Below are 46,664 nucleotides of genomic sequence, written 5' to 3'. Positions count from 1 at the left end.
CGTAAAATGCGATTTGACGCAAATCTGACATATCGCCTTCCTTCTTTCGTTCCATCCATCGCTGAGTAAAAGGCAGGCAGCTCGCGCCGCCTCGCATGGCAATCTTCAAAACCCGTGCCATGTGGGCCGATCGAGCCAAAGGAAAGATCTTTTTGTTGGGTTTCAGAAAGTTACTCCGAACCACCACAGGAAACTGCCAAACAAACCTAATGTCGCCGATCAGACAAAGCCGACAGACGGTGTCGTGATGGCATCACTTGCACCGCTAGGTCGACCGCGACTATCAGCAGGACAACGGATCCGAAAACTGGAGACAATCGCACCCAGCTCCCAATCGAAAAATGTTGAAGCTTTCGATCCTGACCTGCCGCTGACGGCGATTAGAGCCTCGGCGGTCTTGAACCGCTCCCAAACGTTGGACCACCGGATGCTAGAGTTTTCCGGCTTCATTCAGGGAGGCGGGCTGGTTGCGCCTCCCGAATTCACCAACGAGATCGGCGCCTTGTTGCCGATCGCACCATGAGGTCTTTCCTCATTGTAGTATCTACGCCAATCCTCCATCTTTTCGCGGGCATCCGCAAGGGTCAGGAACCAATGCTGGTTCAGGCATTCTGCACGGAAGCGGCCATTGAACGCTTCGATGAAAGCATTATCAGTCGGCTTTGAACTCAATCAGAATGTTCGTGATTTGATGGATGTTGCGCGGTCCCGTCTTGAAGACACCAAGGGCGAACTCGATGAAGCCCTCGGCCGAACCGGAATAGGTCCCGTGATTGTCACGTGCATCGGGCCAGTAGGAACTGCGCAGCGCCCTTTCATCGGCGCGGTCTATCCCGCGGCAATACCGATAGAGGCAGTCGCGGAGCGCCTCGCGGTCGAGCAATTCGGTAATTTTTTTGTGTTTCATCGCTTGTCGCACATCTGATATCGGGGCGCTTACCCATCCAGTGACGCAGCCAGCTTTCAACTGCTCGGCTGACGTAAGGAAAAACCCTCCCTCTGCTTAGGCATGCATGTAAACAACTGCCCTTAGAAGTAGACATCAATGGGAGAGCTGCGGGTAAGGTGTTTGGACAGCGACGGCGCCGTCATGCACCAGTCGCGTTGCGTTTCAACCCCCACAATGTTGGTTGAACAAAAGGCGATCGAGCAACGCATCCGAAACGCAATCTATCTCCAGCGCACGTTCAGGGCAGGATCGAGCGCCTCGCGACGCGAACAGTTCGTCCCTCTCCTCGACATCGATTGCACCGGGCAGTATGTATCCCTCGTCGTCAAGATTGAATATTTCGGGCGCTTGGGCCCAGCATCTTGCATGACCTTGGCATTTGGAAGTGTGCACTATGACGCGCATACGGTACTCCATGTCTTTCCTCCTCTCAATTATCAGGACCAGTCCAGGATCAGATTCTCCATTCCAAACACGTGGCCCCCATAGGTGATGGGCGCCGTACCATCCTTGATACGGAAGTCAGGGATGCGCGACAGCCACTCCTCCAGGCCGATGACGATCTCTCGCCGGGCAAGGTGTGATCCAAGACAGCGATGGGGACCGTACGCAAAAGCGGTGTGGCGATTGTCTTCTCGTGCCAAATCGATCGTGTTCGGATTTTCGAATTCCACCGGATCACGATTGGCAATCATCGTGGCGCAGGAAATGTAGTCCCCCTTACGGATCGGCGCGCCTTCGAAATTGATATCTTTCGTCGCCACACGGATCATCTGCACGGTCGAATAGGCGCGAAGCAGTTCTTCGGCTGCGAGCACAATTCGATCCGGTTTGCTCCGCAGCAATTCCTGTTCTGTCGGATTGCGCGCGAGATAGGCCAGGTCAAAGCCGATCGCCGTTGCCACGGTGTCCAGTCCCGCGACGAATAGAAGCACGCCTATTCCATGGATTTCCTGGTCTCTCAACAGGCGGCCGTCGACCTTTGCCTGCACGACGAAGGTCATGAAATCGTCGGCCGGTTCTTTGCGGCGCATCGCTGCAAGTTCATCGATGAACGCCAAAATTGTTCGGGCGGCTGCGGTTCGTCTGATGCCGTCGCCGTGGAGCAGGTCCTTCCCCCAGCCCACGAATGTATTGAGGCGCTCATCGGATAAGCCGAGCAAACGGAGGAAGATACTAACCGCAAAAGGAAAGGCGAAGTCCGTCAAGATGTCGCAGCTTGTGCTCGACGCGGAAATCTTGGAAATCAACGCAATCGCCCGATCACGGACCGCCGGTTCAAGCTCCATTATCCGCCTGGGCGAAAGCAGCGGATTGAGAAGTGAGCGAAACACGCTGTGAGCCGGGGGGTCGAGTTCAAGCGGGATCAGCGGCCAGTTTTCGCCAAGCGCCGAGGCGAAAAGGCTCCGATGGCTGGAAAAGGTTCCGGTGTCCTGCAGCAATTTGCGTTGGTCCTGAGCGCGAACGATGACCCAGGTACCTCGGCCATCGCGCGTATTGCAGGGAGAATAAAAGATTCTCGGTCCATTATGGAGGCAAGCGACAGCTGCGTGCGGATCCCCATTTGGCATGCGCTCCATGCCGGGCGACGTGAACAGGCTGAAGTCCTTCACCATTTCGGGAGGGACATGTTCTGGAACCCTAATGGTAGCCACTGCTTTTCTCCTGTCATCAAAGCCCCTTCGCCGAGAACGAATTCTCCTCGGAGAGGGAGCGAGCAAAATCGTTGAGCGCCAGATTTCCAATCTCAGCAGCGCGAGGCGCCAATGACATGCGATGCAGCGATCAGATCGCCGTGCGGCTCGAAATCCACGCTGCTTTGTTGGCCGAAGTCGAAATTTCTTGGATGCCTCGCCCGCCCTTCCGGTCGACATCGGATTTTCACGGGTACCTCTCTTCCGGTAAATGCGTTCTGAGCACAGATGCATTTTGATTTCCTCCGCTCCATGGCGGTCACCAAAGAAACCGGCCGACAGTCCTTGCCGCCCCGCAAGAAGAACTTCAAAGTTCATGCCAATTTGATTGATTTGGCCGGAAAGAAATTTTTCAATTGCCTTTCAGCGCTTTGGCTCAAGGCAGAACTAAAGATTGGCTGATCAAGGCCGTGTCGCGTATCTAACAAAACCCGACATCAGGTGCCGGATGCCATCTATTCAGGTGCGACTTTTTTCCAGCCACCACAGCCGGGGGCCAGAGACAGCGCGACGAGTAACGAATGTCCTGATGTACTGCGATGCAGTGGGATAGCTTGAGGGTGGGTAGCTTTGAATTGTGGCATCGAGCTAGCGGCGGAATTCCGGGAACAGCTCGAAGCGTGCTACTCCTTTGTCCTGAATGTCAGTTCTACCAGCCCGACGACACCACCCTAAGAGTCGGCGGCAATCTGCCGATTGGGTGTTGCCTGACAGCAATGGGTATGGTGGCCTACCGTCCGCCGAGACGGAAGGCGATGGCCGCAGAAAGCCCGCTCAAGCGGCGGGCCGAAAATGCCGTCCGAAACAAATCCACAAACTACCCTGCCTGGCACGGCAAGAGCGTGGGTACGGAGATTTGATCTGGATCAAATCGCAATCCCGATGAAATTGATAGCCATCAAAGACGCGCTGGAAGAAATAGGGATAGCCGAAGTCGCAACGGCCGCGTGGTCGTCTCGGGCATGTCCGGCATAGGCGGTTTTCGAAGGGATCAGGACATGGACGTCGCACGCAGTGAGGTTCTCGTGATTGGCACTTCCGTCGCTTGCCGTTCCTGCCAGGCGCGGCACGGCGTCGTTTGCGGCGCCTTGTCGGCTGGCCAGCTTAGCGAACTTGGCCGCCACTCGCTGCGCCGCAAGGTCGACGCAGGCTGCGAGATCATTGCACAAGGATCGGAAAACTCTTTCTATTCGAACATCACGCGCGGCGTGGTGAAGCTCTGCAAGGTGATGTCGGACGGGCGCCAGCAGATCGTTGGCCTGCAATTCGCCCCCGATTTCGTCGGCCGCCCCTTCGTGCGCGAAAGCACGCTGTCGGCCGAGGCCGCGACCGATGCGGAGATCTGCGTGTTCCCCCGCAATTTGCTCGAACGCATGATATTGGAGACTAGGGAATTGCAGCGTAGCCTGCACGCTCAGGCGCTGAACGAGCTGGATGCCGCGCGCGAATGGATGCTGACGCTCGGCCGGCGGACCGCCGAGGAGAAGGTCGCAAGCCTGCTCCACCTCATTGCCGCCCACGCCGAGACGGCGACGAGCACTGCCTTCGATCTGCCGCTATCGCGTGCCGAGATTGCCGACTTTCTCGGGCTGACGATCGAAACCGTCAGCCGCCAGTTGACCCGGCTTCGCAAAGAGGGCGTCATCCGCATCGAGAACATCCGGCATATCACCGTGCCCGACATGGATGCGCTCGCAAAGAAAATCAGCGGGTAATTACCACCCGCGTATTGGAAAGGCCAGCCTGGCGCGCCAGCGTAAAGAACTAGGCGGCATTGTCGGGATGCAGACGGACGTGCCGGGCGCTACCACATCGAGCATTCCGGGCGAGAAAACTTCTAGTCCCGGAGCCGCCGGCTTGCAGCTCGGGATAGCCGCCGGGCAGGTGGGTGGCGTCGCCATCGGCGCCGGGCGCCCAGCAGGTCGCCAGCGAGCTGAGCGGTGAGCGGTGAGAGGAACAAAATATCAGCTCCGCGGCGACGTCAGCCGAGCAACAAATGCTCGTAGGCCAAAGGCTACATAGCGCGACCCGGGTGCCGGTCGGCATCAGCCGATCGATATTGGCGGCTGCGAGCTCTTCACGCCCCCAACCTGCGGATATCCGCCATCGTCGTCTTCTGTGACGAAATTATCGGAGCCGTTTGCGTTTCACCATTTTTCGATGCGCGGTCCGAGCCTGGCGCCCCCTTTTTGTCGGACCTCAAACTTTCTTGTGCAGTTTCAAACAAGAAAACGTGCGCGGGTAGACATACGCACGAGCAGAACCTCAAACCTCGTGACCCGCGCCTTCCCGCCGCGACCGGACTGGCGGGCAGTATGCTAAGGTTCTAAAAGGCGGCAGAGAAACCTTGATCGAGATGCGGTCGGAAGTAGCCGAAACAGCGCCCGGCCGTCAGCGCGGCACAACGGCTTCACAATTCGCTCGCCCGCACGAGCAGCGCACGAGTGCGGCGACGAAGGCCCTGTGCTGACCGCAAGTCCATCTCCTTCAGGCCAAATGGCATGACGCTTGCTTGCCCTGGCGTGTGGGCCGAGGTCGGATTCGTGTTAGCCGTGACTGAGAGGCCGCAAATAAATTTTCCTAGAGGAGCTTCATTGATGACCATGGAAAAGCAGGTCCCTATTGTCACCTTTCGCACGCGGGTTCGCGACGAGTCTATATCCGGTCCCAACCCCTACCGCTGGGAAGACAAGACGACCGACGACTATTTCAGCGGTAAGCGGGTAATCCTTTTTTCGCTGCCGGGCGCCTTCACGCCAATCTGCTCCACCTTCCAACTGCCTGATTTCGAAAGTCTTTATGTCGAGTTTAAGAAGAATGGCATTGACGACATCTACTGTCTCTCCGTCAACGATGCCTTCGTCATGAATGCTTGGGGCAAGTCTCAGGGGTTGAAAAATGTCAAGCTTATCCCGGACGGTTCGGGAGAATTCACTCGGAAAATGGGTATGCTCGTCGCCAAGGACAATCTCGGTTTCGGTCTGCGCTCCTGGCGCTACGCTGCCGTGATCAATAATGGCGTCGTGGAGGGGTGGTTCGAGGAAGAAGGCTTTGGCGACAACTGCGCGACCGATCCGTATGGCGTTTCTTCGCCGCAAAACATTTTGAAATGCCTTAAGGCCCCAGCCTTCGTATGAGCATTGAAGCCAACGACCAGCAGCTACGACTTGTCGTGCACACCTGCGCCGAATGATAGGAGTTTTGCTCGAACCATGAAGTCCTTTACAAGCCTTCATCAGCGTCAGCAGCAATCGCTGGTTATTACGCCCCAGCTCATCGCGTCTATTCGCTTGCTGCAGCTGGCGCACACCGAACTGAATCAGTTCGTGGAACAGGAAATCGAGAAGAACCCATTTCTCGACCTGGCGTCGAATGACGGCGGGGCTTCTGGCGTATCGCCAACTGCGGCGGATGATCCAAATATCAGCGCACGCGAAGACCACGTTGATGGACCGGCCAGGACGGACATGCCTGAGCTGTCTAGTCCCTGGAAATCAATCCGTGACACAGGCAACCTTTCGCCGGGGGAAAGGCCTTCCCTGGATGAGTTCGCCGCCTCAACTGAGACATTGCACGAACATGTCGCCCATCAGATCGCCCTCACTGCCTTCACACCCCAGGAGCGGCTGATTGCTGGCGCGCTTGCCGACCATCTGGATGACACTGGGTATCTGCAAGTGAACCTTCTGGAGCTAGCAGAGAGGCTAAATAGCCCTGAGGCTGGAGTGAAGCGGGTTCTTGAGGCTTTGCAGCTATTTGACCCGCCGGGCATATTTGCGCGAAGTCTGGGCGAATGCCTCGAGATTCAGTTGCGCCAACGAGACCGGTTCGACCCGGCCATGGCAGCTCTGGTCGCAAATCTCGAGTTGCTTGCGCGACGCGATTTTCGAGCACTGAAGCGACGTTGCCGGGTCGATGAAGACGACCTTCTCGATATGTTGAACGAAATTCGTGCACTTGACCCAAAGCCTGGAAACCAGTTCCAGTCCGCAAGGTCGGAATCCATCATACCCGACGTCTTCGTCCTACCCTCGCCGGGAGGCGGATGGCACGTCGAGCTTAATCGGGAGATTTTGCCCAAGGTACTGATCAACCAAACCTATTTTGCGCAAGTTACTCGCCTAACCGCCCAAAGCTCGAAAGATCAGTCATTCCTGAACGAATGCTTCCAGAGCGCGAGCTGGTTGGTTCGGAGTCTCGATCAGCGCGCCACGACGATCCTTAAGGTGGCGACCGAAATCGTGCGCCACCAGGATGTCTTTTTGGAAGATGGCATTGCTCATCTTCGCCCTCTCAATCTTAAGACCATCGCTGACGCGATCGACATGCACGAGTCCACTGTAAGTCGGGTAACGTCGAACAAATACATTCTCACGCCCCGCGGCGTGTTCGAGCTCAAGTATTTTTTCACCGTCGCGATCCCGTCCTCACAAGGCGGTGACGCGCACTCGGCCGAAGCTGTGCGCCATCAGATAAGGGCACTTATTGCCGCAGAGACGCTCCATGATGTGCTGTCCGACGATGGCATCGTTGCCAAGCTCAAGGAAACAGGCGTCGACATTGCTCGCCGCACAGTCGCCAAATATCGCGAGGCGATGAACATCCCCTCGTCCGCGCAACGCCGGCGGGAGAAACGGTTTGTACTGGCGGCCGCGGAGGGATAAGTCCTTTGTACCGTAGGTGATGCCCTTTTCCCAAAAACCGCGGAACTGAGGCACATGTGACATTGTGCTTAGTCCTCTCCATGGAGGATCGACTTCATATGGGCTGGCGACCGCAGCCTCGTCACGGGAGCTTCAAAAGTTGTTCCGGCCGCTTAAGCTGACGTTCCAGAAAAGATTAGATGTCTGTTCCATAGCCCAAGCGCTTAGGGGCTAAGCGGTTAATCACGAAAACTCGTGCAGAATTTTTATGTCGCGCAAGCGACAAATCTAGAAGCAGTTGTCGCCTCCCATTCATTTTCGCCGAACCGCTGGGATTTCGGTGCGGCGGCAACGAGAGCCTCAACCGAAAATGATAGACGGAGATACGCGGGCAGACGTTCTGGAGTTGGCGCGCTTTCGAGATCTCCGATGTTCGACGACGCAGGAATACAACACGCGGGCTGATCGAACTCTTGGCCTTCCTCACCGCTTGGCACGACGCATGCACGGTAATCCGAAAATGCGCCATCGAACAAAAAGGAATCATCCCATGATCAAGCTCACAGAGAATGCCGCCGCCATCATGAACGTAACGCTTTCCCGAGCCGAGCAGGCGGAAGGCTTTCGCATCGCGGTCGAGGCAGGTGGATGCGCCGGCTACAAATACCTGGTGGGGCTAGAAAGCGTCCAGGGCGAGGGCGACGCGGTGATCGAAACAAATGGGGTCAAGGTGTTCGTTGACGCAGACTCGCAAGCACACATCAACGGCATGACGATCGACTTCGTGACGGGACCAGAAACCTCCGGTTTTGTCTTCGACAATCCCAATGCGCACCAGAACTGCACTTGCGGCAAATCCTTCGGCTGATCACCGAGAAAGCGAGAGAGCCATGCGGAATTATTGCGAAAAGGTCATGGTTTCCTTTTTCAATCCGAAGAACGACGGCGTGCAGGAAAATCCCCTCAGCGAGACCGGGGCAGTTTCCTACGGTAGAGGGCCTGAATTGATAATTGGAGTCGATCCAACGGTGGAAGCGTTTCTGGTGACGCCGTCGTCCTTGCGTTCCAACCCAGCGACCGCCTTCTCGCCAGCGCTGGCCGAACTCATAACCCTAAAGCCCGCCGAAGCGCCTCAAACCGTCCGTCAGGAGACAGCAGGCTTTTTAAGCGGTTTGCTGCCGGAGAGAAAGGTCTGCTCATCAACGGATTATCCTGAGGCAGCAAAATTTTTTGGCGGGCATCCGGGCCAGGATTCCAAAGGAGACGCCCCCTCTGCAAGCAGTTCCGCGCCGAGGAAAGGTGAGCGAAGACGCGTGCGTGTCAAGAGGCTTGATTTCATGACCAAGTCGCTCACTTCGCTAGATCTGGCAGTAGACGGACGACACTCGTTCAAGCCGTCGAAGACGTGTCAGCGGTTTATACAATACTGGTCGTCGAAAGCCTCGTTCCGGCAGAGGAGGACGATCAGACCGTCACAACAGAAATCTGAGGCCTGGAGAAATTGGCAGGGTCGAAATGGATGTTGTAGCCGGCAATCGCGTAGGACAGGGTCTAAAAATCGCCGCAGCCTGCAACAGTTCAGTTCTCAGCGACAAGCTAAGCTGGCGACCCATCTAGTTAAGCAGCCGCGGCGAATCCAACCGTTGGAAAAGGCGCGAGCGCACAACGTTCTTCCCTTCCTACTGATGGCGGCTATGCGACGTTATCGATGCCAACAAGATCGCGTGACGCGCCATCGCACGACTCCACCCCGCGCTGCTTGCCCGAGGCTATCAAACAACAGCATGTGCAAGACGCCGCAGCATTGTCACCGCTTCCCCTCAGTCGAGATCCACCCATGAGAGCGATCTATCTCGACAATAATGCAACGACCAGAGTCGATCCTGAAGTGGTTGAAGCCATGCTGCCGTTCTTTGCGGATCAGTTTGGAAACCCTTCGTCGACGCACGCTTTTGGCTCCTCCATCCGCGAGGCGGTGAGGAAGGCGCGCCGGCAATTGCAAGCGCTGATCGGCGCCGAGTTCGATCATGAGATCGTGTTCACCTCGGGGGGGACGGAAAGCGACAATGCGGCGATCCTTTCGGCGCTGGAGGTGATGCCTGAGCGCACAGAGATCGTGACTTCCGCAGTCGAGCATTCAGCGGTGCTGACACTCTGCGGCCATCTGGAGAAGACGCGCGGCATTAAGGTACACAGGATCCCAGTGGATCGACATGGACGTCTCGATCTTGACGCCTATGAGACCGCCCTCACTCATCGTGTAGCGATTGCTTCGATCATGTGGGCGAACAACGAGACGGGAACCATTTTCCCGGTCGCTAAGCTTGCCGAGATGGCCAAGAGAATCGGTGCACTTTTCCACACCGACGCGGTCCAGGCGGTCGGCAAGGTTCCAATGGACCTCCAACCTACTGCAATCGACATGCTTTCGTTGTCCGGACACAAATTCCATGGACCAAAAGGCATTGGTGCACTCTATCTCAGGCGGGGCTTATCTTTCTCCTCACTGATCAAGGGAGGTCATCAGGAGCGCGACCGACGCGCAGGGACAGAAAATACGGCCGGGATTGTCGGTTTAGGCAAGGCTGCCGAACTCGCCCTGAAATCAATAGACGACGAGAGCACCCGATTAAAGTCGCTCCGAGATCGATTGGAGAACGGCATTGTCCAGCGTGTTCCAGGCGCCTTCGTAACCGGCGATAGGCTTAAGAGGTTGCCGAACACGGCGAACATCGCCTTTCAACGTGTCGAAGGAGACAGTATGCTCCTTCTTCTCAACCGCTATGGCATCGCCTGCTCTTCCGGCTCTGCTTGCTCCTCCGGTTCGCTGGAGCCGAGCCATGTCTTGAGGGCAATGGATATCCCTCATGCTATGGCGCACGGAACAATCCGCTTCTCGTTCTCGCGCGATAACTGTGACGAGGATGTCGACCGGGTGCTCGAAGTTTTACCGGGCATCGTTGAAAGGCTCCGGAGCCAATGCCGTTCCGGCCACGTGGCCGACACGAGCAGCCGGGTTCGTTCAGGGGAGTAGGAGCAGGCACGCTCATGAAACGGCAATTCCTTTTCACCGATACGACCTGCATGACGGCACCGGCATCGTATGAACGATCAGGTAAAAGCCGGGGCTCTCAGTCACATAGATCGCCGGTTCACCGCCCATGCGTGTTCGTGGAGGGGGCCCAGCGCCATATCATCTTAATCAATCTCTCGACACCATCGGTGGATCGCATCCGACCACCAGCCTATGCCGACTCCAGTTGCAACGCGACTGCCTTGCGCCTAGCCGCGTCGAACCACGCATTCCGTACGTTGCAGCTTAAGCTACGGGAGAACGATCTCGCGATCACCGCTCACGACCAGGGGGAATCTTATGTGCCGTTGCTCCGCTGACAGCAGTCCCGTCGATGTCAAAGACATCCTCAATCGGCTGAAATCTCTCTCGGCTGCGGAGGAGTTCTTCGCAGCCCTAGGGGTCCCCTATGACCCTAAGGTTCTCGATGTCTCACGACTCCATATCATGAAGCGTATGGGCCAATACCTCGCGGCAGAGGACTTCTCCCATCTCCCAGACCGGGTAATCGCTGCTCGTGCCCGTGCCATACTGGAAAGGGCCTACTGTGATTTCGCGACCTCCGCGCCGCTCTCGCACCGGGTCTTCAAGGTGCTCAAGGACCACAATCCGAACAGACCTGTCACACCCGGCCGCACCGTTGTCCCGTTAGACTCTTTCCTGAAGCCGTTCGAAAAGAAGTGAGCACGGTTGCGACACGACAATGTCGGGAAGCTTACAATTCAGTCATATGCTAGCAACGTCGGAATCGAAGCCATTTCAATGTGATAGAGAACGCCAAACGGTTGGCACGAATGATGCACGCAAGCATGTGTACTGACAAGCCCGCCACCCATAGAGGGAGGGAGTAAGAAACCGCCATGCACATAGTTATCTGTATCAAACAGGTACCGGACTCCGCACAAATACGAGTGCATCCGGTGACGAACACAATCATGCGTCAGGGAGTGCCAACCATCATCAACCCCTATGATCTGTTCGCCCTTGAAGAGGCGCTCCAGTTGCGCGACCGCCATGGCGGCGAGGTGACCGTGCTCACCATGGGGCCGCCCATGGCAGAGGACGCGTTGCGCAAGGCGCTCACCTACGGCGCCGACCGCGCCGTACTCTTGACCGACCGTCATTTTGCCGGCTCCGACACTCTGGCGACCTCGTTTGCTCTTTCGCGAGCCATCGCGAAGATCGGAGAGGCCTTCGGTACGCCCGATATCGTCTTTACGGGCAAACAGACCATCGACGGCGATACCGCCCAGGTTGGGCCTGGCATCGCCAAGCGCCTCGACCTCCTGCAGCTCACCTACGTTGCCAAAATCGTCTCTGTCGACATCAATGGGCGCGAGATTACGGTGGAGCGCCGCTCGGAAGGGGGCACGCAGACGCTGATGAGCAAGCTCCCTTGCCTAATTACAATGCTCGAAGGCACAAACGAAATCCGCCGCGGCTCGCTCGATGACGCGCTACGGGCCGCGCGCAGCCAGATCGTGAAGTGGAATGCGGCCGACGCTGGCATAGAGGACCTCACCAAGTGCGGCCTGCGTGGCTCGCCAACCGTCGTTAAGAGGGTCTTTGCCCCTCCTGAGCGGGCGGAAAAGGCGGAGCAGATCGACACCGCGGAAAAAACACCGCGCGATCTCGCGGAGGAGTTGATCGCTGGGATCTTTTTGCGCCAGCCGGCGCTCGAAAGCGAACTCGCCTTTGACGGCGAATGAAGGCAAGGAGCGACGATGTTGAGCACGAATCGAGAGAGCCCTCCTCCAGCCGCTGGCCGTGCCGCCATGAAGAAAGAGCTGCCCGATCAGTTTAAGGACCATCGGCACGTTTGGGTCTTCATGGAGCTGGAGCGCGATCAGGTGCATCCCGTCTCCTTCGAGCTGCTCGGCGAAGGCCGCAAGCTCGCCGACAAGCTGGGCGTCCAGCTTGCCGGCGTCGTTCTCGGACCACCGGGAGAGGCCACGTGGTTTGCCATCGCCGAGGCTTTTGCTTATGGCGCCGACCTGGCCTACCTCGTCGAGGCCCCACTGCTCGCCGACTACCGAAATGAGCCTTTCACCAAAGCATTGACGGATCTGGTTACTAACTACAAACCGGAAATCCTTCTTTTAGGGGCAACGACGCTCGGGCGCGACCTTGCCGGTTCCGTGGCGACGACCTTGTTGACAGGGCTCACGGCGGATTGCACCGAACTTGATGTGGATGCGGACGGCTCGCTTGCGGCGACCCGGCCGACTTTCGGCGGCTCCTTGCTTTGCACGATCTACACGCTCAACTGCCGGCCGCAGATGGCAACGGTCCGGCCGAGGGTCATGGCCATGCCTCCGCGCGGGAATAATAAGATCGGACGCGTCATTCAACACAAAGTGTCGATGATCGAGGAAGAGATCGTCACTAAGGTCCTCGGTTTCTTGTCCGATGGCCAGTCGGCGACGGCGAATCTCGCCTATGCGGACGTCGTGGTTGCTGGAGGCCTCGGTCTCGGCGCGGTGGAGAACGTGAAGCTTATGAAGAAACTCGCGCGGACGATCGGGGCCGATTATGGCTGTTCGCGCCCCCTCGTCCAAAAGGGCTGGATGCCTGCTGATCGGCAGATCGGCCAAACTGGCAAAACTATCCGGCCGAAGCTTTACATAGCAGCCGGCATTTCCGGCGCCATCCAGCATCGCGTTGGCGTCGAGGGAGCTGATCTTATTTTAGCCATTAACACCGATCCTAACGCGCCGATTTTTGATTTCGCCCACCTCGGCGTCGTCACCGATGCGATCCGTTTACTGCCGTCATTAACGGAACTCTTCACCCATCGACTGTCGCCGCACAGTCGCGATAAGCTTGCAAACTGAGGGCGCCCATGACTGAGGAAAACTTCGACGCCATAGTTATCGGGGCCGGCATGGCCGGAAACGCAGCTGCTTACACGATGTCGAACCGCGGCATGAAGGTGCTGCAGTTGGAGCGTGGCGAGTATCCGGGCTCCAAGAATGTGCAGGGCGCCATCATGTACGCGGACATGCTGGAGAAAATCCTGCCGGATTTCCGGGATGATGCGCCTCTGGAGCGGCACTTAGTCGAGCAGCGCTTCTGGATGATGGACGACTCGTCCCACATCGGTATGCAATACCGGTCGGACGACTTCAACGAGTCGAGACACAATCGCTACACGGTCATTCGCGCCCAATTCGACAAATGGTTTTCACGCAAGGTGCGCGAGGCCGGAGCGACGCTTCTATGCGAGACGACCGTGACGGAACTCGTTCGTGATCCAAAGGGCAAGGTGATTGGCGTTCGCACCGACCGCGCCGGCGACGTGATTCTTGCTGACGTGGTCGTTCTCGCAGAGGGCGTCAATGGGCTGCTCGGCACGCGTGCTGGATTGCGTGACACGCCAAAACCGGAAACTGTCGCGCTCGCCGTCAAGGAAATGCATTTCCTGGCCGAAGAGGTAATTGACCAGCGGTTCGGCCTCCAGGCCAATGAAGGCTGCGTCATCGAGGCAGTTGGCACGATCTCTCGCAACATGGCCGGGCTTGCCTTCCTCTACACCAACAAAGAATCGATCTCGATCGGCATTGGCTGCCTTGTCTCCGAATTCGCGGCAACAATGGAAAGTCCTTATGATCTGCTCGAAAAATTCAAAAGCCATCCGTCGGTAAAGCCGCTGATCGCAGGAGCGGAAGTCAAGGAATATGCGGCGCATCTCATTCCAGAAGGTGGTTACAAGGCAATTCCGCAGCTTTTTGGTGACGGCTGGGTCGTCGTCGGCGACGCGGCACAACTTAATAATGCGGTGCACCGCGAGGGGTCCAACCTCGCCATGACGTCGGGGCGCATCGCCGGCGAAGCAATCGTCCAGATCAAGAATCGCAAAAAGCCGATGGTCAAGGAGAACCTCTCCCTTTACAAGTCGATGCTTGAAAAGTCGTTCGTTATCAAAGACTTGCGGAAATACAAGGACATGCCTGCCCTGCTGCACACCAATTCCCGCAATTTCTTCACGACTTATCCAAGGTTGCTGTCGCAGGCCGCACAGAACTTTGTGCGAGTCGATGGCACCCCGAAGATCGACAAGGAACGGGCGACCACGGGCACCTTCATCAAGGCACGCTCCCGCTGGGGGCTGTTTGGTGACGCGGTTCGCTTGGCGCGCGCGTGGCGATAAAGGAGAGATGAGATGACGGTTGCAGTGACGAACATACGCGTAGAGGACAAGCTTTACCAAAATCGATACGTGGTCGATGCCGGACGCCCGCATATTAGGGTGCGTCCACACGATTGGCCAAGCGTAAATCTGTATGCCCTCACAAGTGTCTGTCCGGCCAAGTGCTACGAATTGAATGACCAGGGCCAAGTGGAGGTTATCGCCGACGGGTGCATGGAGTGCGGCACGTGCCGCGTACTCTGCGAGGCAAGTGGAGATATCGAGTGGAACTATCCGAGAGGCGGTTTCGGCGTTCTCTTCAAGTTCGGATAAAGGTTTGCAACTCCACGATTCAGAACCAACTTGGGTTTGCAGACGGGCGCATCGGAAACTTGCAGAGGTGCGCGTTGCAGATTGGTATTAGAAATTACTATATATACATGCAAGCAAGGGTGATAAGAAACGTTAGACAACCCAAGGCCATATAATGACCCACATGCCCGCCCGACCGGTCGATGGAGCGGAACCCCTATCTGCGCTACCTGCTGGACCTACGCGCCAAGCGGGCACGCAGCGCAGCGGAATCTACGAGATATCAAAGGTACTGACTGCCCCCGCCCGGCTAGAGATTACGCTTGCCAACGTCGTGAACGTCCTCTCTTCCTTTCTGCAGATTCGATGCGGAGCAATCGTTGTTCTAGACGCTGAAGGTCAGCCCGAGATTGCCGCAACTGGCGACATCCCCCCATCCTCTCAATCAGCCGCTCGAGGCGTTATACCTAAGGCCGTAATCGACCATATCGCGACGACCGGTATGCCCTTAATCGTAAAGGATGTCAGCAAGTCCGAATTATTTCAGGCTGAGCCGCAACCGCCTTGGAGCAGCGGCACCGTCCCAATTTCTTTTATTGGCGTTCCGGTAAAAGCCGATAATAAAATACTTGGCACAATATCGATCGATCGCGTCAGGAACGACGCCGCCCCCTTCCCCGCCGACGAGGACGTTCGCTTTCTGACCATGGTCGCCAATCTGGTCAGTCGGACGATCAGGCTTCATCGTTTCCTGAACCTGGAGGGTCGGCGACCTATCGGCGAACAAGAGAGACCGGAGAAGCCGATCATCGCGCAAAGGGGCGCGCCGGGCCGACATCCACCCGTCAAAATCGACGGGATTATCGGGGATAGCCCGGCTCTCCAGCAGGTGGTTGAAACCGTCTCGGTGGTGGCGAGGACGAATTCCACCGTGCTTCTGCGGGGCGAAAGCGGCACCGGCAAGGAATTTTTTGCACAGGCGATCCATGAACTTTCCCCTCGTAAAAACAAGCCGTTCGTCAAATTGAACTGCGCCGCGCTGCCCGAAGGCGTCCTGGAATCGGAGCTGTTTGGGCATGAAAAAGGGGCTTTCACCGGGGCCATCGCGCAGCGCGCCGGACGCTTCGAACTGGCAAATGGCGGAACGCTTCTACTTGACGAGATTGGCGAGATTTCGCCCGCCTTTCAAGCCAAACTGCTGCGCGTCCTGCAGGAAGGCGAACTGGAGAGGGTGGGCGGAACCAAGACGCTTGCGGTCGACGTCCGGCTCATATGCGCCACGAATAAGAACCTCGAGATGGCTGTTGCAAACGCCGAATTCAGGGCCGACCTGTATTACCGCATCAGCGTAGTTCCAATTGTCCTGCCGCCGCTTCGAGAGCGACCCGGCGATATTCCACGCCTTGCGAACGCTCTTCTTGACCGATTCAACAAGGAGAACCAACGCGAGCTGACGTTTTCGTCGTCGGCGATCGAGGTGATGTCGCAATGCTATTTCCCAGGTAACGTCCGGGAACTCGAAAACTGCGTGCGAAGGACTGCCACCCTTGCGCGTTCAAGCTCGATCGTTTCGTCTGATTTTGCCTGCAAGAACAGCCAGTGCCTTTCGTCGCTCCTCTGGAAAACCGACGGGTCGCCCGGCGGCATCACCGTCGATGGGCATGCCCGGAGCAATGTGATGCCGACTTCATCGCCGCGCTCGGGCGGGAGCATCGGTGCGTCGGACGAGGTATCTTCCGTCAAGGCTTGTGATCCGCACGGTTCCGGTTGTCCCGCAATGGAGTCGCGCCTCACGCAACGGGACCGGTTGATCGAGGCGATGGAAAAGGCCGGATGGGTTCAGGCCAAAGCGGCTCGTATTCTCGGCCTTACGCCTCGTCAGGTCGGCTATGCTCTACGCCAGCATCGCATCGAGGTGAAAAAGCTTTAAGCGCCTGGGTGATGTTGGACCTTCTCGATCTCCAATGCCTGGTTTGGTGGCTTACGGACAACTCTTTTGTCGACTGTCGGAAGCTTGACAAGTCTGTGTCCGAACACGGTCGGAATCGGGCAATAAATGCAAATTCTTAAAGCAAATCCCGTCCTTGGGATGGCATGGCTTTTGCGTTTTGAAAGGCGACGTCAACTAGCAACGGAGCACTCAATGTCCGCACCGATGATTTCGCTTGAAAGTGCGACCAGCACGACATCCTTGGATCAATTGCTGGCGACCGCGAAACCGAGTGGCTGCACATCCTCGTCATGTGGCGTGTCCACAAAACCGGCCGACGTGGACCAGGCTATCTGGGCGAAGATCAAAAACCACCCCTGCTATTCAGAAGAGGCTCACCATTATTTCGCGCGCATGCATGTCGCGGTCGCACCAGCCTGCAATATCCAGTGCAACTATTGCAATCGTAAATATGACTGCGCCAACGAAAGCCGCCCTGGGGTCGTCTCGGAAAAGTTGACGCCAGACCAGGCGCTGCGCAAGGTCATTGCCGTCGCCAACGAAGTGCCGCAGCTTTCCGTGCTGGGTGTCGCCGGACCGGGCGATGCCTGTTACGACTGGAAGAAGACAAAGGAAACGTTCGAACGAGTTGCGGGGGAGATCCACGACATCAAGCTGTGCATCTCCACCAACGGGCTTGCGCTGCCGGATCACGTCGCCGAACTTGTCGACATGAATGTCGATCACGTGACAATTACGATCAACATGGTTGACCCTGAAATCGGCGCAAAGATCTATCCCTGGATCTTTTACCGCAACCGTCGTTACACCGGCATCGAAGCTGCGAGAATTCTGCACGAGCGGCAAATGGTGGGCCTGGAGATGCTGACCGCGTGCGGCATCATCACCAAAGTCAATTCGGTGATGATTCCTGGTGTCAACGACGAACACCTGGTCGAGGTAAATAAATGGGTCAAGGAGCGGGGGGCGTTCCTGCACAACGTCATGCCGCTTATTTCCGATCCGGCCCATGGCACCTACTACGGCTTGACCGGACAGCGCGGCCCGCGGGCGCTCGAATTGAAGGCGCTCCAGGATCGTCTCGAAGGCGGCGCAAAGCTAATGCGCCATTGCCGGCAGTGTAGGGCCGATGCCGTCGGCCTGCTTGGGGATGATCGGGGCCAGGAGTTCGCACTCGACCAGCTTCCCGGAGAGATCACCTATGACGCCCGTAAGCGCGAGGCCTATCGGGAAGTGATCGCCCGCGAACGCGGCGATCACGCGACCGCCAAGAGCGAGGCAATCGAGACAGTCAAAGCAGCCGGCGATGGGTCCCTCCACGTCGCGGTCGCGACAAAGGGTGGCGGTCGCATCAACGAGCACTTCGGCCATGCGAAGGAGTTCCAAGTATACGAAGCTTCGTCGAGAGGCATCACCTACGTCGGGCATCGCAAGATCGAACAGTATTGCCTCGGAGGCAGGGGCGAGGAAGCCACCCTCGACGGCATCATAACTGCGCTGGTCGGTATTGACGTCGTGCTATGCGCCAAGATCGGGGAGTGCCCTAAGACTAAGCTCATGGAGGCCGGGGTTCGGGCAACGGATGCTTATTGCTATGACTACATCGAGACCGCCATCGGCACCCTCTACGCCGCCAAGTTTGGCGTCGAACCACAAGCGGCGACGGCGTGAGCGCTCTTAATCCAACATCTTCAGGAGTTTAAAAATGGCCTTCAGGATCATAGCGTCCCAATGCACCCAGTGCGGTGCCTGCGAGTTCGAATGCCCCTCCGGTGCGATCAGGTTCAAAGGTGAGATCTACGTTATCGACCCGGAAAAATGCACCGAATGCAAGGGTACCTTCGAAACGCAGCAATGCGCGGAGGTTTGCCCCGTGCCGAAGACCTGCGTCCCCGCCGCACCTGCGATTTGACCTTCAGCATGGTCGGGGCTCCTGCGGAGAAGCCTTCAATGACATCCTGCAAGGAGGAATGCCCATGGGCCTTGGACGTGAACAGGAGGTCGAAATTCACAGGCCTCCACGATTTACACCCGGCGAGCGGGTGCGGGCCAGACTTCACGTAAAGAATGACGGCACCTATGCTGGCAAAAAAATTGGCGAAAATTTGGTGCGGAAGGGCGACGAAGGCTATGTGCGCGACATCGGCACCTTTCTCCAGCAGTTTTACATCTATGCCGTCGAATGGGTCGAACGTGGCACTATCGTCGGCATGCGTGCCCGTGAACTGACGAGTCTAGACAACGCCGCTGCTTGCGGCCCTGCTGAAATCGCGGGGCCCCCAACGAAGGAATAGCGACATGAAGATAATGATTCGCAGAACGAGCGCCGGCTTGTCGGCTTACGTACCAAAGAAAGATCTCGAAGAGCCGATCGTAGATGTCGAGGCTGATGACATGTGGGGCGGCACGATCACTCTCAGGAACGGCTGGAGACTCGTCTTGCCCAAGCTATCGCGGGATACGCCTCTGCCGATCACCGTCCACGCAAGGAAGATTCCTGACGAGGACTGATGCTGCAAACGAGAGGTAAGAGAAACCAGCATGAACAAAATTTTAACCTCGGACCGTCTCCTGATCATTCGCAACGGTGACGCCGAAAAAAGACTTAGGCTGCTCCAGGAAGCGCTCGCTGCGGATCGGATCGTTCCCTATCTCGGTCCAGATCTCCTTCGGCTGCAATCCACGGAACCACCTGTACCGGACACCCCGGAAGCCGTCTCCGCGGCACTCAACGAACGCACACCTGCCCCTTCCAGGATACGCAGCAATATGTGGTCAGTCGCGCAGTTTATTGAACAGCGACGGCATCGCCGGACGCTTCAGGCCTGGATGGCAGAAATATTTGGAGCACCCGTGGCGCCGACCGCCCTCCACGACTGGCTCGCAACGCTGCCGCTCTCCCTTATCGTCGACGGCTGGTACGACGGGACAATGCGTGCGGCTTTCGCGAAGACCGGTCGAACGGATGTCGTCGAGATTCAGGGCGTCACGCGTGCAAACGGCGGCGGCGACATTTGGACAAAAACTTACGATCTGTCCGGGAGAGACGTCGAATGCGTCTCAGCGCCAAAGACGGTCCTCTATGCGCCGTACGGCAGTGTTATACCAGCTTCGAACTTTCTGGTGTCCGATTCCGATTACGTGGAAGTCCTAACCGAAATCGATATCCAGACGCCAATACCTGGAATGGTGAAAGAACGGCGTATAGATCGCGGTTTTCTTTTCATTGGCTGCCGCTTCAACGATCAGATGCTCCGGATCTACGCTCGACAGATCATCAAGCGCTCTCACGGCCCCCACTTTGCAGTACTTGATGCGGAAGGCCTTACCAAAAACGAGCGCCGTTTCCTTGCAGCAAGCGGAATCACGGTGGTCGACCTGCCGATCGGCGAAGCCGCGGCTCTGCTTGTACCATTTGGTAGCAAGGCGGATGGTGACCATGGCCGCACGGCTTCCGCTTCGAATCTCTGTAGCGGCTAGAGTGCCGCAGATTGAAAACGTTCTGTTTCTGCCAAGTTCGAATGCCATACTGCCCACGTTTGCTGGCGTGGGGGATTGCGGGTGGGATCAATGGCGATGAGCGAGCGTGATCTTTAGCGGATCGAGGTTCTGTCGCAGGTGATCGACGGAAGATCGGCGACGACCGCAGATTACTGTTCACTCAATGTCAATCGAAGGACCGATTAACCATTCCCAATACAGCGGCAGAGCCGCGGCCGGAATCGCCAGAAATAAGCCTCGCATCGGCCACCGGGTGCTCCACTCGTGCGCCAATAACACGCGTAATCAACGGGATCGAGACGGCACACGCTTTACGGTCTTGCGCTTATTTGTGATCTTTATCCCACAATATGGACTTCGATACTTGGTGTTTCCAAGTGACAAGCAGTGTGGCCAATAATTCTAACCGCCTAGCTCTGCGTCTTCATACTTCCAGAAATGATGTCCCTGGCGGCTGAAAGGAACGCGTCCATTTGGGTTCTGGTGCCGATGCTGACGCGGATAAAATTTTCCAAACCGGCATCGGGAAAGACGGCTACAAGTATGTTCTGCCTATCCAAAGACGCTTGCCACCATTTGCCATCTCGTCCGGGTGGCACCCGAGCTAGCAAAAAGTTTGTGTGGGAGGGAATGACAGAAAAGCCCAATTGAGACAAGGCAGTGGTCGTTCTGTGTCTTTCATGTTTAATATATCTGTGGTTCTCGTCGTAGTCGGCGCGGTGCGAAAGGATACTAATGCCCACCGCATGGCCGATCACGTTCATGTTAAAGACATTTTGCAGGTTGCGTAGCCTCCCAATAAGTTCGGGATGACCAAAGCCGAAACCGACGCGAATTCCCGCGGCTGCAAAGCCTTTCGAAAGTGTTCTCAATACTAGAAGGTTTGGATGACGATCGACTAGGCGCAGGGCATCATCGGGTGCAAAGTCGACATACGCTTCATCCACCACTATCAACTGGTCCGATTGCGCGACGAGGCGGTCGATTTCAGCCACCGGAACGAATGTTCCCGTTGGATTGTTCGGATTGGCCAGCAGTATGAATTTTGCATCTTTTGCTGGACCAAGAAGCAGCTGCTCGATTGGCAGAGAATAAGACTCGCCCCATTCGATTTCGAGAAATCTGGCACCCTGCAACTTGGCCAGTTTGCGGTTAAAGGAAAAACCTGGCGATATCATCGCAACGCTATCTCCCGGGTCGAGGAATGCTCTGTAGATGAGCCCAAGCAGCTCCGACGAGCCGTTCCCGGCGACCACCTGATCCTGGGAGAGGCCATACGCGCTGGCGGCTGCGTCGCGCAAGCTCAGATTGTCATCTTCGGGATACAGATAATGCCGTTCGAGGGCCGCCAGCGCACTTTGCAACACCATCATCGGCAACGGAAACGGATTCTCATTCGTGTTTAGTTTAACGCAGTTCGCATCTCGCCCCGGTTGATTGGAGGGTAGCGCATTTAGCTGTCTCGCCATCGGCGAAAGAGCCGAAAGCACGGCTTGCAGCTTTGCATCAGCCATATCTTTTCTCCGTTTCAGTAAGCCGAGTCGTGAGCGCGTGATCGGCCGTCTCCTGTTGAAGCCACATCGGACGTTGGCGCGGGCCGCCTGCGGGCTGCTACGGTCGCCGCGTAGTTAATAGGCCAAGGACCGCCGCGGCCGCTTCAAGCCGCCAATGGTCAAGCCTCCCCACTCTCACACTCATGCGTCACTTGCTCCATTCGCCTTTCGAGGAACTGTTCGATCTCAAACGCCAACGCCGCAGGGTCGTGGCCAACCGTTTCGAGATGTAATTCAGCGCCCTCAGGGATTTCGTACGGCGAGGAAACGCCGGTGAAATTGGCGATCTTGCCGGCGAGCGCCTTCCGATAAAGCCCCTTCGGATCGCGTCGCGCGCATTCCTCAAGCGGCGTGTCGACGAGGATTTCAATAAGCTCCCCTCCTCCATCAGCTCGGCGACCTCGGCAACGCGGCGGATGTTCTCGACGCGATCGGGTTGATTGAAGCCAGGTCGCGATTGAGCCCGTGGCGCACGTTGTCGCCGTCGAGGATGTAGGTGTGCTTCCCGTGGGCATGCAGCAGCCGGTCGAGCGCATTGGCGATTGTCGACTTGCCGGAGCCGGAAAGTCCAGTGAACAAAAGGACGGCTGGCTGCTGACTCTTCATCGCCGCGCGCGCCCTTGTCAGCGTCGGTCGCCTGCCAATGCAGGTTGTCGGCGCGCCTTGCCCAGCTTTGGCTGCCACTGAAATTGAAGACCCCGGTCGGCCCTTGGGCTTTGCGAAAGAGCTCGGGAGGATCGACGTGGTCGATGAGTTCCAGCTCGTTTTCCCAGCACAGCTTCCACCGCACCTCAGAACGCATGCAAAGACCTCCTTTGGTATTTCCTGCTGCTGTTTTTGAAGCCCGCACTGTGCGATCGAAGCAGTGGCCGCCCCGATGCATGTCGGCGCCGTTGCTCGGGTTCGCGCTATAGCCAGTCCGGATCGTCAAATGTTTCGCCGTCACTCGCGTCTGAGATCATTCCTAGTGCATCATCACGGGAGATTGGTAAAATGGATTGTATGAATGGAATTATCGATGCTTTGTATGTCGAATATACGGGTTTCTTAGACTTTGACGTGACCTCCCTGGCACTCGCGGCGTAAAGACGACCGCGCGTCCCCTCCAGCGGCCGAAAGCAGGGATGCGTTGGACCAGTTGACCCAACTGCGCCCTCCCCGGTTTACCCACCTATGTCCCGGAGTGGCGATGAACGGTCGCCAGCTAGTCCTTCGCGGTTTCTGATGGAACTTCATCAGGGACGCACGTTCTGTTTATTGAAGCTAGCGATCTACGTCCTATTCGCGATCGTCTGCAGTGGCGCTGGTAGACGCGACTTTCATGGCACGATCGCCGCTATCGCTACCGGTCTCGTCTATGCGGCTTAGTAAGCTGAAAATATCTTGCAAGATCTCTTCATCGAAAGTCCGCAACTTCACGATAGTAGCCAGCAGCAGAACCGCTTTGGTTTCAGTTTCGCCCCAAAGATAAGGTGCCGCCGGGGCGATAATCTCTTCCGGAGCGGCATCCAAAACCTCACACAGATGAATCAGTCGGCTCACGGTCAAGCGGGATACTCCATTTTCGTACCGGCCGTAGACCTGCTTAGTGATGCCAAGCAAGGGCGCCAGTTTCGAGCGCGGGAGTTTTCGCTTATCGCGGGCTTCGCGAAGGCTGATGCTGATCAAGTTTTCGAGTTCGGCGCTAAGTGCAATCCGTCCGTCAAAAGGTTTTCGATAGACCGGCTTGTCTATGCCTGGATCATCGACTTGTTGCAAACCGAGTTCATTAATCCATTGCTTCAATGGTGGTCCTGACATTGCTCCGACTGAGGTAAATGCGCCAAAGCTCTTTATACGGAAAGTGATGTGCTTGGAACCACCAATGTTTCGTTTCGATCTAATTTGGCGCATTTTGGGCCACGCGGACCTCACCCGATAGCTATCGTTCACCAAAATATATAAGTGATCGCAAGTACATAGACATAGATCATACCGAAATCGCCTCACGCAAGGATTATCCACTTGCGCCAAATTGGCTATGACCCTCAGTGATTTTGGTGATAACGGTCGCTTCATTTCCTCGTCTAGCTCCCGGGACGTCGTGTGCGGGCATGGTGGCCTTTTGTCCTGCACGTGGAGCTCTCGGTTCACGGCAGACCAATCACGGCTCCGCGCGCTGGCTGCTCTGGTGTTTGGTTCCGGCATTTGATGGTGCAATATTTTCCTTGGCATGGAGGGAAGCACTATGGGCCAGGTTCTACACGGGAGCGCCACGACGACAGAGGCAATCCGTCGAGCAATAGTGAAGAGAGCCTGAAAACGCTTTCGAAGCGATACGGGATCAACCAGAAAACCGTGGCGAAATGGAAGAAGCGGACATCGTTGGTCGACCTTCCTACAGGCCCAAAGGACCCGCACTCGACGACCCTTTCCCTCGAAGAAGAGGCCGCTATCGTCGCCTTCCGCCGGCACACGTTGCTGCCGCTCGATGATTGCCTCTACGCTCTTCAGCCGACCATTTCACATCTGACGCGTTCGTCGTTGCACAGGTGTTTGCAGCGCCACGGCATTTCACGTCTGCCGGAGGTCAGAGGCGACAAGGAGCCGAAGAAGAAGTTCAAAAGCTATCCGATCGCTTACTTCCACATCGATATTGACGAGGTGCAGACGGCTGAGGGCAAGCTCTATCTCTTTGTCGCAATTGACCGAACATCCAAGTTCGCGTTCGCGGAACTCTACACCAAAGCCGGCAAGATGAATGCCGCTCAGTTCTTGCGCAATCTGATCGCGGCAGTGCCCTACACCATTCACACCGTTTTGACCGACAATGGCATTCAGTTCACCAACCGAGCTTGTGATCGAAATGCCTTCCAGCACATCTTCGATTGGGTCTGCGACGATCACAGCATCGAGCATCGCCTGACCAAGGTGAAGCATCCCTGGACCAACGGACAGGTCGAACGGATGAACCGAACGATCAAGGGGGCGACCGTCAAGCGCTTCCACTACGACGATCATGCGCAGTTGAAAAAACATCTGGCCGACTTTATCGACGCCTACAATTTCGGGCGCCGGCTCAAGACGTTAAAGGGCCTTACGCCTTACGAGTTCATCTGTAGACGATGGACTTTGGAGCCGGATCGATTCATCATCGACCCCATCCATCAAATGCCGGGACTAAACACCTAGGCGATGCCCTTACCTCTGAACGGCGACAGCCATGAACAGCGTTTCCAGTCTCAGCGACTCGACCCCGTTTTCGCGGAACCTGATCGTGATGTCAAAAGGCTGTTTCCGAGCCGAATGGCAAAAAGGATCGGCGCGATGGAACGGAGGCGCGGAGAGGACGGGCTTAGATTCAGCAATCGAAATCAAAGCATGCGCGCCGGCAGCTCGAATACCCACATGGCATTGAGCGGGAAAACCCAACGAGGGAGTTTAACACAGACCCTACTGTCGAAGCAAAGCGCATGCAAATAGACTTGGCGTCGCTCGCCGACGAATCGCTCGAGCATCGAGCGAGATCAACGCCAACCAAACATCGAAAAATTGCGCAATCGGCGCGTATTGTTGATCAGACGGAAATTCGAGTGAAAAACTAAGTTGTGAGATTGCGGGTGTCTGCACACCGACGACAGCGCGTCGGCTGCGACAGCTATCACCAATACTGCTAACTACTGGTCGGGGCGTCATAGACAAACCCAGCTCACTTCACGGGCTCCGCTACATCACTGATACCTCTGTCGCTCTCGTCGTCATCGGGGATCATTCGCTGCAGGAGCCGAATAAGATCGCGCGTCGTGCCGTTCGGAAGTCTCCTAAGAATCCTCGCCAGTGTGAGACAATCCTCGGCCTCCTCCGATGTGCGGCCCCAAAGATGTGGCGCAGCTTCAAAGATCATATCGATAGGCATGAAGCCAAGAATCTCACACAGATGGATCATCCGAGTAACAGTCATTTTGGAAAATGCCCGCTCGTAGCGTCCGTATACAGGGATGGACAGACCAAGCATTGGAGCAACGTCTGCGCGAGACAGGCCCTGCGCTTCGCGTGTCTTTTTCAGGAACGCGCTGATCAATTCCTCCATGTGACCCAACGATGTAATTTCGCCGCCGAAACCTGGCTTTCGATAGATCGCCTTGTCAACCTCCGGATCGGCGGTGCTGACGAGGCCTCTCGAACTTCTGTAGCTTGCTAGATCTTCCGTCACCGCACGTCCCTGTTTTCCTGCCACTCGTTGTAGGCTTGAGCCAACCTGAACCGATTTGAACCACTTGTCATCGCCACACTACAACCGTTTTAAATACCCATTTTGGGCATTTTTTGCGTTATAGCAAATATTTGAGAGTTTAGCCAAATTGCTTCATGAATGCATTCAAAACAGTCTCGCTAGACCGGTGGCCCAGTTCCATGAAAGATGAGTCGGCTATGGCCGCACCCGCGACTGAAACATCTAGGTTGCGTCGAATTTGAGCGAAAATTCACATTCAATGCTCAACATCTTCTAAGCGGTCTTCGTTGAGGACGATAAGACATAATCCTCGAAAACCGATCCATTTCCCCGTCCCACGATATCCCATTTGGCTAGCTGGGAAAGCTCCGCCGTGCTGGAAATCACTCAGCCAAGAACCCATATCGGTTACCGCTCCCGCTAGCGTGTAGGTTCGATGCTCTCTGAAAATTCCGGCATCATGGAGCAAGTGCCACAAACGTGAACTTTGCTAAACGAAGCCGCCACCTTATCGCATCCACACAAAGGGCTTGAAATAGTCGACCGTGAGGGTTATATCTTTGTGAGCAGCAGACAACGAGGCTTCCGAAAGGTCGCTGTTGCAGGTGCACCCTTAGAGGTCGGTACACCACGGTAGGGCACACGCGTTCGGCGGAAACGCCATGGGAAGGCTCCTTTAGGGGGCCTTTTTTGTTTCTAGGGCACCCTTATTTGCTGGAAATGAGCCTTTTTTACGAGTTGGCAGACGTTACACCTTCGCTTGATGCGGCTGAAATTAATTTCTTTCTGATCAGCGCTTTTTACCACCAGTTCTACGTTGTGTTCGTCTGATCTGCTCGGGAAAAGGTAATAAACAACAAGATCATTAAGGCCAGAGGTCAGGACAGGGCCTGAAACGGCAATGTTACCTGCCCAGTAAGGCATACAGAGGTAGGCACAAGATGCTCGAACGTGAATCTACCTTGCGGATGTTCGATTGTTGGGAACGAGTCGTTAATAGTCGTCATGAGGCGCGGTCACCCGAAGACAGCTCTCACGATCTGGACCCATTCACTGAACTGGATTATAGATTGCGCTGGGTAGTCTGGCTCTGAGACATTGAATTTTCTCCCGATATAAGGGCACGGGTTTGACAACCTTACGAAAGTGCTAACCCCTGAACGTGGTTTCGTTCTCCTGGTAAGGGTCCTTTCATGTTCAAATCGATACGAATAGAGCACTGACCTTTCGCTTCCGTCCTTACGACGGAGTTGTCTGCTTATGTCTCGCGTATGGACCGGAAGCCTGAACATGCTGCAGGAGCGAATTCCATCCTGAGACCGAATTCCTACGACGCTTTCTCCGCAGGAGACCGGAGGTTCGAAATACGACCAGTGCGCCTGGCCTGACCCGAGAGAGGCTTCGGGCAGCCGAGGACGACACCTACGGCCTGTTCGTCGACTTCCGTTGGCCCAAGAACGTCGGGAAGCCATATTGCCCTCGCTGTGGCTGCCTGGCGCCGTACGGCGTCGTCGTTCTGATGCTCGGAGCCGGAATGCCGCGCCGAATTTTCGGTTTTCGCCGACCGCAAGCTTTCATTCAAGAAGATCATCATGGCAATCTGGGAGGAATCACGGCCGCCAAGGGCATGGCGGCGCTCCATCTGAGCCGCAAGGTCAACGTCCAGTACAAGAGTATCCATCCGGCGAAGGCCGCGGCACTTATGATTTCGGCTCGTCTGCCATGATGCGTTCGAATCTTGTCGCGATCGCATTGCTCGTCGACAAGGAACTGCCGAACACCTCCTTCCCAGGTGCGGATATCGGCGAGGAACTCCTTCAAGCTTTCGATGCCCCGGTCGGTGAAGGTCGTGATGCCCTCTTCGCTGCCGTCATGGGCATGGATCATCTCACCATAGTCGATGTTGTCGGAGTTGCTGGCGACCTCCTGGATGAGTTCGAGGTTCTCGCCAATCAGCGTGGCGACGTAGTTGATCGTGTAGACATGCGTCGGGCGCGCCATCAGGCCGCCATCTGCCGGGCGCTTCCGGCGGGCCAGTTCCACGGCAGCAGTTCCGGCAGCCGTGATACGGGAATGCCAGGCATGCGGGCGAGCACGTCCGCCAACCAGGCCTGCGGATCGATATCGTTCGTCTTTGCCGTGACGATTAGGGAATACATGAAGGCAGCACGCTCGCCTCCGCGCTGGGAACCGGCGAATAGCCATGCCTTTCTTCCGAGAGCAATGCCCTGTTCATTCTGCCCATGTCGGCGATGAAGTCGAGGTTCACTATTGCTGGCATCCATATTTTGGCCAGAAGGTTTCCATTCGTCGCGTCGAAGAACGAGCGACAGGCCGGTTTTTGAAGGTTCTGGGGCCGACAGGTGTCGTCATCGCGATCTCAGGGTGGATGATCGATCCCGTGGTCTGCCGCGGCATGACCATGGGAACGCCACGCGTCGATCTTGCGACGCTAATCGAATTGAACAGGCTGGTCTCTGGCGGCAGCAAAGCGGCACCCTTCCGAAGTGGACGTAGAATCACTCAGGAGGACCATGATGAGATCCCGCAATACGCTGGTGCCGGCGTCGGGCCGGCAGCTCGACCTGATATTCGAGGAGCTCAACGATGACCATCACTGATTTGATTCCGACAGCGCTGCTCGCGCGCAAGGCCGTCGTTTATGTGCGGCAATCCACTCAGTCGCAGGTTATAACCAATCTGGAAAGCCAGCGACGGCAGTATGATCTTGTTGACATTGCGCGACACCACGGCTTCAGCCACGTCGAGGTGATCGACGACGACCTCGGGCGCTCTGCCAGCGGAACCGTCGCCCGTCCGGGCTTCGATCGTCTCGTCGCCCTACTGTGCGCCGGCAAAGTTGGTGCCGTTTTCTGCTTCGATGCTTCACGGCTTGCGCGCAACGGTCGGGACTGGCATCACCTGCTCGAACTGTGCGGCCTGGTCGAAGCCCGCGTCATTGACCATGACGGCGTCTACAATCCATGTCGACCCAACGATCGGCTGCTGCTGGGAATGAAGGGCAGTATCAGCGAGTTCGAACTGGGCGTGCTGAGAGCCCGGATGCTCGATGCCGCCAGGTCGAAGGCGCGCCGTGGCGAACTGCGACTTTCTGTTCCGTTCGGCTACATTTGGCATCGGGAGGCCGGGCTTGGGCTCGATCCTGATCTGCGTCTGCAAGAGGTAATTCGATCCATCTTCGCCCGCTTCCACGACCTTGGAAGCGCGCGTCAGGTGCTGCTGTCGATGACGAAAGATCACATTCACTTCCCTCGGCCGTCGGATGAAGGGCGCATGACCAACTTCGTATGGATGCCAGTACGTTATCGCAATGTGATCGGCATCCTCAAAAACCCCTTCTACGCCGGCGTTTACGTCTATGGGAAGAGCGAGAAGCGGACTGCCATCGTCGATGGATGGGCTCGGCGCAGTTACGGGCACGGCAAGCCCGTCGGTACCTGGGAGGTGATGATCCGGGACCATCACGAAGGTTACATTAGTTGGGGCGAATACGAGCGTAACCAACAGCAACTGGCCCTCAATAATTATGGCCGATCGGGTGGGACTAAATCGGGCCGCGGCGGCAAAGCATTATTATCAGGTCTCCTGACCTGCGGACGGTCTGGACGGCGACTGAGTGTTGCCTATACGGGAAATCCACAAAATCCTGTCTATCGCTGCTATAAACAGAACCTGATGATGGGCTTGCCCCGTTGCATGACGTTCGGCGGCTCGAAGGTCGATGCGGCGGTTGCGCGCGAGTTGTTGCGCGCGGTAGAACCATTAGCGATCGAGGCGACTTTTAAAGCAGAGCGGATGCACCGGGAGCGACAGGAAGACCAGCGCCACATTCACGATCTGGAGCTACAACAGGCCCGCTACGAGGCTAGCCTCGCCGAGCGCCGCTATGCGGCATGCGATCCCGACAACCGCCTGATAGCTGCACAGCTTGAGAAGAATTGGGAAACGGCGCTACGCCGCGTCCGTGATCTGGAAGTGCGCAGGCCTACCGAAAGTCCTTCAACCATCGAAGTTGACCCAGGCACTTTCGCAAACCTCGCCGACAATCTGCAGGCGGCCTGGGAGTCGCCGGATGTCACCATGCGCGTGCGCCAGCAACTGCTACGTACATTGATCGCCGACATTGTTGTCGATGTCGATGATGAGGTGCGCGACGTGGTGCTGACCATCCATTGGAAAGGCGGTCAGCATTCGGAGCTCAAGGTTCGCAAGCCCCAGACGGTTGAACACGGGTGCGCCACAACGGAAGATGCTTTGGCAGTGATGCGGAGCATGGCAGGACGCTGGTCCGATGAACATATCGCCGCGTCGCTCAATCGAATGGGAATGCCCACGGGGCAAGGAAAAACCTGGACTGCACACCGGGTCGCTTCAGTAAGGCGGGTCCGGGCCATTCACGCGTACAAATCAGCCGATAAAGAGGGCGAATGGCTGACCATGACAGAGGCGGCGGCGGTTTTGGGCGTGACCAACCACCGAATACGCCACCTGATCAAGACGAACGTGTTGTCTGCCGAGCAGGTGGTTCCCGGCGCGCCGTATCAAATCCGGGCCAGCAATCTGACTTCGGCAACCGTCCAAGCCGCGATAGCCCGAAAGGGCCGCCCGTGTCGCATTGCTGACACCGAGACGCTTCCAATGTTTACAGATACTTAAAGAGGGAGTGCACAATGACTCAGGTCCGGCAACGCCGCGCAGGGCTCGTTCGGCGACATTGTTCGTCAGACACAGTCTGCCGTCGTCGAGGAACCGGGCGAAGGCTTCCCAGCGACCCTCCTTCTCGAACATGTAGTTGATCGCCTCGGCGACGGGGTTGTGCTTCGACATTTGCCCGCGCTGGGCCATGAGCCAATCGTGCAGTTCTTCGACGAGCGGGCGAGCATGTTGCAGCCTCGCTGCGAGCCTATCCTCGGCAGGCATTCCGTTTATGCCGCGCTCGATGTCGAAGAGCGCGTCGATGCGGGCAACGGCCTCAAGCGCGACGGGCGATATCTCGTGGGCAGGTTTGCCCTTGCGCACGTTGCCGGCGATGTCAGCGAGTTCGAAGAATTTGCGCCGCGCGTGGCTCCAGCAAAGTGCGCTGATCACCAGCGCGGGGCGGCGGTCGGCACGATAGAGGTCGTTGTAGCCGCCATAGGCATCGGCTTGCAGGGTGCCGTGCCATCCGGCGAGATGCGTGTTGGGGTGGGTCTTCTCGCGATCGGGAGAGAAGTGGAAGAGTGCGGCGGGAGGCGCGCCGCCCGCGAAAGGGCGGTCATCGCGGACGTAAGTCCAGAGCCTCGCCTGCTTTGTTGCTCCCCTGGCCAGAAGCGGCACGGTGGTGTCGTCACCATGCAGCCGCTCGGCGGCCAGAACATGGGCACGGATCAGGTCATGGATCGGCTGCAGGGCCGTCGTGCAGGCTCCGACCTGATCGGCCAGTGTGGAGAGACTGAGAGCGACGCCTTCCCTGGCGTAGCGCTCAGCCTGGCGGTTCAATGGCTGATGTTGGCCGAACTTCTCGAACAGGATCGTCGCCAGCAGGTGCGGTCCTGCCCATCCCCGCGTGTCGCATGGAAAGGGGCCGGTGGCTGGCTGATCTTCTCGCAGTCCCGGCAGGTGAACTTCTCGCGCACCGTCTGGATCACCTTCCACTGGCGCGGAATGATCTCCAGCGTCTCGGTGATGTCTTCGCCCATCTTCACGATGCGGTGCGAGCCGCAGCAGGTGCAGGTCGACGGGGCATCGATGACCAGGCGCTCGCGCGGCAGGTGCTCGGGAAACGGCTTGCGGGCCGGCCGGCGGCGTTCGAAAGCGGAGACATTTGTGATTCTCGTCGCCACGCGTTCCGCAGCGATCTCGTCTTCGGTGGCGTCGGCTTCAAGTTCTTCGAGCTGCAATTCCATTTGCTCGATCAGCCGGGCGCGGCGCTCCGAGCTCTGGCCGTACTGCTCGCGACGTATCTTGGCGATCTCGAGCTTGAGATGCCGGATCATCGCCTCAGACGTCGTCACGACCGCGCGCACCTGTGCGAGGTCGGCCTCGGCAGAGGCGGCACGCGCTTCCGATGCCGCAAGCGCGGCGCGCAGTCTGGCTATCTCCGAAGCAGCATCATCCATGGCCGAAAGCTACCATGCCGCATGCCGAAAGCCCAACAAAAACAGAGGAATGCAGGCGGTCAGCCTGCCTTCGAAGGCCGCTGCGTCCAGCGCGGGTTGCGCCAGTCGATCCCTTCCAGGAGATAGCCGAGCTGCGCCGACGATACAGGCACGGCGGAGCCATTCTGGCTGACCGGCCAGATGAACTTTCCAGCTTCCAGCCGCTTCAGGTAAAGCGACATGCCGACGCCGTCATGCCAGAGGACCTTGATCAGGTCACCCTTGCGACCCCGGAAGCAGAAGACTTCGCCGCCATGAGGATCGCGGCCAAGACCTTGCTGAACCTTCAGCGCCAGGCTGTTCATGCCGCAACGCATGTCCGTCACCCCGCCCGCGATCCACACCTTTACCCCCGCGGGAAACGCGATCATGACCCATCCACGACGGGCAACAGGCGGGCAAGAATGGTCGGATCAAGCGAGGCTGGGATCGTCAGCCGTCGGCCATTCGGCAGGCCGATCTCGATCGTCATGTCGTCTTCAAATCGCGGCCGTGAGGCTACCTCGCAAGATGCCGCCGCCGGTGGCGAAATCGTAAGTGGCACGAAGCCCGTTGTAGCGGAACTGCTCAGAAGACCACTACGGTATTCCCGACGCCAACGGGTCAACAATGACCGTGACAATCCATATCGCCGCGCCGTCACCGAGCCTTTCCGAAAGCTTTGTAGACTTTCCTCGACGATCCGAACCTTCTCTTCGTCCGACCAATCCCGTCGGCGACCAAGATCGTCGACGGACAAGACCTCAATGGGGGAAATGATTGTAGCGCATGACATAAGGCATGGACTTAAAGCCAATCAGCAAGTCAGGACAGACGGCCTTCGCCGGATGGGTACGTACAAGACCGCCTACTTCCTGCTGCAGAAGCTCCGGGAGGCAGCCGACCTTCGCCGTGATGCGATCAAGCTGCACGGTACGGTGCAGATCGACGGCAAGTATGTGGGCGGCGTCCTCCGCAAGGTGACAAGAAGGAAGAGCGCAAGGACGGGCGCAAGAAGGAAAATCAGAACGGCAAGCGTATGTGAGTTCTGGCGCTGAGGGAGGCCAACCGCCATGCACCGAACAGAACGGTGACGCGGGTGATCCTGGACGAGAACGGCAAGGATGCATGGGCGGCCGTCGCCAAGCATGTGGAGCCGAAGGCGCTCCTGATCGCTGACGAACACAAGGCGCAACCAGGGCTTTGAAAGAAAGCGCTGTATAGATCCACCTGCTCCGCCCTTTTAGTCCGCTAGCAAAAGGCGGTAGGGGACCGACTTTTCGAAGCGGTTTCCTGCCGGCCGACAAGGGCTACGGCAGCGCTGAAATCCTCGCCAAGCCGGTCGAGTGTAAGGCTTCGGCAACATCGCGCCGAAGAACAACTGGAAGGCTCAGTCGTCTTCTCACGCTGGGTCTATCGGCAGCGTAACCTCGTGAAACGTCAAAAGCATCGGTTCGATCGTAATTGACGCAAAGCTGACAGTCGTGTGCGATCGCGCACATTGACAGGCTGGCATGATGCAAGCGCCGACGTGCATTTGTGACCTCAACCCAAATCACTCCAATGCTGGGTTGGCCTTCGGACGGATCGCTCGCAAGGTTGACGCTGTTCAAATACTAGGCGGAGTGGCACAATCCGCGACTCCCGACACACGGTGAGCACCGGAAGACGCCTTCTGTCGCCATTGAAACATTCACTAACAATGATCTGGTGGCACACCAATTGCTTGTAGGAGCCCAGATCTCTGCCAGCAATGGTTCCGGTCCAAGCTCCAGTGGCTACTATCGACGATGACCAACACCTTTAGATGTAAGGCCCATCTTCGCCCATGTCGTACCGTACGAACGGAGCTCGTCAGCGATCATCACGCGCGGCGGCGTGCAGCCGATCCAAAGAGCTTTGTCACCAGCCACTGCTCAGCGCGGGAGCCTCTTCAGCTTTGGACCAAGACGTTGAGAGCGATGCCATTCTGGCCGACAGCGCCGCCGGAGCCAATGTTCTTCGCGCGCGATCGAAGTAACCGACGTTCAGATGTCAGGTCGCCACGAATGAGACTGCTTCAAGGGATTCCAGTGGGAGATCGCCTTGCCGAGTTAAGGCTCCCACTGGCACACGGTTTCATTGGTCACGCCGGTGCCGCATGTTGGCCGCCGCAATCCGCTAAACTTAACGGTGCCTTAGAACCTGAAGAGACACAGCGAAATCGGCCTTTTGTTTGGCACCGGTTGGACTAGGCCCGTTTTCGTTTTCGTCTCAAAAGTGGAGATGCGATATGATTTCGAATCACCAAGCCGACGTGGTTGGCGATAGCGACAAGCTCATCGAGCAAGCGCTGCGAGCTGCCATGGATACTGCTCTAAGTCCGGCTGCGCCGGCTCACCTGCGTGGAGCGCTGGACGCGGCAGTGTTTCCAGGGGGCTCCCGGATGCGCCCCAAGCTCTGCTTGAAAGTCTCCTATGTGTGCGGCGAAAAAGATCCTGAGCTGGCGACAAGAGCCGCGGCAGCAATTGAATTGCTGCACTGTGCCTCGTTGGTGCATGACGACTTGCCTTGCTTCGATAACGCGGCGCTACGCCGCGGCAGACCAACGGTGCACCGGCTTTTCGGAGAGCCTATCGCCGTTTTGACCGGCGATGCCTTGATTGTGATGGCTTTCAAATACCTCAGCTTGCAGGCTGCGCTAACACCTGAGTTGGGCGCGCGCATGATCGAGGTGGTGGCGGAGGCGGTCGGCCCCAGTCACGGACTGATCGCCGGACAGTCGATGGAGGCAATGACGCACGTCCCAATCGACCGCTATCACCATTACAAGACCGGCTCCCTCTTTGTCGCGGCGGCCACTTGCGGTGCCCTGGCAAGTGGTGCAGATCCGGCCCCATGGTCTAAGGTGGGGGAATTGCTCGGGCACGCGTATCAGATCGCCGACGACATCGCAGATACAGTCGGCCGCGCAGAAGTGCTTGGCAAATTGCCTGCCGTGGACACGCAGCTGAATCGACCCAGTATCGTTCGCGGCCAAGGATTGGACAGCGCAGCCGCCAGATTTTATGCGTATCTCGAACAGATAGGTGACACCATTCCTGCCAGCCCTCAAAAACGGTCCTTCGTTGACTGGCTTAATCATGCACTTTGCAAAGGCGTGGCTGGACCGGGAAAAGCCGGTCTGATTCAACAAACGGCGCTGGATTGCGCGCCTTTGTAAGCCCGAGTTACGGTACGCATAACCTAGCCGGCGGCATCATTACCGCTTCATCGTCAACAGCTGCTTCATGAACACTTCGTTCCCTGCATCGAACCGCTGGGCCAAGGTGGATTAGAGGTCTAGCTTTAGCGTTAACGGTTTTTGCAACCAGCTTGGAGGGCCGGCCGACAGAGCGGGCGACGCCGGCATCATCCGACTGGCGGATGCGCGGAGGGCAACAAGTGCGCGGAGGGCAACAAGCGCGCCTGGCGCAACGTCGCCAGATCAGGTGAGCCGGTGCAAAAGCAGGCGACGGCCAACTGGCGGATGACGACCTCGAAATGCGCAACGACCGCTTCGGTCGATACCGTAGCCGCCGGCAGCACGCCGGCTGCCTGCCCGGCAATGTCCGCACCGAGGCGAATGGCCTTGGCCACGTCGACGCCGTCGCGGATCCCGCCGGACGCGATAAGCTTCACCGTTGGCAGTGCCCGACGGACCGCCTGCAAGCTGGCCGGTGTCGGGATCCCCCAATCGGCAAACGCCATCGCCACTGCACGGCCGGCGGCATCGCGGGCGCGCTCGCCCTCCACCGCGGCCCAACTGGTGCCGCCGGCTCCGGCGACATCAATCACCTCAACACCCGCCTCGACGAGCGCGCAGGCCACCGAGGCGGACAGGCCCCACCCGACTTCTTTGGCCACGATCGGCACGCCCACGCTACGCGCGGCGCGAGCCACCTGCGCCAGTACGCCGTGCCAGTCGCGGTCGCCATCCGGCTGTAGCACTTCCTGCAGCGGATTGAGATGGACGATCAGCCCATCAGCCTCCAGCGCATCGACAGCCCGGCGCGCCAGATCAAGGCCGTCGGCCTCGCGCAGTTGCGCAGCGCCGATATTGGCCAGCAAGGGAATGTCAGGCGCCAGGCGGCGTAGGGCGCGCGTCAGCCCCTGGGAATTGCGCGATTGCAGGCTTACGCGCTGCGAACCGACGCACATGGCGATCCCCAAGGCTTGCGCCGCCTCGCTCAGGTGCCGATTGATGGCCTCTGCGCGTGGCATTCCGCCGGTCATGGAACTGATCAGCAGCGGCGCACGCATGGGCTTGCCTAACAGCGATGTGCGCAGTTCGATCTGCGTCAGGTCCAGCTCGGGCAGTGCGCAGTGTTCGAACCGGATTTGCTCCCAGCCGGCAGCGACCGTGGCTGGCGCCGTTCGCCGATCCAGCACGAGGTCCAGATGGTCGTCCTTGCGCCGGGTCAGGGCGTCGTCGCACCCGCTCGCTCGATCCGCCGTATTGGGCGTTGGCGTTGCGTCGGATCGGACCGAGGGCGCCGCGCGCACGCCGCCGCCTCCCGCGCGTTCACGCCGGCGCACGCTGGCCTCCCCCCGCCGCATCGTTGCCGTAGCGGCTGATCGAGGTCTGGTAGTACTTCGCGCGAATGACCGCCATGGCCTCGATTAACGGTCCCCATGGTGCAGGAAAGCGTTCTTTCACCATCACTCGGTGCAGCATGCGCGCATGGCCGACCAGCTCGTCGTTGAGGAAATCCTCCACAGGCATAGCCGGATAACGCTGCAGGAGCAGGATGGCAGCGTTGTCGGCCTCTCCCGCCGCCCTATCCTTGGCGCATCCATGCAGATCGTTCTGCAGGCGCCCTATCGTGGAGATGAGCCGCAGCACCTGGCGAAACGCCGGACGCGCGCGCAGGGTCGCCATGTCCAGCCCCCATAGCAACGACAGGCAACAGAACACGTTCGCGTAGGCGATCGAATCGATGGAATTGTGCAAGTATTCGGCGTACGACCAGCGTTCAGCCCCCGCCGCCTGCGCGTGTCCGGCGCGCAGCGCCGCGCAGTAGCACCGGGTATCGTTAAGAAGCTCAGTATAGTCGCGCCTATCGTAGGCGAGCGCGGCCAGGGAAGCGCGCAGCACAGCGCAGCCCTCGAAACCGGGGACCGCGCATGGCACGCCCTGCCCCAGCGCCTGCTCCACCGCGGCCAGCTGCTCCGGCGCGATCAGGCCAAGGTCGTTGCAATCGTCGAGCCAAAACAGTAGCGCCAACTCGCGATAAAACGCCACGATCAGCTTTTCGTCCTGCGGATCTCGGCCGGTGCGGGCGCTGATATCGTGCAAGCTCGGTTGGATACACTGCAGGATGTACTGTCCGCCCCTAACTGCTTCTACGGCATGCTCGTCGGCGAATCCGGTCAGGGAACGCCCCCACTCCAGTACTTGCTGCAGCGCGCTTTCGGTCGGGATCATTGCGCTATTCCTCCTGCTACCTCGGTCGGGATACGCCGCCCCCAACGAAGAGCCAGCCACAAGCCGGCGAGTTCGATCACGCGCACGACCCGGGTCGGGCAATACAATTCCTTGCCGATCCACAGCGGCGTCTGCGGCAATTCATGCGCCTCATGGCGAGCGAGCATCCACTCCAGCGCGTGCGCGACCGCCAGCGCGATGCGGGCGCGCCCTGTCGGCTCTTCGCGCCCATCCATCACGTGCAACGCGAACAGCGCATAGGCGGTTTCCTCAAATGTTGACGCGCGACCCGCGCCCCAGCCGCCGTCGTCGCGCTGCGCCTGCAACAGCGCCGCCAGCGCGCGCTCGTCGCGCCACTGGGGCGCGCCTTGCGCGAGCGCAGCGATTGCATGCGCGGTGGGATACAGCCACGAAACATGCCATTTGTCATTGTCCCATAGACCGTCCGCGTTGCGATTGGCCTCAAGGTAAGCGCTGGTACCGGCGGTGGGCTTTCCCAAAAGTCTGAACGCATGCAGGGCGTGGATGTTGGTCGACACCGAGGCATTGCGCTCGCCGGGGAAGGTAACGAACAGCCCGCCGATTTCGAAGTGGCGCAACGCGTCGGCACCCGGGTTGCGTCCTGCTAGGCGCAGGATGCACAACGCAACAGCAGTGTCGTCCGCATCGGCCGCGAAGTGCAAGGCCGGACCCAGACCGCGCACGCCCAGACAGGCATCGAGCTGCGCGACGATCACGCGCACCGCCTCGGCGAGCGCGGGATGCGAAAACAACCCGGCCAGATGCAGAGTGTACAGCGACCAGCATGGCTCGAACACGTTGATCGGCCAGACGCTGGGAACGACACCTTCGATGCCGCTGCGCGCCGCGCGCGATGCGGCCTGAAGATACCTGTCCGCACGCTCGACCTGTGGCGCGCTCGCCTGTGTGAGGGCGTGCGCACGCCACGCGGCGGTTGCCGCCGGGCTGATGCCGATGCTGCCGTCGTCGTCCAGGCATGCCGTGGTCGGCGACGTCCCCCAGGCTTCCCAGGAGTGCAACAACGGATGGCCGCTCGGCAGCGGTCCCACCGTCCCCAACTTAACCAGGCACGCTTGCCGCAACGGCAACAGCGCCGGGTAGCGCGGAAACACCACGTCGCCCACCAAGGATGTGGCCTCGCCGGAGATCTGCGGCAGGATCAGCTCCGCGCCTACCGGCGCGTCTTCCGGCACCGCATCCGCGTAGGGATCCGGCTGGCGCTCGAGGAACCGCGTTGCAGCCTGAACTGCGTCCGCAGCGCCGGGAAGAGGATCGGCACGCCGCAATGCAAGCAACGCCGCCCACGTGGGTACATGGCGGAACAGTGGGAAGTCAGCACTTCCCCACCCGCCATCGGCCTGTTGCTGCGCCATGAGCCACGCGTATCCGTTCTGCCGACCGGTGACGTTGCCGCTGAACTGCAAAACGCGCGCCGTGTCGTAAACGGACGGACTCACGCTGCCGCCATCGCGCGTCTCGTTCAGCAGGTGGCGCAATTCAGAAAGGATCTGTTCGGACAGCGCACTCATGCGGGATGTTCCCTCTGCAGGCAGTTGACGAGAAGCGCGGCGAAGCGCACCTATGCTGGCGGCGGTCCGCGGTGGGCAACCGCTCCGATCTGCGCCGTGGAATCGAACACAATGTAGCATCTAGCGGTGCCGCCGGCCGATCGCAGCGGTACGGCGGCGCCTCCGTGCGGACCGGCGCCAATGCGCACGGCGCGTGCTTGAACAGATACCCTTTTGGCCCGCTGCACGGCCTGCGCCAACCGCTCCGCACGCGGGCGCAGCGAGGTGATGGCTTCCTCGGCCTCTGGCCATAGGCCCGGCACTGACTGGGGCGCTGCATGCAGCTTCGTGATCGGCACGCCGGTTGCTTTCTTCTCCGCCGCATGCTTGCCGGGGGCTTGCCCAGCGTCGCGTCATCCGCTGGCGTGTCATCCTCGACCACCTACAATACAAGGCCGAAACAGGCGCGATAGCGATCCAGTGCGCGGTACAGAGTAAAGCGCGGCATCCTCCGCGACGGCGCATAGCGCGCCAATGCCTATGGACGCGCGCACCGGCAATCCGCCGCACGCCTGCGCGCCCGATCCGCCGAACGGGGAAACGCCAGTTCGGTCGTCGTTTAGCGTGGAACCCTTCTGCATGTTGTTCATCTCCTTCTACCTGACAGAGAATGCCGCGGCGAGCGGCGAGCCGCCGCGGTGCTGCCGGCGTCGCACCGCGCGCGCGCGCCGAGTGCAGCAATGCCGCCCATCGTCGTCGCCGCTGCCTCTTGACACGGGGCAGAGGATCCCAGCTCATGAGAATCCGATGCGGACTGTCATGGACGGATGTGCGGTCGGGTAATAGCGCCGGCCTTTTTCGACGCCGCTCATCAATCGCGGCCGCACCCCGGCCTCCTGCATGGTCAATGCCAAGGCGATGCTGAACTGCACCAGCTCCAGCCATACAAGGTGATAGCCCATGCAGACGTGTGGGCCGGCACCGAACTGCAGCATGTCCACCGGCCGGATCGGCTCCGTGCGTTGCAGCCACCGCCCCAGACGGAACTGATCGGGCGCTTCGTGCAGCAGCGGCGAGGTCGAGAAATGCAGTAGTGGGATGCACAAATGAGTGCCCGAAGGAATGCGCCGCTGGCCGAGTTGTAATTCCTGCATCGCGCGACGCGGTACGAGCGAGGAAGCCGGATGCATTCGTAGCGTCTCCCGAAACAGCGCCTCTGCGACCGGACATTGCGCCAGGTCCTCGTGCCCGGTCGGCACCGCGCCCACGCGTTGCGCCTCTTCGACCAGGGCGTCCCACAGCTCTGGATGCTGCGCCAGCTCGATCACCATCCAGGCTATCGTCGAGGCGGAGGTCTCGTGGCCGGCAAGCAGCAGCAAGCGGATATTGGCGACCAGGACGTCATCGGAGAGCGCGCCATCGCTGCAATCGAAGGCGCTCACCATGTCGTTGATCAACCCGGTGCGCGCGGCGCGGCCGCGTCGCAAGGGCATCCCCGGCAGGTCGATCGGGGGCGCGACCATCAATTGTAGCAGTTGCCGGTACTTGCGATGCCACTCCGACAGGTCTTGGGCGGGGATGCCCATGAGACTGAAGGTGAGTTTGAGCATCAGGTTGCGGGTGTCTGGCAGGATAGCGACTTCACCGCGGTCGCGCCACGCCTTGACCTGAGCCCTAATAATTGGTTCGAACAGCTCGCCAATGCCGGCCTCGGTCAGACCCCTCGGCAGAAACGCCGCTTTTATCCCATCGCGCGCCTGCCGGTGCGCGCTACCGTCCAAAGTGACCAACGTTCCGCCAAGGATGTCGGGCGCCATCTCTTCGATCAGTGCCGAGGACACTTCCTTGTGCCGGAGCAATGCGAGCGCATCTGGATCCAGGCATGTCATCAGGTGTCCGGCCGGGCCGAAGTCCAGCCAGAAGTGGCTGCCTAGGGTCCTTTCCGCGCGCCGCAGCAGGCGCGGCAGATCGCAGACGATGGCGGGAAGATGCCCGACCAGGGGGAAAGCGCCAGGCATGACCGGGATGTCGTCCCGTAGCCGGCGCCAGCGGTTCAGCGGGTTGAGCAGCATGTCCATCACCAATGCGACGCTGCGGCTGCTTCGGCGGCGTCACCGGCCGGCCGAGCCGCGCTGTTGCCACCGTCGGCGTAGGTTGGAACATGCGCCAACATGCCGCCGTCGATGCACACCACCTGGCCGGTGATGAACGCAGCCTCCTCCGAGAGCAGGAACGCGACCAGCGCGGCTACGTCCTCGGGGCGGCCGACGTGCGGCAGGAGCTGGTGCCGGTGTAGATGCCGTTGCATGCACTCGTCCAGCTTGGCGAAGAGACGTTCGGTCATGACAAGACCTGGCGCAACCGCGTTGCAGCGGATCTTCGCGTGTCCGTATTGGGTGGCAAGCGAGGCCGACAGCATGTTCATTGCGGCCTTCGACGCGGCGTATGACGTCAGTGCGGTGTCGCCGCTGAGCCCTTGGCACGATGACATGTTCACGATCGCGCCACCACCACGGCCGATCATTTGTGGGATGGCCTGCCGGCAGCAAAGGAGCGTGCCGCGCAAATTGGTCGCCATGGTCTGGTCCCAGACCGCCACGTCCAGGTCGAGGATCGCGCGGTCGTGCGGAGTCAAATGCATGGCGCTCGCATTGTTCACAAGCACGTCGACCCCACCGAAGCGCCGCTTCGCCGTTTTGAACAGCTCTGCCACCGCCTGCGCATCTGCGATGTCCATGGCCACGGCCAGCGCTTGGCCCGCTTCGGCTGCGATCTGTGCGGTGCAGGCGATGGCAGCGGGGCCATCAATGTCGGCCACCACCACTCTGCCGCCCTCGCGCGCGATGGCGAGGGCGCATGCCTTGCCGATCCCGGCGCCGGCGCCGGTCACCACGGCCACCTTGCCTTTAAATCGTTCCATCATGTTCTCCTGGATTGCGTAGGTCTTTCGCTGCATGTCGCTCAGCGTCTGCCGGAGAGGGCGTAGGGCCGGGGTTGGTGCAATGGTCATCGCCGGCTTCGCTTTCGATCACCCGAATGGCCGCGACCGGGCACTGGCTGGCTGCTAGGCGCACGGCGGCGTGCAGCGCCTGCGGGACCGTCGCCATGCACACTTCCGCCACGCCGTCCGGCTCGCGCTGACGAAAGGTGCCCGGCAGCGTCAACACGCACTGACCAGTGGTTCCGCACAGGTCCTGGTCGACCACGACGCGAACCTCAGCCGCCGCCTGCGCGTGCAGCCGCACCGGCAGCGCGCGGAACGTCCTAAGGAACGCTGAGGGCTCCCGGGTCGGCTGCTCGGCCAAGGCCAACGTGGGGAAGCGAGCCTGGATCTGCGGCAGGCTCTCGGCCAGTTGCACCCTGGCGAGTTGAGCACCTAGGCAGAAGTGGATGCCGTGGCCGAAGCTCAGCATAATCTTTCCGTCGCTCGACGTGCCAGGCCTGGTGCCGTAGAACCGCACCGGATCGAAGCGGTCGGGATCAGCGAAAGCGTCCGGGTCGCGATTGCCGGCCGCGATCAGCACGCGCACGTCCGCGTCCTTCGGGATCACCACGCCATGCAGTTCGATGTCGCGCTGGGCGATACGCGGAATGGAGCTGAACATGGCGGGCGCCTCGCAGCGCAGTACTTCTTCTACAAATGCCTCCACCCCTGCGGCGTCTCCCTGCAGCCAGTGCCGCTCCTCGGGGTAGGCCAGCATCGCCAGCACCGCATGGTCGATAGTCGCAGCAGTGGTGGCGAAGCCGCCCAGCAACATGCCCCACAGCATGCTGATCAACTCCGCGTCCGAGAGCGTATCGGCGTCGTCGGTGTGTGCGCCGACCAGTGTCGACACGATGTCGCGGCGGGGATCGGCGCGCTTGCGCAGTATGAGGTCGCCGAAATAGGCCTTCACCCTGGCGCTGGCCACGTCCGCCGCGGCGAGCTGTGGATCGCTGGCGTGCGGGCTCAGGCCTTCTAGAATGGCGCTGACGATCGCTGAGAGCTCGAAAACGTCGTCTTGGGGCATGCCGAACAATTCAGCGAAGACAAGCATGGGCAAGGCCAGTGCGAATTCCCGATGCAGGTCCACCGCCTCTCCTCGCTCCAGTGCGGGCGCCATGCCATCCAGGCGAGCTGCGACGATGCGCGCGATGCTCGGCCGCAGGTTGTCGATCTGGCCCACGGTGAAATCGCGCGAAATCAGCCGGCGCAGACGCGTATGCGTCGGTGGTTCCTTCATGGCTAGCGTAGACGCCAGCAGATTGAGCGACAGGCTGCTCGCCGCACGCGGGAAATAGCGCGCCAGTTCGGATGGCGCCGGCCCCCGAAACGCATCGCCCGTAGCCTTGAACGCCCAGTAGATGTCGGCGTGGCGGCTCAACAGAAAGAGGCCCGACGCCGCGCGGTGCACCGGATCGTGCTCTCGCAACCACCGCATGAACGGGTACGGGTCTTGGATGCATGCTGGCGACGCCAGCTCGGCGAAGGCGTCGTGGCATGCTGCCGTGGTGTCTTGCACGTCCATCTTGATTACCTGTCGAGTGGCTGATCTGACCGGTGCGCGCCAGGCGCCGCCAAATGAGAAGATTGCGATGCCGGGGGGCGTCCGCACCAGAGCACCGGCATCTCCTCGAACCCGCCGGTGATGATCTCCTTGCGCAACTTCAGTTCTTCGGGCGCCACGGCCAGGCGCAACGCGGGAAAGCGCTGGAAGATCGAACCGAATATGGCCTTCAGTTCCAGCCTCGCCAGCGCCGCCCCGATGCAATTGTGCTGCCCGTAGGAGAACGCCAGGTGGGGATTTGCGTCGCGTCCGATGTCGAAGACTTCCGGGTCTTTGAAATGGCACGGATCAAACGAGGTCGCCGGCAGGCCGACCAGTACTTTGCTCTCCGCGGGTATATGCACGCCCGCGATGGTAACGTCGGTCCGGGGATAGCGCATGATGCCGTCCCACCCCGCGCCAGGCGAATACATGCGCAGTATTTCTTCCACCGCCTTGTCAACCAGGGAAGGATCGCGGACCAGGCGTTCGCGCTGTTGCGGATGGCGAAACATGGCCAGCAGGCCGAATTCGATCTGCGCGACGGTGCTCTCGTGCCCCGCCACCAGCACGCCCGCCGCGAGGCCGATCGCCTCTTCCTCGGTCGCTTTGCCCTGGTCGACCGCGGCTAGCAGATCCGTCAGCAGGTTATCGCCCGGATCCTGTCGCTTGCCCCGTATTTTGCCGTGGATGTAGGCGCGGAGCTCTTCCCAGGCCAGGCCGGACGCGCTGCGCGGGCCGCTTTCATGCTGGTGCGTCATCACCTCGTCGGAGAGCCCTGCGAAAAAGGCGTGTTCCTCGAAGGGCACGCCCATCAGCGCGCTGATTACCTTGGCCGGAAGCGGAAAGGAGAGATGGCGTCGCAAGTCTGCGGGCTGGGGCTGAACCGCCAGCGTATCGAACAACTGCACGGTGATCGCCTCGACCTGCTGCGTAAGCAGCTTCACCCTGCTGTTGCTGAAGGCCGGCGCCACGATCGTGCGTAACCGAGCATGCTCGTCCCCTTCGTGCGAGACCAGCCATCCCGGCGAACCGAGAATGACCGAATCTGGGGTGAAATCCGCCGGAGGCATTCCCGCGGGCCGGAATGCCGCGTCAGACAGCACCGCCTTGGCCTCGTCATAGCCTGTCACCCACCAGCATTCGTGCCCGGACGGAAGGCGCACGCGGTGGATCGGACCCTTGGCGCGTAGCGCCAACATCTCGGGCGAGGGCTCGATGTGATCGACCCGCCACATCGGCAGCGTCGGCAAGGATTGTTCGGACATGGTGACGCTTCACTCTTTAAGCCCGGAAGGGGCGGAAGATGACGGGCAGACTGCGGGCAGCAAATGAGTTAAGACAGCGTGTAGACGACGTCCTCCGCGGCGATTGCCAGCGCCAGATCCTCCGGCCGCACGAACGGCGGGGGGAAGGCACTTCCCAATTTCAGGCGCGCCAGCGCAGCGCCCACGCACAGATGCGGCCCCTGGCCGAGGGGCAGGTGCGGGTTTTGCAGCCGGTTGAAATCGAACATGTCGGTATCGCCATAGGTCGGCCGACCGTAGGAATTGGCGCAGCAGGTTCGACCGCACCCGCCCACCGACCCGTCCGCAAACAGAACTTCCAGTCCAGTCCCACACCCCCGGCTTCCCGCCTGGCTCAAGGTCTGCCGCTTTGGCTGTACCGCTCGCGACGTGGGCGATTGTTGTGGGTCGCAAACGAAGAACTCTAGATCGCATCTAACACTCCTCACATTTTCCCGGCACACACAACCGAGCCACTATCATTGCCCAGCAAACCATCGGAACTCACGAGACGCGAACAGCGATGCGCCGCCCGAAGACCATCGCGCTGCGATTGGCGACATACCGTGACCAGAGCAAATCGCGTGCCGAAGTGAATTCGTGGGTTCAGCAGGCATTTCGTAGCAGCGCGTAGTGTCAAGCTCCCGCCATTCAGTCTCAATGCCGACAACCGCGGAGTACATGTCTGACAAAAGACTGCTCTAAGCCGGTCTGCGTCCGATAGTCGGCGACCTGCATGGGATGCCCTCGCGGCGGGCTTTCGTGCAACAATCCGCGCCATCTTCGACGTCGAAGTTGCCCCGCCAGTTTTCGTCCGATGGGCGGGAACGTCGTCGACTGCGCCGAGGCCGCCGCGTTAAAAGCGCCGGCTCTGGGCAAATCAGACTGGACCCGCCTCGACCCTCCGGTAGTAAAGTTTGCGGAGCTTATTTCCGCCAAATGCAAGTTCTGAGCTTGTAGTCATCTCGTTGACGTTGTTCTTAATGTTTCCACCCCCGCGCTTACCGAGACGGTCGAGCTTCTCGATCGGCGTAGGTAGAAAAGGCAACGGGAAACGCTCAAATTTCGAAGCATGTTCTCTTCCGGAAACATGTCATCTAATCAGGAGCGGCGGTCGGCAACAGTCGCCTGAGTCGGAGGTGCTTTCTAAACCAGACGATGCCCAATCCAGAAGCCTCCTGCCGAAGATGAAGCAATCGGGAGACCAATGCAGCATCTCATGGACCGCCGCACCGTGGTGAAGAAAGCGGTCCTCGGTTGCTGGAGGTTGTTGAGTAGTTCCATGACATCGAATTGAGCTTTAGCCTGATGAATTGGGTCAATACCTACACCGCTAACTAAGGGGTGCGCCGTTTACGCCTTAGGTCAAGCTGGGGGACGTTGGACTGCTCTGACCTGCCCCTGCGAATTTCCTCCAGAATTGATTAGAGTCCGGCCCATCAAAGGACGGACGAATGAAGAAGCAGAGATTTACCGAAGAGCAGATAATTGCGGTGCTGAAGGAGCAGGAGGCTGGTGCGAAGGCGGCCGACCTTTGCCGCAAGCACGGATTTCAGAAGCGACGTTTTACAACTGGAAAGCCAAATACGGCGGCCTGGAAGTCTCCGAGGCCAAGCGGCTGAAGGCGCTTGAGGACGAGAACGCCAGGCTGAAAAAGCTGCTGGCCGAACAGATGCTGGATGCGGCCGCGCTCCGCGAGCTTCTTGCAAAAAAATGGTAGGG

Annotated in this window: 38 protein-coding genes and 11 pseudogenes; 26 read left to right on the top strand and 23 right to left on the bottom strand. The window is 59.0% G+C overall.

The genetic code is table 11. The features are described 5' to 3' along the window. Nucleotides 1-450: 450 nt before the first annotated feature. The 4 genes and pseudogenes from EFD56_RS29630 to EFD56_RS29615 form a co-directional block, all read right to left on the bottom strand. Nucleotides 451-663: pseudogene (locus EFD56_RS29630) on the bottom strand (integrase core domain-containing protein); the annotation flags it as partial. Between the two features lies 1 nt (nt 664). After that, nucleotides 665-907, bottom strand: a pseudogene (locus EFD56_RS29625) (nuclear transport factor 2 family protein); the annotation flags it as partial. Nucleotides 908-1,111: 204 nt separating this feature from the next. Beyond that, nucleotides 1,112-1,366, bottom strand: a complete 255-nt coding sequence (locus EFD56_RS29620; protein ID WP_004678571.1) for a ferredoxin — start codon at nt 1,364-1,366, stop codon at nt 1,112-1,114. Nucleotides 1,367-1,386: 20 nt separating this feature from the next. Continuing rightward, nucleotides 1,387-2,565, bottom strand: coding sequence for a cytochrome P450 (locus EFD56_RS29615; protein ID WP_010009913.1), 1,179 nt, complete (start codon nt 2,563-2,565; stop codon nt 1,387-1,389). Nucleotides 2,566-2,871: 306 nt separating this feature from the next. Between EFD56_RS29615 and EFD56_RS32835 the strand changes: the two genes are divergently transcribed. Both EFD56_RS32835 and EFD56_RS29610 read left to right on the top strand, forming a co-directional pair. Continuing rightward, entirely contained in the window at nt 2,872-3,045 is a 174-nt protein-coding gene (locus EFD56_RS32835; protein WP_010009909.1) for a hypothetical protein, read from the top strand. 596 nt (nt 3,046-3,641) lie between these two features. Next, nucleotides 3,642-4,358 carry a Crp/Fnr family transcriptional regulator gene (locus EFD56_RS29610; RefSeq protein WP_010009905.1) on the top strand — a complete coding sequence of 239 codons (717 nt, stop codon included), beginning with the start codon at nt 3,642-3,644 and terminating at the stop codon, nt 4,356-4,358. On the opposite strand, the pseudogene EFD56_RS29605 reads toward EFD56_RS29610, so the two are convergent. After that, nucleotides 4,348-4,437: pseudogene (locus EFD56_RS29605) on the bottom strand (L,D-transpeptidase); the annotation flags it as partial. The gene EFD56_RS29610 and the pseudogene EFD56_RS29605 overlap by 11 nt on opposite strands. 803 nt (nt 4,438-5,240) lie before the next feature. Between EFD56_RS29605 and EFD56_RS29600 the strand changes: the two are divergent. The 15 genes from EFD56_RS29600 to EFD56_RS29520 all read left to right on the top strand — a co-directional run bounded on the left by EFD56_RS29600 (nt 5,241) and on the right by EFD56_RS29520 (nt 20,231). After that, complete coding sequence (locus EFD56_RS29600; protein WP_004678566.1) at nt 5,241-5,780, top strand: peroxiredoxin; 540 nt, start codon at nt 5,241-5,243, stop codon at nt 5,778-5,780. Nucleotides 5,781-5,855: 75 nt separating this feature from the next. Then, the gene (gene rpoN, locus EFD56_RS29595) at nt 5,856-7,307 is read left to right on the top strand and encodes an RNA polymerase factor sigma-54 (protein ID WP_011053429.1); all 1,452 of its coding nucleotides are present in this window, start codon (nt 5,856-5,858) and stop codon (nt 7,305-7,307) included. A gap of 529 nt (nt 7,308-7,836) precedes the next feature. Next, nucleotides 7,837-8,154 (top strand): HesB/IscA family protein, encoded by a 318-nt coding sequence (locus EFD56_RS29585; RefSeq protein WP_004678546.1) that lies wholly within the window; start codon nt 7,837-7,839, stop codon nt 8,152-8,154. A gap of 969 nt (nt 8,155-9,123) precedes the next feature. After that, nucleotides 9,124-10,320 carry a cysteine desulfurase NifS gene (gene nifS, locus EFD56_RS29575; protein WP_012489549.1) on the top strand — a complete coding sequence of 399 codons (1,197 nt, stop codon included), beginning with the start codon at nt 9,124-9,126 and terminating at the stop codon, nt 10,318-10,320. Between the two features lie 339 nt (nt 10,321-10,659). Beyond that, a complete protein-coding gene (nifW, locus tag EFD56_RS29570) occupies nt 10,660-11,043 on the top strand; it encodes a nitrogenase stabilizing/protective protein NifW (protein WP_008536550.1) in 384 nt (127 codons plus the stop codon). Nucleotides 11,044-11,219: 176 nt separating this feature from the next. Further along, nucleotides 11,220-12,068, top strand: a complete 849-nt coding sequence (locus tag EFD56_RS29565) for an electron transfer flavoprotein subunit beta/FixA family protein (protein ID WP_004678528.1) — start codon at nt 11,220-11,222, stop codon at nt 12,066-12,068. Nucleotides 12,069-12,083: 15 nt separating this feature from the next. Then, nucleotides 12,084-13,193: an electron transfer flavoprotein subunit alpha/FixB family protein gene (locus EFD56_RS29560; protein WP_008536549.1), complete on the top strand. Its 1,110-nt coding sequence runs from the start codon at nt 12,084-12,086 to the stop codon at nt 13,191-13,193. A gap of 8 nt (nt 13,194-13,201) precedes the next feature. Continuing rightward, nucleotides 13,202-14,509 (top strand): FAD-binding protein, encoded by a 1,308-nt coding sequence (locus EFD56_RS29555; protein WP_008536548.1) that lies wholly within the window; start codon nt 13,202-13,204, stop codon nt 14,507-14,509. A 12-nt stretch (nt 14,510-14,521) separates the two neighbouring features. Then, entirely contained in the window at nt 14,522-14,821 is a 300-nt protein-coding gene (locus tag EFD56_RS29550; protein WP_004678523.1) for a ferredoxin family protein, read from the top strand. 163 nt (nt 14,822-14,984) lie between these two features. Further along, nucleotides 14,985-16,730, top strand: coding sequence for a nif-specific transcriptional activator NifA (nifA, locus tag EFD56_RS29545; protein WP_126906970.1), 1,746 nt, complete (start codon nt 14,985-14,987; stop codon nt 16,728-16,730). A 213-nt stretch (nt 16,731-16,943) separates the two neighbouring features. After that, nucleotides 16,944-18,422 (top strand): nitrogenase cofactor biosynthesis protein NifB, encoded by a 1,479-nt coding sequence (gene nifB / locus EFD56_RS29540; protein ID WP_011053432.1) that lies wholly within the window; start codon nt 16,944-16,946, stop codon nt 18,420-18,422. Nucleotides 18,423-18,456: 34 nt separating this feature from the next. Then, nucleotides 18,457-18,663 (top strand): 4Fe-4S binding protein, encoded by a 207-nt coding sequence (locus EFD56_RS29535; protein WP_008536545.1) that lies wholly within the window; start codon nt 18,457-18,459, stop codon nt 18,661-18,663. A 64-nt stretch (nt 18,664-18,727) separates the two neighbouring features. Then, nucleotides 18,728-19,045 (top strand): nitrogen fixation protein NifZ, encoded by a 318-nt coding sequence (locus EFD56_RS29530; RefSeq protein ID WP_008536544.1) that lies wholly within the window; start codon nt 18,728-18,730, stop codon nt 19,043-19,045. 4 nt (nt 19,046-19,049) lie between these two features. Continuing rightward, nucleotides 19,050-19,262 (top strand): putative nitrogen fixation protein NifT, encoded by a 213-nt coding sequence (nifT, locus tag EFD56_RS29525; protein ID WP_004678514.1) that lies wholly within the window; start codon nt 19,050-19,052, stop codon nt 19,260-19,262. A gap of 30 nt (nt 19,263-19,292) precedes the next feature. Further along, the gene (locus tag EFD56_RS29520) at nt 19,293-20,231 is read left to right on the top strand and encodes an SIR2 family NAD-dependent protein deacylase (RefSeq protein WP_008536543.1); all 939 of its coding nucleotides are present in this window, start codon (nt 19,293-19,295) and stop codon (nt 20,229-20,231) included. Nucleotides 20,232-20,662: 431 nt separating this feature from the next. Here the strand turns inward: EFD56_RS29520 and hisC are convergent, their stop codons facing one another. From hisC to EFD56_RS29505, 4 genes and pseudogenes are all read right to left on the bottom strand, one after another. Next, nucleotides 20,663-21,766, bottom strand: a complete 1,104-nt coding sequence (gene hisC, locus EFD56_RS29515; RefSeq protein ID WP_008536542.1) for a histidinol-phosphate transaminase — start codon at nt 21,764-21,766, stop codon at nt 20,663-20,665. 158 nt (nt 21,767-21,924) lie between these two features. Then, nucleotides 21,925-22,469, bottom strand: a pseudogene (locus EFD56_RS29510) (adenylyl-sulfate kinase); the annotation flags it as partial. Between the two features lie 39 nt (nt 22,470-22,508). Beyond that, nucleotides 22,509-22,607 (bottom strand): annotated as a pseudogene (locus tag EFD56_RS33315) (adenylyl-sulfate kinase); the annotation flags it as partial. Nucleotides 22,608-23,083: 476 nt separating this feature from the next. After that, nucleotides 23,084-23,590, bottom strand: a complete 507-nt coding sequence (locus EFD56_RS29505) for a helix-turn-helix domain-containing protein (RefSeq protein ID WP_080712027.1) — start codon at nt 23,588-23,590, stop codon at nt 23,084-23,086. A gap of 442 nt (nt 23,591-24,032) precedes the next feature. Here EFD56_RS29505 and EFD56_RS29500 point away from each other — a divergent pair. Further along, a pseudogene (locus EFD56_RS29500) lies at nt 24,033-24,976 on the top strand (IS481 family transposase). 517 nt (nt 24,977-25,493) lie between these two features. Here the strand turns inward: EFD56_RS29500 and EFD56_RS29495 are convergent. Continuing rightward, a complete protein-coding gene (locus EFD56_RS29495) occupies nt 25,494-25,997 on the bottom strand; it encodes a helix-turn-helix transcriptional regulator (protein WP_010069248.1) in 504 nt (167 codons plus the stop codon). A gap of 1,555 nt (nt 25,998-27,552) precedes the next feature. Between EFD56_RS29495 and EFD56_RS32995 the strand changes: the two genes are divergently transcribed. Continuing rightward, the gene (locus tag EFD56_RS32995) at nt 27,553-27,744 is read left to right on the top strand and encodes a hypothetical protein (protein WP_170965075.1); all 192 of its coding nucleotides are present in this window, start codon (nt 27,553-27,555) and stop codon (nt 27,742-27,744) included. On the opposite strand, the pseudogene EFD56_RS29485 reads toward EFD56_RS32995, so the two are convergent. Next, nucleotides 27,719-28,019, bottom strand: a pseudogene (locus EFD56_RS29485) (hypothetical protein). The gene EFD56_RS32995 and the pseudogene EFD56_RS29485 sit on opposite strands and share 26 nt — an antisense overlap. Continuing rightward, nucleotides 28,019-28,249, bottom strand: a pseudogene (locus EFD56_RS29480) (transposase domain-containing protein); the annotation flags it as partial. The pseudogenes EFD56_RS29480 and EFD56_RS29485, both read right to left, overlap by 1 nt. Between EFD56_RS29480 and EFD56_RS29475 the strand changes: the two are divergent. Together EFD56_RS29475 and EFD56_RS33775 are read left to right on the top strand one after the other, a co-directional pair. Further along, the gene (locus EFD56_RS29475; RefSeq protein ID WP_096765000.1) at nt 28,222-28,629 is read left to right on the top strand and encodes a hypothetical protein; all 408 of its coding nucleotides are present in this window, start codon (nt 28,222-28,224) and stop codon (nt 28,627-28,629) included. The pseudogene EFD56_RS29480 and the gene EFD56_RS29475 overlap by 28 nt on opposite strands. Next, nucleotides 28,626-29,723, top strand: a pseudogene (locus EFD56_RS33775) (recombinase family protein); the annotation flags it as partial. The gene EFD56_RS29475 and the pseudogene EFD56_RS33775, both read left to right, overlap by 4 nt. 723 nt (nt 29,724-30,446) lie before the next feature. Here EFD56_RS33775 and tnpC read toward each other — a convergent pair. The 3 genes from tnpC to tnpA all read right to left on the bottom strand — a co-directional run bounded on the left by tnpC (nt 30,447) and on the right by tnpA (nt 32,951). Then, nucleotides 30,447-32,137, bottom strand: a protein-coding gene (gene tnpC, locus EFD56_RS29465; protein ID WP_425376313.1) for an IS66 family transposase whose coding sequence is annotated in 2 segments (ribosomal slippage) — nt 30,447-31,585 and nt 31,585-32,137 — 1,692 coding nt in all. Because the reading frame shifts where the segments join, the coding sequence is not laid out codon by codon here. Between the two features lie 59 nt (nt 32,138-32,196). Further along, nucleotides 32,197-32,547 (bottom strand): IS66 family insertion sequence element accessory protein TnpB, encoded by a 351-nt coding sequence (gene tnpB, locus EFD56_RS29460; RefSeq protein ID WP_016737501.1) that lies wholly within the window; start codon nt 32,545-32,547, stop codon nt 32,197-32,199. Then, nucleotides 32,544-32,951, bottom strand: coding sequence for an IS66-like element accessory protein TnpA (gene tnpA, locus EFD56_RS33770; RefSeq protein WP_080515693.1), 408 nt, complete (start codon nt 32,949-32,951; stop codon nt 32,544-32,546). The genes tnpB and tnpA overlap by 4 nt, the downstream gene beginning before the upstream one ends. Here tnpA and EFD56_RS29450 point away from each other — a divergent pair. The 4 genes and pseudogenes from EFD56_RS29450 to EFD56_RS29440 all read left to right on the top strand — a co-directional run bounded on the left by EFD56_RS29450 (nt 32,923) and on the right by EFD56_RS29440 (nt 35,357). After that, on the top strand, nt 32,923-33,213 hold the full coding sequence (locus EFD56_RS29450; protein ID WP_008536527.1) for a hypothetical protein: 291 nt from the start codon (nt 32,923-32,925) through the stop codon (nt 33,211-33,213). The two genes, tnpA and EFD56_RS29450, sit on opposite strands and share 29 nt — an antisense overlap. Before the next feature lie 32 nt (nt 33,214-33,245). After that, nucleotides 33,246-33,362 carry a transposase gene (locus tag EFD56_RS29445; protein WP_008536526.1) on the top strand — a complete coding sequence of 39 codons (117 nt, stop codon included), beginning with the start codon at nt 33,246-33,248 and terminating at the stop codon, nt 33,360-33,362. An 86-nt stretch (nt 33,363-33,448) separates the two neighbouring features. After that, nucleotides 33,449-33,596 (top strand): annotated as a pseudogene (locus EFD56_RS33765) (IS5/IS1182 family transposase); the annotation flags it as partial. A gap of 831 nt (nt 33,597-34,427) precedes the next feature. Next, on the top strand, nt 34,428-35,357 hold the full coding sequence (locus EFD56_RS29440; RefSeq protein WP_008536525.1) for a polyprenyl synthetase family protein: 930 nt from the start codon (nt 34,428-34,430) through the stop codon (nt 35,355-35,357). Between the two features lie 188 nt (nt 35,358-35,545). On the opposite strand, the gene fni is transcribed toward EFD56_RS29440, so the two are convergent. The 8 genes from fni to EFD56_RS29395 form a co-directional block, all read right to left on the bottom strand. Continuing rightward, nucleotides 35,546-36,733, bottom strand: coding sequence for a type 2 isopentenyl-diphosphate Delta-isomerase (gene fni, locus EFD56_RS29435; RefSeq protein WP_198364251.1), 1,188 nt, complete (start codon nt 36,731-36,733; stop codon nt 35,546-35,548). Continuing rightward, nucleotides 36,699-37,601 (bottom strand): terpene synthase family protein, encoded by a 903-nt coding sequence (locus tag EFD56_RS29430; RefSeq protein ID WP_037145551.1) that lies wholly within the window; start codon nt 37,599-37,601, stop codon nt 36,699-36,701. The genes fni and EFD56_RS29430 overlap by 35 nt, the downstream gene beginning before the upstream one ends. Then, nucleotides 37,598-39,151: a hypothetical protein gene (locus tag EFD56_RS29425; protein ID WP_037145548.1), complete on the bottom strand. Its 1,554-nt coding sequence runs from the start codon at nt 39,149-39,151 to the stop codon at nt 37,598-37,600. Before EFD56_RS29425 ends, EFD56_RS29430 begins: the two co-directional genes overlap by 4 nt. Before the next feature lie 773 nt (nt 39,152-39,924). Further along, complete coding sequence (locus EFD56_RS29415; protein WP_126906968.1) at nt 39,925-41,208, bottom strand: cytochrome P450; 1,284 nt, start codon at nt 41,206-41,208, stop codon at nt 39,925-39,927. Further along, entirely contained in the window at nt 41,208-42,050 is an 843-nt protein-coding gene (locus tag EFD56_RS29410) for an SDR family oxidoreductase (RefSeq protein WP_008536513.1), read from the bottom strand. The genes EFD56_RS29415 and EFD56_RS29410 overlap by 1 nt, the downstream gene beginning before the upstream one ends. Next, nucleotides 42,037-43,638: a cytochrome P450 gene (locus tag EFD56_RS29405; protein ID WP_037145546.1), complete on the bottom strand. Its 1,602-nt coding sequence runs from the start codon at nt 43,636-43,638 to the stop codon at nt 42,037-42,039. Before EFD56_RS29405 ends, EFD56_RS29410 begins: the two co-directional genes overlap by 14 nt. Nucleotides 43,639-43,643: 5 nt before the next feature. Continuing rightward, the gene (locus EFD56_RS29400) at nt 43,644-44,924 is read right to left on the bottom strand and encodes a cytochrome P450 (protein WP_049730597.1); all 1,281 of its coding nucleotides are present in this window, start codon (nt 44,922-44,924) and stop codon (nt 43,644-43,646) included. Between the two features lie 68 nt (nt 44,925-44,992). Beyond that, a complete protein-coding gene (locus EFD56_RS29395; RefSeq protein WP_037145542.1) occupies nt 44,993-45,172 on the bottom strand; it encodes a cytochrome P450 in 180 nt (59 codons plus the stop codon). Between the two features lie 1,224 nt (nt 45,173-46,396). Here EFD56_RS29395 and EFD56_RS29390 point away from each other — a divergent pair. Continuing rightward, nucleotides 46,397-46,656: pseudogene (locus EFD56_RS29390) on the top strand (transposase); the annotation flags it as partial. Between the last annotated feature and the right edge of the window lie 8 nt (nt 46,657-46,664).

This window comes from Rhizobium phaseoli (genome assembly GCF_003985125.1).
GTDB lineage: Bacteria > Pseudomonadota > Alphaproteobacteria > Rhizobiales > Rhizobiaceae > Rhizobium > Rhizobium phaseoli.
Note: the sequence above shows the minus strand (reverse complement) of the source record. Positions and strands in the feature narration are given on the sequence as shown.

Excerpts from the sequence above, each read along its gene's own strand:
- EFD56_RS29620 (WP_004678571.1), bottom strand. The coding sequence starts at position 1,366 with ATGGAGTACCGTATGCGCGTCATAGTGCACACTTCCAAATGCCAAGGT.
- EFD56_RS29615 (WP_010009913.1), bottom strand. The coding sequence starts at position 2,565 with ATGGTGAAGGACTTCAGCCTGTTCACGTCGCCCGGCATGGAGCGCATG.
- EFD56_RS32835 (WP_010009909.1), top strand. The coding sequence starts at position 2,872 with ATGCATTTTGATTTCCTCCGCTCCATGGCGGTCACCAAAGAAACCGGC.
- EFD56_RS29610 (WP_010009905.1), top strand. The coding sequence starts at position 3,642 with ATGGACGTCGCACGCAGTGAGGTTCTCGTGATTGGCACTTCCGTCGCT.
- EFD56_RS29600 (WP_004678566.1), top strand. The coding sequence starts at position 5,241 with ATGACCATGGAAAAGCAGGTCCCTATTGTCACCTTTCGCACGCGGGTT.
- rpoN (WP_011053429.1), top strand. The coding sequence starts at position 5,856 with ATGAAGTCCTTTACAAGCCTTCATCAGCGTCAGCAGCAATCGCTGGTT.
- EFD56_RS29585 (WP_004678546.1), top strand. The coding sequence starts at position 7,837 with ATGATCAAGCTCACAGAGAATGCCGCCGCCATCATGAACGTAACGCTT.
- nifS (WP_012489549.1), top strand. The coding sequence starts at position 9,124 with ATGAGAGCGATCTATCTCGACAATAATGCAACGACCAGAGTCGATCCT.
- nifW (WP_008536550.1), top strand. The coding sequence starts at position 10,660 with ATGTGCCGTTGCTCCGCTGACAGCAGTCCCGTCGATGTCAAAGACATC.
- EFD56_RS29565 (WP_004678528.1), top strand. The coding sequence starts at position 11,220 with ATGCACATAGTTATCTGTATCAAACAGGTACCGGACTCCGCACAAATA.
- EFD56_RS29560 (WP_008536549.1), top strand. The coding sequence starts at position 12,084 with ATGTTGAGCACGAATCGAGAGAGCCCTCCTCCAGCCGCTGGCCGTGCC.
- EFD56_RS29555 (WP_008536548.1), top strand. The coding sequence starts at position 13,202 with ATGACTGAGGAAAACTTCGACGCCATAGTTATCGGGGCCGGCATGGCC.
- EFD56_RS29550 (WP_004678523.1), top strand. The coding sequence starts at position 14,522 with ATGACGGTTGCAGTGACGAACATACGCGTAGAGGACAAGCTTTACCAA.
- nifA (WP_126906970.1), top strand. The coding sequence starts at position 14,985 with ATGCCCGCCCGACCGGTCGATGGAGCGGAACCCCTATCTGCGCTACCT.
- nifB (WP_011053432.1), top strand. The coding sequence starts at position 16,944 with ATGTCCGCACCGATGATTTCGCTTGAAAGTGCGACCAGCACGACATCC.
- EFD56_RS29535 (WP_008536545.1), top strand. The coding sequence starts at position 18,457 with ATGGCCTTCAGGATCATAGCGTCCCAATGCACCCAGTGCGGTGCCTGC.
- EFD56_RS29530 (WP_008536544.1), top strand. The coding sequence starts at position 18,728 with ATGGGCCTTGGACGTGAACAGGAGGTCGAAATTCACAGGCCTCCACGA.
- nifT (WP_004678514.1), top strand. The coding sequence starts at position 19,050 with ATGAAGATAATGATTCGCAGAACGAGCGCCGGCTTGTCGGCTTACGTA.
- EFD56_RS29520 (WP_008536543.1), top strand. The coding sequence starts at position 19,293 with ATGAACAAAATTTTAACCTCGGACCGTCTCCTGATCATTCGCAACGGT.
- hisC (WP_008536542.1), bottom strand. The coding sequence starts at position 21,766 with ATGGCTGATGCAAAGCTGCAAGCCGTGCTTTCGGCTCTTTCGCCGATG.
- EFD56_RS32995 (WP_170965075.1), top strand. The coding sequence starts at position 27,553 with ATGCCGCGCCGAATTTTCGGTTTTCGCCGACCGCAAGCTTTCATTCAA.
- EFD56_RS29475 (WP_096765000.1), top strand. The coding sequence starts at position 28,222 with ATGCCTTTCTTCCGAGAGCAATGCCCTGTTCATTCTGCCCATGTCGGC.
- tnpB (WP_016737501.1), bottom strand. The coding sequence starts at position 32,547 with ATGATCGCGTTTCCCGCGGGGGTAAAGGTGTGGATCGCGGGCGGGGTG.
- EFD56_RS29450 (WP_008536527.1), top strand. The coding sequence starts at position 32,923 with ATGGGGGAAATGATTGTAGCGCATGACATAAGGCATGGACTTAAAGCC.
- tnpA (WP_080515693.1), bottom strand. The coding sequence starts at position 32,951 with ATGTCATGCGCTACAATCATTTCCCCCATTGAGGTCTTGTCCGTCGAC.
- EFD56_RS29440 (WP_008536525.1), top strand. The coding sequence starts at position 34,428 with ATGATTTCGAATCACCAAGCCGACGTGGTTGGCGATAGCGACAAGCTC.
- fni (WP_198364251.1), bottom strand. The coding sequence starts at position 36,733 with ATGCGGCGGGGGGAGGCCAGCGTGCGCCGGCGTGAACGCGCGGGAGGC.
- EFD56_RS29430 (WP_037145551.1), bottom strand. The coding sequence starts at position 37,601 with ATGATCCCGACCGAAAGCGCGCTGCAGCAAGTACTGGAGTGGGGGCGT.
- EFD56_RS29425 (WP_037145548.1), bottom strand. The coding sequence starts at position 39,151 with ATGAGTGCGCTGTCCGAACAGATCCTTTCTGAATTGCGCCACCTGCTG.
- EFD56_RS29415 (WP_126906968.1), bottom strand. The coding sequence starts at position 41,208 with ATGGACATGCTGCTCAACCCGCTGAACCGCTGGCGCCGGCTACGGGAC.
- EFD56_RS29410 (WP_008536513.1), bottom strand. The coding sequence starts at position 42,050 with ATGGAACGATTTAAAGGCAAGGTGGCCGTGGTGACCGGCGCCGGCGCC.
- EFD56_RS29405 (WP_037145546.1), bottom strand. The coding sequence starts at position 43,638 with ATGGACGTGCAAGACACCACGGCAGCATGCCACGACGCCTTCGCCGAG.
- EFD56_RS29400 (WP_049730597.1), bottom strand. The coding sequence starts at position 44,924 with ATGTCCGAACAATCCTTGCCGACGCTGCCGATGTGGCGGGTCGATCAC.
- EFD56_RS29395 (WP_037145542.1), bottom strand. The coding sequence starts at position 45,172 with ATGTTCGATTTCAACCGGCTGCAAAACCCGCACCTGCCCCTCGGCCAG.